At 53.6% G+C, this 57,671-nt stretch carries 50 protein-coding genes and 2 pseudogenes (1 of these 52 running past the window's edge); 10 read left to right on the forward strand and 42 right to left on the reverse strand.

The features are described from left to right. Positions 1–769 carry the 3' portion of an NAD-dependent epimerase/dehydratase family protein gene (locus tag AWM70_RS15685; protein ID WP_068697963.1) on the forward strand. 128 nt of this gene lie to the left of the window's left edge, so only the last 769 of its 897 coding nucleotides appear in the window; the start codon falls outside the window, past its left edge; its stop codon occupies positions 767–769. 231 nt (positions 770–1,000) lie between these two features. Here the strand turns inward: AWM70_RS15685 and AWM70_RS15690 are convergent, their stop codons facing one another. From AWM70_RS15690 to AWM70_RS15735, 10 genes are all read right to left on the reverse strand, one after another. Continuing rightward, the gene (locus AWM70_RS15690; RefSeq protein ID WP_068697966.1) at positions 1,001–1,588 is read right to left on the reverse strand and encodes a GNAT family N-acetyltransferase; all 588 of its coding nucleotides are present in this window, start codon (positions 1,586–1,588) and stop codon (positions 1,001–1,003) included. A 21-nt stretch (positions 1,589–1,609) separates the two neighbouring features. Beyond that, complete coding sequence (locus AWM70_RS15695) at positions 1,610–2,155, reverse strand: NUDIX hydrolase (RefSeq protein WP_083180566.1); 546 nt, start codon at positions 2,153–2,155, stop codon at positions 1,610–1,612. Between the two features lie 210 nt (positions 2,156–2,365). After that, positions 2,366–2,830, reverse strand: a complete 465-nt coding sequence (locus AWM70_RS15700) for a hypothetical protein (protein ID WP_151208767.1) — start codon at positions 2,828–2,830, stop codon at positions 2,366–2,368. Between the two features lie 32 nt (positions 2,831–2,862). Beyond that, positions 2,863–3,360: a hypothetical protein gene (locus AWM70_RS15705; protein ID WP_068697972.1), complete on the reverse strand. Its 498-nt coding sequence runs from the start codon at positions 3,358–3,360 to the stop codon at positions 2,863–2,865. A gap of 240 nt (positions 3,361–3,600) precedes the next feature. Then, complete coding sequence (gene lacZ, locus AWM70_RS15710) at positions 3,601–6,714, reverse strand: beta-galactosidase, LacZ type (RefSeq protein ID WP_068697974.1); 3,114 nt, start codon at positions 6,712–6,714, stop codon at positions 3,601–3,603. Positions 6,715–6,775: 61 nt separating this feature from the next. Further along, on the reverse strand, positions 6,776–7,600 hold the full coding sequence (locus tag AWM70_RS15715; RefSeq protein ID WP_068697976.1) for a carbohydrate ABC transporter permease: 825 nt from the start codon (positions 7,598–7,600) through the stop codon (positions 6,776–6,778). After that, the gene (locus AWM70_RS15720; protein ID WP_068697978.1) at positions 7,597–8,487 is read right to left on the reverse strand and encodes a carbohydrate ABC transporter permease; all 891 of its coding nucleotides are present in this window, start codon (positions 8,485–8,487) and stop codon (positions 7,597–7,599) included. Before AWM70_RS15720 ends, AWM70_RS15715 begins: the two co-directional genes overlap by 4 nt. A 149-nt stretch (positions 8,488–8,636) precedes the next feature. After that, positions 8,637–9,929 carry an extracellular solute-binding protein gene (locus tag AWM70_RS15725; protein ID WP_068697980.1) on the reverse strand — a complete coding sequence of 431 codons (1,293 nt, stop codon included), beginning with the start codon at positions 9,927–9,929 and terminating at the stop codon, positions 8,637–8,639. A gap of 235 nt (positions 9,930–10,164) precedes the next feature. Further along, on the reverse strand, positions 10,165–11,952 hold the full coding sequence (locus AWM70_RS15730; RefSeq protein WP_068697982.1) for a cache domain-containing sensor histidine kinase: 1,788 nt from the start codon (positions 11,950–11,952) through the stop codon (positions 10,165–10,167). Between the two features lie 2 nt (positions 11,953–11,954). Beyond that, complete coding sequence (locus AWM70_RS15735) at positions 11,955–13,559, reverse strand: response regulator transcription factor (RefSeq protein ID WP_083180349.1); 1,605 nt, start codon at positions 13,557–13,559, stop codon at positions 11,955–11,957. 258 nt (positions 13,560–13,817) lie between these two features. Here AWM70_RS15735 and AWM70_RS15740 point away from each other — a divergent pair, with 258 nt between their 5' ends. The 3 genes from AWM70_RS15740 (at position 13,818) to AWM70_RS15750 (ending at position 16,183) form a co-directional block, all read left to right on the forward strand. Further along, a complete protein-coding gene (locus tag AWM70_RS15740; RefSeq protein ID WP_068697984.1) occupies positions 13,818–14,678 on the forward strand; it encodes a carbon-nitrogen hydrolase family protein in 861 nt (286 codons plus the stop codon). 72 nt (positions 14,679–14,750) lie between these two features. Beyond that, positions 14,751–15,443 carry a GNAT family N-acetyltransferase gene (locus AWM70_RS15745; RefSeq protein ID WP_083180567.1) on the forward strand — a complete coding sequence of 231 codons (693 nt, stop codon included), beginning with the start codon at positions 14,751–14,753 and terminating at the stop codon, positions 15,441–15,443. Between the two features lie 68 nt (positions 15,444–15,511). Further along, complete coding sequence (locus AWM70_RS15750) at positions 15,512–16,183, forward strand: GNAT family acetyltransferase (protein WP_068700747.1); 672 nt, start codon at positions 15,512–15,514, stop codon at positions 16,181–16,183. 117 nt (positions 16,184–16,300) lie between these two features. Here AWM70_RS15750 and AWM70_RS15755 read toward each other — a convergent pair whose 3' ends face one another. From AWM70_RS15755 to AWM70_RS15805, 11 genes are all read right to left on the reverse strand, one after another. Continuing rightward, positions 16,301–18,016 carry an alpha-keto acid decarboxylase family protein gene (locus tag AWM70_RS15755; RefSeq protein ID WP_099093159.1) on the reverse strand — a complete coding sequence of 572 codons (1,716 nt, stop codon included), beginning with the start codon at positions 18,014–18,016 and terminating at the stop codon, positions 16,301–16,303. Positions 18,017–18,160: 144 nt separating this feature from the next. Then, on the reverse strand, positions 18,161–20,182 hold the full coding sequence (locus AWM70_RS15760; RefSeq protein WP_083180351.1) for an S-layer homology domain-containing protein: 2,022 nt from the start codon (positions 20,180–20,182) through the stop codon (positions 18,161–18,163). Next, positions 20,076–21,185 carry a hypothetical protein gene (locus tag AWM70_RS15765; RefSeq protein WP_068697990.1) on the reverse strand — a complete coding sequence of 370 codons (1,110 nt, stop codon included), beginning with the start codon at positions 21,183–21,185 and terminating at the stop codon, positions 20,076–20,078. The genes AWM70_RS15760 and AWM70_RS15765 overlap by 107 nt, the downstream gene beginning before the upstream one ends. A 165-nt stretch (positions 21,186–21,350) precedes the next feature. Beyond that, a complete protein-coding gene (locus AWM70_RS15770; protein ID WP_068697992.1) occupies positions 21,351–21,950 on the reverse strand; it encodes a TetR/AcrR family transcriptional regulator in 600 nt (199 codons plus the stop codon). Continuing rightward, positions 21,937–23,406 (reverse strand): DHA2 family efflux MFS transporter permease subunit, encoded by a 1,470-nt coding sequence (locus AWM70_RS15775; RefSeq protein WP_068700748.1) that lies wholly within the window; start codon positions 23,404–23,406, stop codon positions 21,937–21,939. The genes AWM70_RS15770 and AWM70_RS15775 overlap by 14 nt, the downstream gene beginning before the upstream one ends. Before the next feature lie 117 nt (positions 23,407–23,523). Further along, entirely contained in the window at positions 23,524–24,792 is a 1,269-nt protein-coding gene (locus AWM70_RS15780; protein ID WP_068697994.1) for a GNAT family N-acetyltransferase, read from the reverse strand. 72 nt (positions 24,793–24,864) lie between these two features. Further along, a complete protein-coding gene (locus AWM70_RS15785) occupies positions 24,865–25,206 on the reverse strand; it encodes a PH domain-containing protein (RefSeq protein WP_068697996.1) in 342 nt (113 codons plus the stop codon). 158 nt (positions 25,207–25,364) lie between these two features. Beyond that, entirely contained in the window at positions 25,365–26,327 is a 963-nt protein-coding gene (locus AWM70_RS15790) for a LacI family DNA-binding transcriptional regulator (protein ID WP_068697998.1), read from the reverse strand. Between the two features lie 155 nt (positions 26,328–26,482). Then, positions 26,483–29,785 carry a chitinase N-terminal domain-containing protein gene (locus tag AWM70_RS15795; RefSeq protein WP_068698000.1) on the reverse strand — a complete coding sequence of 1,101 codons (3,303 nt, stop codon included), beginning with the start codon at positions 29,783–29,785 and terminating at the stop codon, positions 26,483–26,485. A gap of 168 nt (positions 29,786–29,953) precedes the next feature. Continuing rightward, positions 29,954–30,553 (reverse strand): DUF4269 domain-containing protein, encoded by a 600-nt coding sequence (locus AWM70_RS15800; RefSeq protein WP_068698002.1) that lies wholly within the window; start codon positions 30,551–30,553, stop codon positions 29,954–29,956. Positions 30,554–30,721: 168 nt separating this feature from the next. Next, positions 30,722–31,603: an NmrA family NAD(P)-binding protein gene (locus AWM70_RS15805; RefSeq protein ID WP_068698004.1), complete on the reverse strand. Its 882-nt coding sequence runs from the start codon at positions 31,601–31,603 to the stop codon at positions 30,722–30,724. A gap of 227 nt (positions 31,604–31,830) precedes the next feature. Here AWM70_RS15805 and AWM70_RS15810 point away from each other — a divergent pair, with 227 nt between their 5' ends. Continuing rightward, positions 31,831–32,184 carry a hypothetical protein gene (locus tag AWM70_RS15810; protein ID WP_151208769.1) on the forward strand — a complete coding sequence of 118 codons (354 nt, stop codon included), beginning with the start codon at positions 31,831–31,833 and terminating at the stop codon, positions 32,182–32,184. Positions 32,185–32,294: 110 nt separating this feature from the next. On the opposite strand, the gene AWM70_RS15815 is transcribed toward AWM70_RS15810, so the two are convergent. The 7 genes from AWM70_RS15815 to AWM70_RS15845 all read right to left on the reverse strand — a co-directional run bounded on the left by AWM70_RS15815 (position 32,295) and on the right by AWM70_RS15845 (position 36,512). Beyond that, positions 32,295–32,837 carry a hypothetical protein gene (locus AWM70_RS15815; protein WP_068698009.1) on the reverse strand — a complete coding sequence of 181 codons (543 nt, stop codon included), beginning with the start codon at positions 32,835–32,837 and terminating at the stop codon, positions 32,295–32,297. 58 nt (positions 32,838–32,895) lie between these two features. Then, entirely contained in the window at positions 32,896–33,129 is a 234-nt protein-coding gene (locus AWM70_RS15820; protein ID WP_068698011.1) for a hypothetical protein, read from the reverse strand. Beyond that, a complete protein-coding gene (locus tag AWM70_RS15825) occupies positions 33,126–33,329 on the reverse strand; it encodes a helix-turn-helix transcriptional regulator (RefSeq protein WP_068698014.1) in 204 nt (67 codons plus the stop codon). Before AWM70_RS15825 ends, AWM70_RS15820 begins: the two co-directional genes overlap by 4 nt. A gap of 433 nt (positions 33,330–33,762) precedes the next feature. Next, complete coding sequence (locus tag AWM70_RS15830) at positions 33,763–34,239, reverse strand: MarR family winged helix-turn-helix transcriptional regulator (RefSeq protein WP_068698016.1); 477 nt, start codon at positions 34,237–34,239, stop codon at positions 33,763–33,765. A gap of 10 nt (positions 34,240–34,249) precedes the next feature. Next, complete coding sequence (locus tag AWM70_RS15835) at positions 34,250–34,924, reverse strand: flavin reductase family protein (protein ID WP_068698018.1); 675 nt, start codon at positions 34,922–34,924, stop codon at positions 34,250–34,252. Between the two features lie 23 nt (positions 34,925–34,947). Next, on the reverse strand, positions 34,948–35,565 hold the full coding sequence (locus AWM70_RS15840) for an alpha/beta hydrolase (RefSeq protein ID WP_068698020.1): 618 nt from the start codon (positions 35,563–35,565) through the stop codon (positions 34,948–34,950). After that, positions 35,562–36,512, reverse strand: coding sequence for a ring-cleaving dioxygenase (locus AWM70_RS15845; protein ID WP_068698022.1), 951 nt, complete (start codon positions 36,510–36,512; stop codon positions 35,562–35,564). The genes AWM70_RS15840 and AWM70_RS15845 overlap by 4 nt, the downstream gene beginning before the upstream one ends. Positions 36,513–36,781: 269 nt before the next feature. Here AWM70_RS15845 and AWM70_RS15850 point away from each other — a divergent pair, with 269 nt between their 5' ends. After that, positions 36,782–37,210: an SRPBCC family protein gene (locus AWM70_RS15850; RefSeq protein WP_068698024.1), complete on the forward strand. Its 429-nt coding sequence runs from the start codon at positions 36,782–36,784 to the stop codon at positions 37,208–37,210. Then, a complete protein-coding gene (locus AWM70_RS15855) occupies positions 37,207–37,575 on the forward strand; it encodes an ArsR/SmtB family transcription factor (RefSeq protein WP_068698026.1) in 369 nt (122 codons plus the stop codon). Before AWM70_RS15850 ends, AWM70_RS15855 begins: the two co-directional genes overlap by 4 nt. Before the next feature lie 70 nt (positions 37,576–37,645). Here AWM70_RS15855 and AWM70_RS15860 read toward each other — a convergent pair. Further along, a pseudogene (locus AWM70_RS15860) lies at positions 37,646–38,270 on the reverse strand (response regulator transcription factor). A 150-nt stretch (positions 38,271–38,420) separates the two neighbouring features. Here AWM70_RS15860 and AWM70_RS15865 point away from each other — a divergent pair. Next, positions 38,421–40,772 (forward strand): glycoside hydrolase, encoded by a 2,352-nt coding sequence (locus tag AWM70_RS15865; protein WP_068698028.1) that lies wholly within the window; start codon positions 38,421–38,423, stop codon positions 40,770–40,772. 109 nt (positions 40,773–40,881) lie between these two features. On the opposite strand, the gene AWM70_RS15870 is transcribed toward AWM70_RS15865, so the two are convergent. From AWM70_RS15870 to AWM70_RS15895, 6 genes are all read right to left on the reverse strand, one after another. Beyond that, positions 40,882–41,400 (reverse strand): DinB family protein, encoded by a 519-nt coding sequence (locus AWM70_RS15870; protein ID WP_068698030.1) that lies wholly within the window; start codon positions 41,398–41,400, stop codon positions 40,882–40,884. Between the two features lie 126 nt (positions 41,401–41,526). Continuing rightward, the gene (locus AWM70_RS15875; protein ID WP_068698032.1) at positions 41,527–42,207 is read right to left on the reverse strand and encodes a hypothetical protein; all 681 of its coding nucleotides are present in this window, start codon (positions 42,205–42,207) and stop codon (positions 41,527–41,529) included. A 195-nt stretch (positions 42,208–42,402) separates the two neighbouring features. Continuing rightward, positions 42,403–42,672 carry a hypothetical protein gene (locus AWM70_RS15880; protein WP_068698034.1) on the reverse strand — a complete coding sequence of 90 codons (270 nt, stop codon included), beginning with the start codon at positions 42,670–42,672 and terminating at the stop codon, positions 42,403–42,405. A 1-nt stretch (position 42,673) separates the two neighbouring features. After that, a complete protein-coding gene (gene hydA / locus AWM70_RS15885) occupies positions 42,674–44,104 on the reverse strand; it encodes a dihydropyrimidinase (protein ID WP_068698036.1) in 1,431 nt (476 codons plus the stop codon). 2 nt (positions 44,105–44,106) lie between these two features. Then, positions 44,107–45,396 (reverse strand): NAD-dependent dihydropyrimidine dehydrogenase subunit PreA, encoded by a 1,290-nt coding sequence (gene preA / locus AWM70_RS15890; protein WP_068698038.1) that lies wholly within the window; start codon positions 45,394–45,396, stop codon positions 44,107–44,109. A 131-nt stretch (positions 45,397–45,527) separates the two neighbouring features. Then, positions 45,528–46,919 carry an NAD(P)-dependent oxidoreductase gene (locus tag AWM70_RS15895; RefSeq protein ID WP_068698040.1) on the reverse strand — a complete coding sequence of 464 codons (1,392 nt, stop codon included), beginning with the start codon at positions 46,917–46,919 and terminating at the stop codon, positions 45,528–45,530. A gap of 336 nt (positions 46,920–47,255) precedes the next feature. On the opposite strand from AWM70_RS15895, the gene AWM70_RS15900 reads away from it, so the two are divergent. Beyond that, positions 47,256–49,004, forward strand: coding sequence for a PucR family transcriptional regulator (locus AWM70_RS15900; protein WP_237167731.1), 1,749 nt, complete (start codon positions 47,256–47,258; stop codon positions 49,002–49,004). Here the strand turns inward: AWM70_RS15900 and AWM70_RS15905 are convergent. The 7 genes and pseudogenes from AWM70_RS15905 to AWM70_RS23510 form a co-directional block, all read right to left on the reverse strand. Continuing rightward, complete coding sequence (locus AWM70_RS15905; protein WP_068698042.1) at positions 48,970–50,343, reverse strand: aspartate aminotransferase family protein; 1,374 nt, start codon at positions 50,341–50,343, stop codon at positions 48,970–48,972. The two genes, AWM70_RS15900 and AWM70_RS15905, sit on opposite strands and share 35 nt — an antisense overlap. Positions 50,344–50,371: 28 nt before the next feature. Further along, positions 50,372–51,752 (reverse strand): annotated as a pseudogene (locus AWM70_RS15910) (CoA-acylating methylmalonate-semialdehyde dehydrogenase). A 199-nt stretch (positions 51,753–51,951) separates the two neighbouring features. After that, a complete protein-coding gene (locus AWM70_RS15915) occupies positions 51,952–53,064 on the reverse strand; it encodes an ABC transporter substrate-binding protein (protein WP_237167732.1) in 1,113 nt (370 codons plus the stop codon). A gap of 46 nt (positions 53,065–53,110) precedes the next feature. Beyond that, a complete protein-coding gene (locus AWM70_RS15920) occupies positions 53,111–54,037 on the reverse strand; it encodes an ABC transporter permease (protein ID WP_083180355.1) in 927 nt (308 codons plus the stop codon). Continuing rightward, on the reverse strand, positions 54,037–54,849 hold the full coding sequence (locus AWM70_RS15925) for an ABC transporter permease (protein ID WP_083180356.1): 813 nt from the start codon (positions 54,847–54,849) through the stop codon (positions 54,037–54,039). Before AWM70_RS15925 ends, AWM70_RS15920 begins: the two co-directional genes overlap by 1 nt. Positions 54,850–54,854: 5 nt before the next feature. Further along, on the reverse strand, positions 54,855–55,637 hold the full coding sequence (locus AWM70_RS15930) for an ABC transporter ATP-binding protein (protein WP_068698043.1): 783 nt from the start codon (positions 55,635–55,637) through the stop codon (positions 54,855–54,857). A gap of 124 nt (positions 55,638–55,761) precedes the next feature. Further along, positions 55,762–55,950: a hypothetical protein gene (locus AWM70_RS23510; protein ID WP_169823460.1), complete on the reverse strand. Its 189-nt coding sequence runs from the start codon at positions 55,948–55,950 to the stop codon at positions 55,762–55,764. 74 nt (positions 55,951–56,024) lie between these two features. On the opposite strand from AWM70_RS23510, the gene AWM70_RS15935 reads away from it, so the two are divergent. After that, positions 56,025–57,602, forward strand: coding sequence for a histidine kinase N-terminal 7TM domain-containing diguanylate cyclase (locus AWM70_RS15935; RefSeq protein WP_068698045.1), 1,578 nt, complete (start codon positions 56,025–56,027; stop codon positions 57,600–57,602). Positions 57,603–57,671: the final 69 nt, after the last annotated feature.

Genomic DNA, 57,671 nt, shown 5'->3' on the forward strand with positions numbered 1-57,671 from the left:
AACACGCGTTCAAACAGACCGTCAGGAGAAGTCCTCCCTTGAGGCACTCGCCGCATATGGACCTTGGGACATCATCTACGACAATATCTGTTTCGCTTCAGATGACGCCAGCGATGCGGTTCAGGCATTTAGCGGCCTGGCCCGGAGATATGTGTTGACCTCCACCTTGTCCGTTTATGACCAGGGGCGTGAAGCCTGGAAAGAAAGTGATGTCGATACGCTGCATTATCAGGTGACCCCGGGCAGAAGCCGTGACTTCTCTTATGCTGAAGGCAAAAGACAGGCGGAAGCGGTGCTGTTCCAGCAGTCGGACTTCTCTGCAGCTGCAGTGCGGATCCCCTTTGTGATCGGGGAGGACGATTACACGGAGCGGATGCTGTTTCATGTCAAACAAGCCCGCGAGGGGACTGCTGTCCAGGCCTACAATCCGGATGCTCGCATCTCGTTCATTTCATCCGGGGAAACGGCCCGGTTTCTGTTCTGGCTTGGCCGCAGCACCTTGGAGGGCCCTGTCAACGCTGCTACGGCAGGAACCTTATCTTTAGCTGACATTATGCAGACGGTTCGCGAGGTAACAGGCACAAACGCAGACATCGAGGTCCTTCCGGCTTCCAGCGAACCGGATAAGCAGCGGCTGACGCCGTATGCGGTTGAAGAGGATTACGGACTCGATATCTCGAGAGCAGAGCAAGCTGGATTCAAGTTCAGCTCCATAACCAACTGGTTCCCGGATCTGATCCGTGCCTTGGACAAGCAGGTAACAGGCTGACATAACGGTAGAAGTGCTGCCGCCCTCGGCCGTATCTGCCAGGTCCCCGGCAAACGGCCCTCATTCCTGACAAGGACGAGGGCCGTTGGTTTGGTTATTGAATCTAAGGGACTTCGCTTTCTTCGATCATTGACTGCTCAACATGCAGGGGGCCTTACTCAGAATAAAAAATAATAGTTTCTTAGAATAACCATAAGTTCACTAAAGAAGAACCCTAAGTCCGCTAACCTGCTAGCTGACTCCCCCCGTAAACGGCTTTCCCTGCTCCATAACTTCATTTCGGAGCACCATATGAATATGATCCTCCCAAACGCCATTAATATTCAAATATTTAAAAGCCACGCCTTCATGATAGAAGCCCAGCTTATGTACCACTGCCAGGGAAGCTGCATTACGCGGCATAATGTTGGCTTCGATCCGGTGCAGTCCAAGCTTATGAAAGGCAAAGTCGATGATCGCCTTGAGCGCTTCGGTCATATATCCTTTATTCCGCTCCTCTTCATCCAGCTTGTACCCCAAATGACAGGAAAGAAAAGCCCCCCTGACGATATTGCTAAGCGCAGCAGAACCTATGATCCGGCCGTTTTCGCCCCGTGTGCGAAACCATAATTTAAACAGCTGGCCGCTGTCCATTTTATCCGCTTCCTCCTCCAGCAGTCGTCTTTGCGTCTCCAAAGTATAATAGGAAGCCTCTCTCCGGATTTCCCACGGCTCCAGAAACTGCCGGTTTCTCTCCAGATAAGCCAGAACCTCCGCCGCATCCCGGGCGGTTAAGCTTTGCAGCTGCAGCCTATCTGTATGTAAAATTGTAACGGCCATCCCTGCTCACCTTCCTCCCTCTTATAATGATAATTTCTCAATAGAACCTTTCTCGGCACGGCGGAGCGCATATTGCTGGAAGAACCGCTCTCTCAGTCCGGCGTCTGTCTCCAGCTCCAGAGCGATCTCCTTCTTCTCGTAACTAACGAGTTGGCCCTCAACATAGGTACAATGGTGATCATAGGCCCTGCCGTCCTTCAGCAGGGTATCCAGCGTCCGCACGACATTGGAGGCGATGCCCAGGTTGTCCGGGTGGAGAATCCAGTCGATCTTTTTCCAGTCCAGAATGCCTTCATCTGTCTTAAGCGGGGTGGCCAGCTCATAAGCTGCCGGCACATCCGCGACATAGACATACATCCCTCCATATCCCGAGTCGCCGTTGTTCCAAGTAATCAGACCTTTGAAATGCAGTTCATAATCGGCAATGCCCGTCTCTTCAAAAATTTCCCGGATCATCGAGTCGCGCGGCGTCTCTCCGGACTCCAGCTTGCCTCCAATGCCGTTCCAGCAACCCATCCAGCTCGAGCGCTCCCGATTGAGCAGCAGCACCTCGGTGCCCCTGTTCATAAAACATATATTGTATTTGATCACCAGCAGCTCCCCCTTTCAAACTAACAGAATCCATAAAAAAACAAGCCAGACGGATCAAATGCCATCTGACTCATTTTTCGGTTCACAGGCGGCTCCCAGTTGAGCCCGTTTCCGGTTTCGGGGTTAAGGATACTGTACTCCCCGATTATCAGAAGAATATAAACCGGCAGCCAAATCCGCGTAAAATCAAATCCATTTAAAAAATTTCTTCTCGGTCATCGTGATTTGATTGGCCGTTGCCCACTGCTCCAGATCCTTGAAGGCCTCATTCGCGTCCTCCACGAAACGAAAGCCCAAAGCCAGCGGAACAAGCCTGCGGCCCTTGGGTTTGATCCCGATCAACCTTCTGGAGAAGCCATTCACCATAATCTCCTCGATTTGAGAGGCCTCCAGCGTGCGTCCATATAAGGACAGTGAATGTCTGGTGATCAGCAGCTCGCCCGGTTTCTTGAATACTCTCACTATAGCGAGCACCGTCAAAACCAGGCAATAAATCAACACCAGAATAGCTGCGTAAAACAGCAGGCCTTCATCCGTCGCATAAGCCCTTCTCACCAAATCGGCCACTACTATGACCGCAAGCACCATCACGATTAGTGATTCGGTGCCTGTAGCTGTTTTTATTTTGTAGGTTTCCCCTGACTCCGCCATATTCGCCCCCATCTGTCTACATCCCCCGACGTTTACATCCACCGGAAAAATCTTTTGTTAATTATCCGTATCCCCTGGTTCTTCGCCCAATCGTCCAGTTCATCCAAGGACTGCACATGGGCTTCCGTAAATCGAAAAACCAGCCTGCCCGGCGTGATCCGCTTCCCTCGCGGTTTCACGGCGATACTTGGCAGAAAATACTCGTCTACCATTATACAATGAATTTGTTCGGGATACAGCTTTAACCCGTCCACAACGAGGTATTCATCCCCGATCGTCAGCTGTCCCCGCTTGAAATAACGAAGGATCGAAACGACTAACTGAATGAGAGCGGCGGTGAAGCAGACCGCAAATAATCCGATGAAAATGAAATACCCCTGTCTTCCAGGATGTCTCAAATGAGCTTGAACCTCCTGATACATGGAGAATCCCAGAATAACCATCAGAAATAAGCTGGTGAATATCGGTTTGACGCCCCAAAAATGTGTAATCGCATAAGTCTTTGGCTGCTTTAGGCTTCGAGTATCCATGCTTGTTCCCCCTTCCTTTGCTTTCTATGCTTCCGTCTGCCCTTAAAACATTTCAGAGCTTTATCCCGTAAACCATTTATTCTCTATTTCTATTTATAGGATGAAATATCCTTTAATTTCAAAATATAGGCACGCATTCAATTTAATCTTCCCTTACCCCTCCTCCGCCCAAGTCATAAAAAAATACCCTAAAGGATAGGGTATTTTTCACTATTATCTGGTTAAAAAAAGCGAAACCTTTCAATCATGCCTGTGAAATTCAAGCGTGAATTCAAACTCCAGCTTCTGATCGGAAGGAATCCGGTATTCCGGATGTACAGGCGCTCCCCAGCTGTCGTCGCCGCCGACGCCCATTTGCCGCCCGGCTATCGTAACCACCGTATAATGAACAGGCGGAAGCTCGTAAGCGTGGGCAGCCTGCTCCAGTTCAAAAGCGGTGTAAGGCGACACCCTAGCTTCAAAAGGAGCGGAAGGAGCGGCCTTCACCTGCAAACCGCAGCCCTCTTCATCCGTTACTCGAAGGAGGCGGACGCCCGTACGATTGCCTGATTCCTGCGGCACCAGGTAAGGCGTCACAAGTTCAGCAGCCGTCCGGCGGAACCAGCCCAGCCGCGCCCCGAAGCTGCGGTCCGCGTAGTTCTCTTCCGGGCCCTGGGCGAACCATTCCGTTTGACTGTAGTCGGCATTCATTTTGAACGACCAGGCCACCATCGGCAGGTCCGGCAGCCCTTCGGCGCCTTGATAAGAGGCCTTCACGCGGATGCTTCCATCGCCGAATACGGTATAGGCCGTAGTGAAGCGGAGGTCCGGATGAATACTGAATCCGTATTCAAACGTTACGGTAGCGCTGCTGCTGTCCTCACGGGACAGCATTACGGACAAGCACCGGCGGGCCAGGCTGGCCGCATGCCAGACTCCAGCCTGGTACCCTAGTGCCGCTCCTTTGTCATTGTCCGTTGTGGCCCGCCAGAACAGCGGAGCCGGCGGCGTTTCGATCATCTCCCGCCCCTGATATCGGAGCGACACCAGCGAGCCCGCGCCTTTGGAGAACAAAGCGGTAAACCCGTCGCCGCTAACGCCGATGTTCACGTCGCCTTCGACGACTTGAACAGGGGCGTTCTTCCGGTCAGTGCCGCCTTTAGAGCGGGCTTCCCTTTCAGGTGCCGGAACGGCTCCCGCTTCCCCCGTATGCTCTGCGGTGAAGATCAGCTGGCCAAAGCTGATCTCAAATCCGGCTTCCGCCCACGGCGCCGCTTCCTTTAAATGAAGCGAAGCCTGCATGCAATATTCGCCAGGGACCAGCCGTTCAAGCTGACCGCCCCAATCCGGCTTCACCGTATCCTCCTGCCCCGGCTCGACTTGAATCTCCTGCTGCCCGCCAGCAACCTCGCGGCCTTCACATTGCAAGCTCCAGCGCAGCACGTAAGCGTCCGTATTTTCAAACAGCTGCTCATTCACAACCCGGATGCCGTCCGGAGACGGCAGCAGCTTGATATTCTGATACAGGAATTTGACCTCCTGCATCTTCGGGGTCAAGGTCCGGTCGGCAAAGACAACGCCGTTGCCGCAGAAGCTATAATCCGTAGGACGGTCCCCGAAATCGCCGCCATAAGCGAGAAACTCCTGTCCGCAGCGGTTCTTTTTTACCAGAGCCTGGTCGATGTAATCCCAGATAAAACCGCCCTGATACATTTCATATTTCTGCTCCAGCTCCGTATATTTATGCATCCCTCCTATGGAATTGCCCATAGCATGCATATATTCGCAGCTGATGTACGGCTTGGACGGGTTGCTGTTCAAATAAGCTTCAATGTCGGCAGGTTTGGCATACATCCGGCTCTCCATGTCGCTGGTCGCGTCATAATCGCGGTTATGGAACACGCCTTCGTAGTGGACAAGACGTCCCGGATCCTTGGCGCGGAAATAATTTGATACATTCAAAATAACCTCTCCGGCATAAGATTCGTTGCCGCAGGACCAGATCAGGATGGACGGATGGTTCTTATCCCGTTCCAGCATCGAAACAGCGCGGTCCATCACGATGTCCTGCCACTCCGGCCGGTTGCCGGGAATGTTCCAGGAAGGCTCGACGGCCCCCAGCTTCTGCCAAGAGCCATGGCTTTCCAGATTCATTTCGTCGATCACATACAGTCCATATTCGTCGCATAGCTCATACCAGAGCGTCTGGTTCGGATAATGCGAAGTGCGCACGGCGTTGATGTTGTTCTGTTTCATGACCTTGATGTCCCAGAGCATATCCTCCCGGGTAATGCTCCGACCGCGGCGGCAGTTGAACTCATGACGGTTCACGCCCTTGAAGACGATCCTCTTGCCGTTCAGGGTCATGATCTTATCCTTCATTTCGAACCGCCGGAAGCCTACCTTCTGTACAATCGCTTCCACCGTCTCACCGGCTTCATTCAACACGGAGATGCACAGCTTATACAAATAGGGGCGTTCGGCGCTCCATAGCTGGACCTTGCCGGCAGGAAGCTTTACTGCAAGCTGACCATCTGCAAAAGCCGCAGTTTCTGTCAGCAGGACCGCCCCTTCCGCATCCTTAAGCTCAAGTCGGGCCGAAGCACCGCTTCCGGAAGCGGATGCGGCCGCCTTCAATCTCAACTCGGCATGCAAAGTTCCCTCTGTATAAGCGTCATCCAGCTCGGTCCGCACCCCTAAATCCTGCACATGAAGCTCCGGAATCGTGTAAAGATAGACCTCCCGGAAAATGCCGGAGAATCGCCAGAAATCCTGGTCCTCGAGCCAGCTCCCGGTGCTGCGCTGGTACACCTCCACGGCCAGCTTGTTGCTTCCTTCCTGCAGATAAGGCGTCAGCTCAAATTCGGAAGGGGTAAAGCTGTCTTCGCTGTAGCCGACGAACTGGCCGTTGAGCCATACATAGAAGGCGGATTCCACACCTTGAAAAGAAATATACACCGGCTGCCGCTTAAACCCGTCCGGCAGCTCAAACGTTCTCACGTAGCTGCCAACCGGATTCTGCTCCTGCGGAATTTGCGGCGGCCTTACACCGTCCAGTCCGTCCCAGGGATACATCGTGTTCACGTATTGCGGGCTGCCGAAGCCCTGCAGCTGAATATGGCCCGGAACCTGAATATCGCTCCAGCCTTCCGTGCTGAAATCGCTGCGGTAGAACAGCTCGGGCCTCGATGCCGCATTCACCGCATAGTTAAACTTCCAGGTGCCGTTCAGGCTGTGGCGCAGGGTCATAGCCGCACCAGCCTCGGCCTCCTCCATCTTCCGGTAATAACGGTGATCCGAATGGGCGTCAATGCGGTTGACCTTGTAGACAGCCGGGTCGCTTAGCCAGCTAAGCTGGGCTTGTTGTTCTGACATGGATTAACACTCCTTGTGGACGTTATACAGATGGTCTTTTTACGATGAATATTAAGAACAGTTATTTCACAGAACCCGTCATACCGGCGACAAAATGCTTCTGCATCAGGAAGAACACCAGCGCCGTCGGCAGCGTCGAAATGACAATAGCTACCATGATCATCCCATAGTCCGGCGAATAACTCGAGCCAAGATTGGAAATGAGCAGCGGAATCGTGCGCTTCTCCGGCGACTGCAGGACGACGAGCGGCCATAAATAGTTGTTCCAGCTCGACATGAACGTAATGATCGCACCGGCCGCATAAGTTGTCTTCATCGTCGGCAGATACACGCGGAAGAACAAGCCAAGCTCGCTCAGTCCGTCAATCCGCCCTGCTTCCAGCAGCTCTTTTGGGAACATTTTGGTGCTTTGGCGGAAGAAAAAGATCAGGAAGGCCGTCGTGAAGGTTGGCAGAATAACCGAAGCTACCGTATCGACGCCGATAAAAGGAACACTCCCGGAGAACTGTGCAAACATCCGGTACAAAGGCACCATAAGGGATGCAAAGGGAATCATCATGGACAGGAGCAAAATGTTGAATACGATATCTTTCGCTCTGCTCCGGTAAATCTCAAAGCCATATCCGGCCAGGGAGGCCACCAGCAGCGCCAGCACCGTCGTAATAACGGCAATCCGGCCTGAATTCCAAAGCGCCTGACCCAGATTGATCTGCTCGGTTAAATGCTGGAAATTCCGGATCAGCTGCGCACCTGGAAGCAGGCGGCCATTGGATACATCTTTGGACAGATTCGTCGAGCTGACGAGAATCCAAAGGAACGGAAAGATGGAAACGGCAGCTGCCAGGCTCAGAAACACGTACATCCAGAAACGTTTGAATTTGGTCATTTTCTGTCACCTGCCACTTTAAACTGGATGATGGACAGCAGCACGATCAGGATAACGATCGTATAGGACACGGTTGCCGCATACCCAAAGTCCGGCGTGTATTTAAACGACAAATTATAGATATATTGCGAAATGGACATGGTCGCATTGCCGGGACCGCCCTTCGTGATGTTCATAACCTCGTCGAACAGCTGCAGCGTACCAATCGTTGACGTGATGGAAGTAAACAGAATGATGGGCTTTAGCAGCGGAATCGTGATCGAACGGAACTGGCGGAAGGCGGAGGCCCCGTCAATCCGGGCGGCTTCGTAAATGGAGCTGTCGATATTTTGCAGGCCCGAAAGATAAAAGATCATGTTATAGCCGGTCCAGCGCCAGGTGATGGCGATAATGATGGTGATCTTAGCCCAGAACGGATCGGTGATCCATTGAATCGGCGCGGAAATCAGGTGCATGTTGGTCAAAGCCAGATTCACCAGCCCGTCGGTGCCAAACATATATTTGAACACGACCGAATAAGCAACCAGAGAGGTCACGCTCGGCAGGAAGATGGCAGTACGGAAAAATCCCTTGAATTTCAGCTTGCTGTCATTCAGCAGCACGGAAATAAAAATGGACAACAAAATCATGATCGGCACCTGGATAACCAGGAAGATGCATGTATTTTTTAAGGCGGTGATAAAAACCTTGTCGGTGAACAACCGTTTATAGTTGTCTATCCCGTTGAAATGAATATTGGCGCCCGTTCCCGTCTTGAACGACAATAACAGCGCCTGGATCATCGGATAGAAATAAAACGTACAGATTAAAACAACCGCAACAATGATAAACAGCCAGCCGGTCAAAGCGCCGTTAGGGCGGCGGCGAACTGCGGATTCGCTTTTCATGACATGGGCCCCTCCTCTCTCTTCCATAACAGTCTGTCGGAAATCTCTCTCTTGCGGTGTGCAGCGGGGAAAGATGAGACTTTTGAGAAACGGCATACCGCCCTGCAGGAGGACGGTATGCCGGTTTCAAGGACGAATCAAGCTTAAGCTTAGTGCAGCTGGCTTTCAGCCTGGGCCTGCGCATCGGCAAGCACTTTATCCAGATCCTGGCCGTTCAGGTAATTCTGCATTTCGCTGACCAGAATATCTTCGATGGCATACGTGTTCATGCCGTAGTTGACTCTCGGAATTTGCTGCGTCCATTTGTTGAAGTCCTCAACCGTCTTCTGACCGCCGAAGAAATCGTCGCTTTCCTTGTAGGCTTCGCCTTCGCCGGCTGCTTTAAGAGTTCCGATGACGCCTACATTTTTAAGCATGTCTTGGTAAAGCGCTACATCAGAGCCCATCGTCTTCTGTAGAAATTCCGCCGCTTTCTCCTTGCCTGGAATATTTAACACATACCAGGAGCTGCCGCCGATGTTCGTTGCGTTGACAGAGCTTGAAGTATTCTTCAGCTTAGGCATCGGTACAATTGCCCATTTACCGGATTGGGAAGCCTCCGCCTTCACGGATGGCGTAATCCAGTTGCCTGTCGGAACGGAGGCCACATCGCCGCTGTTGAAGCCGGCCAGGAATTGGCTCCAGTCCGAAGTAATCTTGACGGTATCGGATTCCATCAAAGCCTTATAGGTTTGGAAGGCGTCCTTCAAAGCCGCATTGTCTTTCAAATCCGGCGTGCTGCCGTCTTCCTTCGTGTACCAGGAGCCGGCGGACTGGATCATCATCCGGATTAGCCCGAGGTCGTTCGGGTCCTGAGTCAGCATGTCATGCCCGGTTTTTGCTTTGACGTCCTTGGCGATCTCGATATAGCGGTCCCAGTCGATATTCGTCAAATCAGCCGCCTTGTATCCGGCCTCCTGCAGATAATCTGTGCGGACATACAGGCCCGCTACGCCGGAGTCGAACGGAACGCCGTATTGTTTGCCGTCCAGACTGCTGGAGGCGATTTTGTAATCGGCGAAATCCCCCGGCTTAATCACGCTGGACAGATCATAGAAGGCGTCAGGATACGCTTTCAAAAAGCTCTGCGCACGGTAATCCTCAATCAGCACAATGTTCGGAAGCCCGTTAGTCGTACCGGAGTTAAGGCCGGTGTTCAGCTTCTGAATAATATCGTCCTGCGCGTATTCGATGACATTGATTTTTTGGTCAGGGTCGGTTTTGGCATACGCTTCAACCGCAAGCTTCATGGCTGCAATATTGAAGTTTGGATCCCAGGCCCAAACTGAAATTTCCTGGCCGGAATCGCCTCCGCTGCCTCCGGATGCCGAATTGTCCGACTTGCTGGAGCAGGCCGTCAGCAGCAGAAAGGTGGCGAGCAGAAGAACAAATGCTTTTTTCACTTTGAAATCCCCCTTGTTAATGAAAGTTCCTTGTTGATGAAACTCCTACGTTGTTGACTGCGCCATCCGCTGAAAGCGCTTGCTGTTCTGGATTTATCTTAGCACCCCGCCAAAAGGAGACGTTAGGAATATATCTATCGGGATTTGCGATTTTATTGGATTATGCAAGCGCATTCATTTCGGCGGTTTGCACTTTTTTTGGCTGCTGGCATTTTTTTTTGGATTTACTTGTTTATTAGCCGCTCAACGTTTCGTCCTGAACCTCCCAAGGGATTCTAAGTCTTATGCGGGTTCCTTCTCCCGGCTTGCTTTCGATGGAAACGCCGTAATTCTCACCGTACAGCAGCAGAATCCGTTCATGTACATTCCTTACGCCTATTCCGTTGAACATCTGCCGTTTGTTCCTGGAATTAGGCAGCTTGTTAGAGCCCGGTTCCAGATCCATGCCGTCCCCGTTATCAATCACTTCACACAGCAGCGCATGGTCTTCCCTCGAAATCATGACATAGATATAGCCGGTATTCCGGTCCTTAAAGCCGTGGAAGAAGGCGTTCTCCACAAACGGCTGAAGGATCAGCTTCGGCAGCTTGGCTTTCATGCAATCCGGCGCAATAAAAAAATCCACCTGAATGCCGGTCCCGTAACGGACCTGGTTTATGAAGACGTAATGCTTCAGGTTCACCAGCTCCTCTTCCACCGTAATCGTCTCGGATACGTTGCTGATCGTGTTCTGAAGCAGGGAGATCAGCGCATGGATCGTCTCTGTCGCTTTCTCTTTATTGCCGCGCTGCACCAGAATATTGACTGAAGCCAGCGTATTATAGAGGAAATGCGGGTTGATCTGCCGCTGTAAAGCCGCAAGCTCCGCATTGCGTTGCTCCTTCTGCGTCTTGACGAGCTGGCTGATATAATCGTTTAATTCATCAAGCATATAGTTGAAGGCCGCGCCCAGCTCCTTGGTTTCGTAGCTTCCGCCTATCGTAATGTAGTTATGAAAATTCCGTTTGGTCACGCTGGACATCTGTCTGACCAGGAGCCGCAGCGAACGGGTGACCTGGCGGATGATGATAAACAGAATCAGCAGGGAAGCTGCAACAATAGCCGCTCCGGTTACAACGATTTGTTTGACGGGAAACAGCTTCGCCAGCGCCATCTTCTTGTCGATCAAGTTAACGATATAGAAATCATAAGTAGGCAGGTTATCCGCCAGTACGATATCGTTAACTCCTCTGCTGTTCACTGTTGTATAGGCGAGGCCCCGCTCCTCTATGGCCGCCGCGCTTCGGAGCAGCTCTTCCGACCGTTCCCCGATCCGGTCTTCCAGATTGCTGGAGACGATCTGACCCTTCTGGTCCAGAATGACAACGTCATTGCCGGCGCTTGTGAAATTCGCATAGAACTGGCGGAAGTCCGGCTCACGGATCATCATAAACAGAACCCCGTAAATCTCTTTGGTAGACGGTGTTCGGAGTGCCTTGGAGGCAATAATCAGCGGTTGGCCGTCCGTCTCCTCGCTGCCTCTGAAATAACGGTAGGACAGCTTCTCCGGATGTTGGATCGTCTCCTCGTACAGCACGCTGTCTCTTAATTCTTCGGTTGTGCCTGTCCAATAAGCGCGGTTGTTAAAATAACTTCTGCCGTTTATGCCAAGCACGGCAACGGCGACTTCCTTCAGATCCAGGCTGCTCTGGATATGCTTCATCTGCTCGGTCATCCGGTACACGGACTGTGCATTGGTTAACGAGTCCTGGTCCCCTTCCGTCAGGAAGGTCTTGACGGTAAAGCTCTGCGCTACTTCATTAGAGACAGTAACGATGCCATAGTTGAAATCTTCGAAGCTGTTCTTGATCTGGGTAATCACCTTGGAGTTGGTAATGCTGAACGTGTTCATGAACAAATTCTGCGCCACCTGCACCATGATTAAAGAAGTGACAAGTGCGACGGTAATGGTACTGACGACCATCACGATAAAAATTTTCCCAAACAGGGTCTGCTGGGAGAAACGCATCCATGTCCGTTTCATTGTTATAGATGTCCTTCCATGAATTGTTTGCGGTATTGGCTTGGAGACAGCCCTTTCTGCTTGCGGAATACTTTGGTGAAATAGCTGTGCTCGGAATACCCGACCTGGCTGCTGATGTCGGAAATCGGCATATCCCCCCGCCTTAACAGCTCACAAGCCTGTTCAATCCGTACCTTGTTCAGATATTCGCTGAAACCTTCTTTATTATGGGTGGCGAAATAATTGGATAAATAAGACGGGTTGAAATGAAAATGATGGGCAATCTCCGTCAGCGTCAGCGGTTCTGCGTAATGCTCCTGGATGTATTCCAGAATCCGCTGGACCGCCGGACTGCCTGCTGGACGAGCCCGCTGCAGGATACACTCTTCCGCTTCCGCGAGGAAAGCTTCGATCAGCCTGGACGCTTCATGAATATCAGCCGATTCGTGAATGCTGCGGAAATATTCGTATTTCCGGTCCTCCAGCCTGCGGGCCTCATACTGAAAGCGAAGCAGCGCAAGTATAATGTTGAAGACGCAGTGCCCCATCCAAGATTTAAATTCATACATCCCGATGTCCAGCCTGCCGGGGACCGCTGCCAGATAACCGCGCAGCCGGGTAAATGCGGCCTGGAATTCCTGCCCGTTCAGCTCCCGGCTAAATGCTTCGCCATCAAAAGCCAGGGAATCCAGCGGCTTAACGGTCCGCTCCCCGGCCACAAACACCTGTTCACCCGGGAGGAAAAACCGTTTCTCCAGCAAAACCGGGATTTGCTCGGCAGCCTCGTGAAGTGCTTCCAGCTCGCGAAAAGGGGCACTGAGCGCAGCGGCTGCAGGCAGCCCCTCGAGTTCGCAGCTCTTCACCAGCTGCTGCAGCACCTCCGCTGCCGGGCCTGCCGAGCCCTCTGGGCCGAAGAAACGTTCATCGGCATTCCATAACCACCGGAGGCGGCCATCCTCCTGACTTAACGGACGAAACTCCAAAGGGAGATTTCCTCTTCGGATCAGCGATTCCAGCAAGGCTTCAGCCGCATGCTGGAACTCCTCGGACGAACGTTCGGCTTGACTGCCCAACCGCTCCATGCTCAGTAAAGCAAAAGAAGACCGGCCAAAGGCGCTCAGCATCCGTTCGCGTACAGAATCGTTATCGAGCGGATAACCGGACACCAGCTTATCAAGAGCTGCTTCAAGCCATCGGCCTTCGGCCCCCGGCTGTTCGGCTTCCTGGAGTCCGGGTATGGTGCTGGCCACTTTTTTTAATAGACCAAGCAGCTCTCCCGCATCCAGCTTGGGTTTAAGAATATAATCCGAGGCGCCGCTTTGAAAGGTCGAACGAACGAACTCAAATTCGCTGAAGCTGCTGAGCACCACGATTTTGACTTCCGGATGCCGGCTCTGGATCTGGCGGGCCAGCTCTTCCCCATCCATTACAGGCATAACGATGTCCATGAGCAGAATATGGGGCTGCAGCAGGCCGATTTGCTCCAAGGCCTCCTTTCCGTTGGAAGCTTCGCCAATGATCGTAAAACCTTCGCTCTCCCAGTCAAACAGATGTTTGATGCCCTGGCGTACCAGCATTTCATCATCTACAATCAACACTTTGCAATAAGAATTCAAAGTCGTATTCATCGCTCGCAATCCCGCTTTCTGTATTCAAATTCTTGCAACCGCTTTATTCTCTTTTTGTTTTATTATATCTCGGATTTAAGCGCAAACCTGAAGAACTGCCGAATGGCTCCTGTTTTTCTGGCCGGTCAGTACCTTTTGAATACCTGGTTACCCGCAGGTCAGTACTTGAAATAGGACCCCATTCCCCTCATAATGACGGTATTATGCCAGCCGCAGGATAAAGCAACCCTGCCCTTCTGCGGGCTTAAGGAGGTCTATATGAAACTGAGAGTTTCTGCTGTTCAATACCATCTGCACACCATCCATTCTTTCGATGAATTCGCTGAGCAAGCTGAACATTATATAAAAACCGCCGCAGAATTCGGTACTGAATTTATCTTGTTCCCCGAATTCCTGACGACTCAATTGCTGTCCATCGGTAATGGACAAGGACAAGCGCTGGAAATCGGCGACCTGCCGGATTTCACCGGGCCTTACCGCGAGCTGTTCAGCAGGCTGGCTGCCCGCGAGAACATGCATATTATCGCCGGTACCCACGTCATCCGCAGAAACGGCAAGCTGTACAATACAGCCCACCTCTTCTATCCTGATGGCCGCGTTGGCGAACAAGCCAAGCTGCATATCACACCAACCGAAGTTGACGAGTGGAACATTACTCCGGGTGAAGGGCTGGAAATTTTCGAGACGGAGAAAGGCAAAATAGCCGTGCTCACCTGCTATGATATCGAGTTCCCCGAAATTGTCCGTATGGCACGCGCCAAAGGAGCTAATGTGATCTTCAGTCCGTCCTGCACAGACGACCGTCACGGCTTCTACCGGGTCCGATATACCAGCCACGCCCGGGCCGTAGAGAACGAAGTCTATGTCGTTTCTACCGGGACGGTCGGTGCGCTTCAGACGGTGGACTTCATGCGCGCCAATTTCGGCCAGGCCGCGGTTATTACGCCGAACGACATTCCGTTCCCGCCGCGCGGCATCCTTGCTGAAGGCGAAATCAACCAGGATATGATCGTGACGGCCGACCTCGATCTGGATCTGCTCGAGCAGGTCCGCAAGAAAGGCTCCGTCAGCACCTGGCGTGACCGCCGGACCGATCTTTATCCGGATTGGAAGGCTTGAGGGATGAAGCCGGATATGCAGAAAGGGAAAGAGACAGGGAAGGCCTCCGTTAAAACCACCGGTGGCCGCAGCCTGTACCGCAAAGAATTTTATATCTACGGGCAGGACGGCCGGCCTGTCCCTGCTGTGATCCGGAATTACCGGCAAGAGGACTTTGACGGCATGATTGCGATCCAGCAGGCCTGCTTCCCTCCTCCTTTCCCTTCAGAGTTGTGGTGGAACCGGGAGCAGCTGGAGAACCATGCCGCCTTGTTTCCGGAAGGGGCTTTATGTGTAGAGATCGAAGGCCGGCTGGCCGGGTCGATGACCGGACTGATCGTCCGTTTCGATCCTGAACATCCGGATCACACGTGGGCAGAGATTACGGATGAAGGCTATATCCGCAATCATAATCCGGACGGCGATACGCTTTATGTGGTGGATATTTCGGTAGCCCCTCATTACCGGAAGCTGGGTTTAGGCAAATGGCTGATGTTCTCCATGTACGAAGTAGTGGTCCAGCTTGGACTGGACCGCCTGCTCGGCGGCGGGCGAATGCCGGGTTATCATCGCCATGCCGCTTCCTTAAGCGCCGAGCAGTATGTCCAGGCCGTTATCCACGGCGAACTGAAAGATCCTGTGCTGTCCTTCCTGCTGCGCTGCGGCAGAACACCGGTCAAGGTGATCGCCGGTTACCTGGAGGATGAAGAATCTCTGAATTACGGCACGCTGATGGAGTGGCGAAATCCTTTTAAAGCTGCAGCTTCTGTTGTTGAACTTAATTAGAAGTATTTCGAAGGAATCACAATTCGATTTTAGTTATAAGGAGAGGGATGGATTTGGCAAAGCCAAACATGCAGTACCACCGCATTACGAGCATTAAAGATCCGCTGTTCGCGGATATGCACCGCCTGATGCAGGAAGTTTTCCCGCCCGAGGAAGTGCTGGAGTTCGGTTTGTGGAAGGAGCCGCTTGAAGATCCGGGCATTCGTGTGTTTGTTGCCGTGCTGGACGGTAAAGTGGTGGGGACAACCGAATATCGTTATTATGAGGATTTTAATGTGGCCATGACCGATTTTACGATCATCGGGCAGCCGGGACTGGGCATCGGCCGTTATTTGTGGAAGCAAAGACAAGATGACCTGCAGGCTTTAGCTGCTGCTAACGGCAAAGAGCTTTACGGCATGTTTGCCGAGATTTATGATCCTTATCGCGATCTGGACCATGAATTCGGCGGGATCAAACCGATGGACCCGTTTGTGCGCCGGGAGGTTTTGTCGCATCTGGGTTACAAACGTCTGGATTTCCCTTATGTGCATCCTTCCTGGAATAATGATGGCAAAGCCGTAAGCGGGCTTGATTTGTGCTTTATGCCGGCCGATTACGAGCAGGACGAGCTGTCCACCGAGCTGATCGTGAATTTCCTGGAGCGCTATTACAGCGTGCTGGACCAGAAGCCGCGCGAGTGGCTGGATATGGTGACAGACTTGAATAAGAAACCATCGGCAGCACTTCTGCCCCTCTAAACAGCCCCTATAATACAGGCCAAACAGCATAAAAGCCCCGGTTCCTCCATCAGCATGGAAGAGTCGGGGCTTTCGTTGTCACGGAAGGGCTCCCAAATTCACACCCGCATTTTCCGTTCAGGATTGCTGCTGTTTCTCTTGCCGCTCCATATAATTGCGCATGTTTAGCATATACTCCGGCGCGTCCATCGGATCGGCGGCGACCATTTCGATGATGCACAGCTTGTTCCTGCATTCGCTCTCCGCCTGTCGGATGGCCTCATCCAACTGGGCATTGCTTCTGACAAACGCGGTGAAGGCCTCCCCGCCAAAAGCCTCGGCCAGCTTTGTATAAGACCAGTTCGGTACCTGATTGTATTTCTGGTGCTCCGTTTTGACATTCAGATATTTCTCAATCGTGTAGCCGTAATTATTTAGCACAAAAATAATCGGCTTGCAGCCGTGGCTCAACATAGAGCTGATCTCCTGCGCGGTGAGCTGCAGCGATCCGTCGCCCGTGAACAGCAACACCCGCCGGGCCGGCTCCGCGACCGAAGCTCCGAATGAAGCCGGCGTCGCATAGCCGATGGACTGCCAGCCGCCTTGAGCGATATAAGCCGCCCCGCGCGGCAGACGGATCTGGGACAACCCATAGAAGAAGGTTCCCGTTTCCGCTACGATAATATCGTCCTCTTTCAGCATTTGCTGCAAGCGCGGATAATAAGCCTCCGCTTTCAGCAGCTCATCCGGACTGCCTTTGGCCTGATCGTAAGGGAAAGGCCCCTGGACGACATCGGTCTGCTGCCGGTATCCGGAGTTTTGCAGCGCCTTCAGCATATCTTCCGCCATGATCTTGGGATACTCCGCCTCCCCAATCTTCACTCGATCCGGCTGAATCTCTATCGTGCGGGCTGGGTTCAGCTTGGCCGTGAAATTCGCCGTATTGCTGTCCGCCCAGAGCAAGCCAACGGCAATGATGCAATCTGAATTTTCCACTGTACGGCGAACAGTCTGGCTTCCGAACGCTCCGGCATAAATACCGATAAACTGCTTATGGCTTTCGTCAAAGCCCCCCTTCCCGAACACCGTGGCGGCTACGGGAAGGTTCAGCGCTTCCGCCAGCTTGCGGACAGGCTCCTGCAGGTGAAAACGGCTAGTCTTGACGTCAACCAGCAGCACCGGACGCTGGGCTTGGCCAAGCAGCTGCTTGGCCCGCTCCATCGCAGCTTGCAGCGTTTGCTGCGCGGTCGACGGCCGCGGAGGCATAGGCACGCTGCGCAGGGTAATCGGCTTCATCACCAGATCGGTCGCCACAACCAGATAAACCGGCTTCCTCTGCTGCTTCGCCATAGCGATAGCCGCCGGAATTTCCATCTGCGCATTCTCAGGTGTGAGAACCGCGGTGTATGCGGTGATCGGTTCATATACTTTGCGGAATACATCATAATTGCCGTCCATTAGGGTATGGTGCATCAGCTTATGCGCCTGCTGGGCCATGGAGGGCGGTGCTCCCACAATATGAATGATCGGAATATGTTCGCTGCTCGCCCCGGCAATCGCATTGCAGGCACTCATTTCGCCTACGCCAAAGGTCGTAATGAGCGCGGACATGCCTTTCAGTCGGGCATAAGCGTCTGCCGCATAACCCGCATTCAGCTCATTGCGGCCATTGATAAAACGAAGTCCTTTATACCGCTCCAATTCATCCAGCAGTGTAAAATTATAGTCGCCCGGAATACCAAAGATATCGGTTAGCCCCTCTTGCTTCAGACAGTCAAACAGATATGTCCCAAGCGTTGTCTGCACGTTCCCGGGCATCATCCCATTTTGCTTCCTCATGTCAGCTTCGATCATGTTTGCCATCGGTTCCTCGCTCCTATCCACATTTTGCTACACTCCTTTAAATAAATTACCCATTTCCAATGGGTCTATGCGAGCAGATAAAAGACATAAAAATGACCCCTATTCAGCCTTAACTGAAAGGGGTCTCACTCTATTTTACCTCAATAATCTTAAAATCATGGTTACTGCTTCAGCACGGGTTGCCGCAGCACCGGGTTCCAACCTTCCGCCTTCCCTGCCCTGTACCAGACCGATCTTCCAGGCATTTCCAATGAAAGGCTCCGCCCAAGCCGGGATGTTCTCTGCATCAGTAAACGGAATTGGCACCCCCTCATTATCTTTCTTTACAGCCGCATTAGTTTCTTCTTCTCCAGATGGAACAGGTGCATTTACTCCGCCAGTTGGGAACTGTCCTGCTGCCCTAACCAGCATTGTCAGCATCTCTGCTCGGGAAATAAGGGTATTCGGCCTGAAGGTGCCGTCTTCCAAGCCATAGACCAGCTTAATTGCGGATGCCTGGCGGACCGCAGGAACAGCCCATTCCGGTACAGCAGACAGATCCGTGAATTTCGCTCCGTCCTCTGCCTCTATTTCGCTTAGATTGAGTCCCAGCGCCCGAGCCAGCATAACTGTAAACTCTGCTCGGGTAATCGGCTGATCCGGCCGGAAACGGCCATCCGGGAAGCCGCCGACAATATGCAGTTGTGCCGCCTTGCTTATCGGATCAGCCGCCCAGTGGCCTGTGGTATCCGTAAAAACGGCGACAGGGTTTTCCGGCGGGCCGGACTGGTCAGATTTTTCATGGTCCAAAATTTCGTCAGCCTTAGAAAAGACAGCAAACTTTGTAAAATGATCGACTTCTGCCGTAAAGACGCTGCCGCTGACCTTACCTTCAATTTCAACCCACTTGCCAGCCGTTTCATTATAGTAGAACAGCGCTGGTTTACGTTTCGTACCTATGTTGCTGCTCTGGAAGCGGAAATGCAGGGTAATCGGCTCCAAAAACCGGCCCTCAAAGCTCTTGGTCAATTCGAATACAGGACTAAGCAGCTCCATCGATACCGGAAGGATACCAGGACCCGGTTCTACTTTTTTCATTTGCAGGGTAAAACCTTTTCCGGCAGCCTGGGCTGGAATTTCAGCCGTAAGTTCCTCTCCTAAATTGGCCGTACAGCCTCCTTGTCCACAGAATATGACCACACTGCCTGGAGAGGGCTGCTGCTTTTCAGGTTGTGAAGGGGAACTTGTACCCGGGGACTGCACAGGTCCAGAAGGATTTCCTGGAATTGTCGGATCCGTTGGATTCAACGGTCCTGTATGGCTTGTCCATACCTCGGCCTCAGCTTTGGCTTCAAAACCCGAGTAACTGACCGTAATTTCGGTCTGTCCAGGCATCAGCCCGGTAACCATCCCCTTATCGTTGACGGTTGCAATTTCAGGATGTGAAGACGTGTACTTAAGGCCTTCGGTAACTGTCTCCTGTCTTCCGCTGCTGTAAACAGCGGTCGTTACGGTCGAATGCATTGTTCCCACCTCAAGCCGGTAGCTGGTGTCATCAAGAACAATTCCCGTCATGACCTCAGCCGGTATTGGCTTCTGTACGGTTACTTCCGCCGAAGCTTGAATATCCTGACCGTTAGCAGCCCCTTCCGGCGGGGTAATGGTTCCATAAAACGTATAAGTGCCTTCAGCTTCATCGTTATAGTTCGACCCCTCGCGGTTCCAGACTACGTCTGCTTTAGCTGGGATGACTCCATTCAAGACGATATCCGTTTGCTCCGGAAGCGGTATGTCTTCAACCGGCATCCCGGAAGGTACATAAATACCTGTGATCTTCTTAGCTTCCGTTATTTCATCTGTCGTAAAAGTATAGGTTTCCGGCTCCCCTTCTCCGTAACCATTGGTCTGATCCGCTTTGTAACGAACCATGACCGTTTGGGCACCCGCAAATAACGGGGCCGTGCCCGGTTCAACGGACGTATAGTTCTGGCCGTTATCCACAGAATATTCCATTCGGTTATCCAGGCCTCTGATAGTATTGCTGTTGTCGTTTACAACCAAATCTTTAGGTTTACCGACCCACATTTGCAAAAAAAGAGATTTGTCGTAGCCTCCGGCGAGGAAATAACGTCCGTCCGCTAGCTGTGCGGCAAAAAAAAGCGTTACCGTACCCGGCATCCGAGTCGCTCCAGGTCTGAACCCACTGCTGTTCACCGCTATTCGAGGTTTTCAGCAGAATCATCGTCTTGTAATTATCTCCGCCCGCGACCAGATACCCGCCGTCAGCCGTTTGGCGCACAGAAAGGCCAATCGAATTTACGTCGAGCGGATAATCCCTCAGCCATATTAACGAGCCGTCAGTAGTGGATTTAAGCAGGAACATTCGCTGTTTGGAAGCACTGTCCAGAATGTTGCCCGTAATGACGAACCCGCCGTCCGAGGTTCTCCGAATGGACTGGCCAGTAGCGGAGCCCAAATCGGTACCAAAGGACTTCACCCACTTAACCTGAGTATCGGCGCCAACCATAACCAATAGAGCTTGATAAAGGCCTGTAGTCTCCGAGCCTGATCTTATTGTACCGGTCAATAGGTAGCTGCCATCCCCCGACGGCTCCATATCTGTAAATGTCGGGTTATAGAGCATATCTGTCATATAGGTTTCTGCCGTTATTTCTCCTTGAGGGCCTGCCCGGAATACAAATGGAATCTGCGGAGCCCCTTGATCCTGCCTGTAAACTCCGCTTACCAGAATTCCGGTTCCCTCGTTGTCGTTCGCTTCGACAATGCCTGTACCGGATGCAGAATATCGATCTGTCAAAGCGGCCTTTAGGAACGCGACGGTTCCATTTACGTTCAATTTACCGTAAATGACATGAAAATCCGTCGAATCTCCCGCAAAAAGAACACCGCCGTCGGAAGTAGGGGATAGACTATTTATCCGGCGCTGGTTATCAAAGCTCGTTATCCACTTAATCTCGAAGTTTTTGTCCATTCTTCCCAATATGCTTGTTGTGTTGTCGTAAGCAGCAAAATAATACGACCCGTCAGGCGTTTCCTCCATCGCCGTGATGGAGCCCTGAAATTCAGAATAAGACCTGACCGTTTCCGTAAACCGATCATCAGCATAAGAGATAGACGCCGGAAAGAAAGGAATTAACCCGGCAAATAGGACCGCCAGCATAATTAGGTTTGACAACCGCCTTTTTCCTGTAGAACTCATATATGGCCCCCTTTTTTAGATGATGCTTATTTTACTCATTTTCATCTCATTTTTATCTTATTTTTGAGATACCGGAACAAAAATGAAACACGCCCGTTTCAGCTGAATCCGGGCGTGCTATTCTAACTATGAAGTTTTGACAAACAGAGGTTTAATCGCACATTCGCAATATTTTTCCGCGATCTGTTTCGAAGTATAACCCAAATCATGAAGATAGAAGATCAGCTCCGGCTTCAGGGAAGCCGCAATCAAGCTGGAGGTGAACATCAGATCGACCGATGCCAGCTCCTGCTTTTGCTCTGCTTCTTCCAGCAGTTCATGCACCTTGCCGCGGATGAATATAAAAGGCGGTAACTCGTACAGATTGGCTTTCGCTTCCTCCAGCCGGCTGGAGTTGAACAGTGCCTTGAGGCTCTGCAGATCATCATCCAGATTCATGATCAGCTTCTTCATGATGGTGGACAGCCTTACAACGACCGGAAGATCTTGATTTTCCAATAAATAGGTTTCAATTTCGCCGATCATGCGGTTGAACTTGTTCTCCATCAGGGAGAAACAAAGCTTGCTTTTGCTGGAGTAACGGCGGTACAGCGTACCTTGGCCGATCCCTGTCTCCTGGGCGATTCGGTGCATCGAAACTTCCTCTACGCCCAGTTCCTTAAATAAAGTCTGAGCCGTCTCCTGAATCTTCAGGGACACCTCATCTCTCTCTTTATTGTTCGGCAACAGGTTTCACTTCTTTCAGGTCGGCTTCATCTTTGGCGAATGTCCGTTTGACAAACAATCCAATGATGAAAGCAACGGCGGCGAAGTAGACACCCGTCATAAACGAATTGTGCAGACCGGAAACCATGGCTTCAATTGGATTCTGAGCGCCGTTATTCTCAATATAACGTTTAGTGCCGGAGGTCATGATACTGATGAACAAAGCCGTACCGATTGCGCCGGCCACCTGCTGAAGGGTGTTCATGATCGCGGTGCCGTGCGGATACAGACGTTTTGGCAGCTGGTTCAGCGCCGTTGTCTGCGCAGGCATCATAACCATGGAAATGCCGATCATCATCAGCACATGGATCAGAATCACATGCAGCTTCGACCAGGAAGAGTCTACCTGCGAGAACAAGAAGATCGAAATAACCGTCAGCGCAAGACCTGGAACCACCAGAGCCCGCGGGCCAAATTTATCGAACAGCTTCCCTGCGATCGGAGCCATCAGACCGTTCACAATGCCGCCAGGCATCAGAACAAGACCGGCTGCCAGAGCTGTCATGCCCAGCACGTTCTGGAGGAACAGCGGCAGCATGATCATGGTGGAGAACAAGCTCATCATCATGATCAGCATCAAGATAGTAACAATGGAGAACATCGGGTATCTGAACGCTCTCAGATCCAGCATCGGTTCTTTGACTACTAGTTGACGCCACACAAACAAGACCAGACACACGGCTCCGCCAGCGATCGTCCAAATCACGGTAGTGTCGGACCAGCTGTGCTCGCCCGCGCGGCTGAATCCGTAAACCACACCGCCAAATCCGAGGGTAGACAAAATAATCGAAAGAAAATCGACTTTAGGTTTTGTAAGCTCGGTTACATTTTTCAAAAATACCGCCGCAAAAATAATCGAAAAAGCTGCCAAAGGAATGATGATAAAGAACAGCCATCTCCAGTTCAGCGATTCTACGATCAAACCGGACAAAGTCGGGCCGATCGCCGGAGCCGTCATAATAACGAGACCGATCATCCCCATCGCTGCACCGCGGTTCTGCGGTGGGAATATGGCCAAAATGGTGTTCATCAGCACGGGAAGCATCAAACCGGTTCCAAGTGCCTGAACAATCCGTCCGACCAGCAGCACACCAAATGCAGGCGAAACGCCGCAAATAATCGTACCGATCAGGAACAGGGTCATCGCCCCGATAAACATCTGTCTAGTTGTAAACCATTGCTGCAGCAGCGCCGTCACCGGCACCAGAATACCGACCACCAGCATGTAAGCCGTTGCCAGCCACTGAACCGTCGGTTCGTCGATCCCGAAATTTCTCATCAGGTCGGGAAAAGCGATATTCAGCAAAGTCTCGTTCAGAATCGATACAAAAGCACCGATAATGAGCGCGGCAACAATGGGCCCTCTCTTGATTTTGCTTAAATCTAAGTTAGCTGAGGATGATGCTCCAGCTCCCATATCCAAAACTTCCACTCTCCTTTTGTCTATACGCGGACAATTGTCCGGCTATGACGTTTATCATAGCTGACAATTGTCCGCTCGTCAATGGAAGGAATGGCTATAAAATGGCTGCCTTTAAAAAAAGTCCATCAGCGCTGTTCCGCGCTGCGGGATAACCCGCTCGAGCAGGGCAATCCCTGCCTGGCTTCCGCCGATCCGTTCGGCAAGATAAAGCTCCCGCGGCCGTTTGTAGCCCAGCAGCATTGCCGCCAGGGATTGAATATCGCAGCTGACGACAGCAGCAGCGGACCCCTCTTCGGCGGAGTCAGCAACGACACCTTTGGCCGCTGCGGCGAAATCTGCTTCTGTACCTGTCTCCTCGCTCTCCGGCTTAGCTGTTGCTGGGGTCACCCTTCCCTGTCCGTCCGGACCAATCCGAAGCTCCCACTCCCCGTCGTTCCAGGCCGCAAATTCGTCTTGAAGACTCAGCCTAACAGCCGTCTCTCTGTCTGTACCGGGGGAAGGTTCAAATTTATACCGCTCGACAAACGCCTGCACATCGACGATCCGGGCCATGAAATACGGCCGGGTCTCCTGCTTGCAGCGCGGATCATTCAGCAGATACGGCAGCAGATCATCGGATGGGACATGATCGACCACTACCCGGGCCACCTTGGAATCATGCTGATTCAGAAATTCCCACAGTCCCCGGCGGGCCGTTTCGTTCCCGTACACAAACTCATCCACCGTCAGTTCCTCGCCGCTGATCTTGTAAAGCAGGTAACCTTCTGGCTTTCCGGCTTCGGAATAATAAACAGCCGTAAGCAGCTCATCGTCGAACACGGAATGCTCCCACCATTCCCGGCTTCGAACCAGCGTTCCGTTGTACCGTTCGGCAAACCTTTCATATAGAGGCGCAAGGGTACTGAGGTCTCTGACTCCTCTTTTGACAAAGCCAGAGGCCTGGAATTTGCCGGTGACTCCCAGAGCGGGAACCGGGATCGTATATTTCTTATATTCGGTATAGACCTCCCAGCCAAAACGGCGGTAAAAAGGGATCAGGAACGGATGCAGGCAGGACAGCATTTGCCCCTGTTCCTTCATCACCTTTAACGCTTGCTGCAGGAGCTGGTTAACCAGACCCTTGCGGCGATGCTCCGGCCAGGTGCAGACGCCGGCAATGCCGCCCATCGGGATTCTAGTCCCCTGTATGTAAAGCTCCAAAGGCAGCAGGATCAGGCGGGCCTGCAGTTCTTCGCCTTCCCAGGCTCCCCAAACCTGTTCGGGTTTGAAGCGCGCCCGGCGCCGCTCTCTTTCCTCCGCTGTAAGCTGATAACCAAACGCGTATTCGGCCAAATCGGTGCTTGGATCAAATTCATCAATTGTAAGCTGCCGGATTTCCATCAGTACACCCCTTCTGCTCAAATTCTCACCTTTATCTTATTCTCCATCCGGTAGCACCACGCCTTCATGCAGCTATTCGGGAAAAAACATCCGCGCTTCCCTGGCTTTAAGCCGTATGGTATTCATTAAATGGCGGTCTTCGCCTTCCCTTAACCAAAGCAGCCGCAAAGAGGCTCCGCTGCGGAACCGAAGGAGGTTCCGATCCACCTGTACCTCCGTAATATCATAATAGTCATAGACGCTGAACCTCTCGGTTCCGAAGCCCCCCAGATTAAGCAGGATCAACCGGTGAGTGCTTGCCGTGAGCTGCGCTTTTTTATAAAAACAGCCCGTTGGCTCCCCCTCGATAAACAGACCGGCAACGCTCCCGTAAACGCCTTCTCCTGAACGCAAATATTCGTTTAAACTCTTCATCCAGCATCCTCTCCTCTACTCCGTATTCAAATCCGCCGCAGCGCTGAGTTTAATCTGCAGTATAGATGAATCAAGGCCTCAAGGATGTTGTAAAGGATGAAAACATTTTCAGGTCAAGCGCCAAAGATTAAAAATAAAAAGCCCGTATGATTTCGCATTCACAGGCTTCTCACCGTTTGCCGGACCACCAGCTCATGAGGCACGCAAACTTGCCGGTTCTCCCCGCTTAGCAGCAACCCTAAGCTCCGGCGGCCAACCTCTTTGATGTTCAAGTCGATAGTCGTCAATGCCAGCGCTTCTGAGAAAGGCTGATTGTCCGCTCCTACGATGGACAGATCGCCGGGAATGGACAATCCCTCCAGCTTGGCCTGCAGCAGCATGCCCGCCGCCACCTCGTCGCCATTGACGAGCAGCGCCGTAGGGCGATCCTTCAGTTGAACCAGCTCGCGAATCACCCTTTTGCCGTCCTCAAATACAAAACATCCGTCGTAAATCCATTCTTCATGCATCGGCAGCTCCAGCTCCCTGCAGAAGTCCCGATAAGCGGCCAGCCGCTTCAGGCTGCTCGCCCCTTCCGGCCGCCCCGTACAATAACCGATCCGCTGATGCCCCTGGCTCCGCAAATAACGCATTCCGCTTAATAAAGCCTCATAATAGTCGATATATACGCAGGGCAGATCCGGAACGTATTCGCAGGCGGCAATCGGACCGTATTTCCGGTACGGCAAAATCTCCTCCCAGCTGCTGGCATGCGAGCAGACGACAAGGCCGTCGATTTGCTTCTGCTTCAGCATCAGCAGATAGTTTTGCTCCTCCTGCTCGCTGTAGTTGGTCGGACAGAACAGCACCGAATGCTGAAGCTGAAAAGCCGCCTCGAGAATCCCGCCGGCCATAAGCTGAAAGGCGGGGTGGTCGATGTAAGGAAGCAGAACCCCGATCGTCCTTGTTTTTCCTTTAACCAGATGGACGGCGTTCATGTTCTGCCGGTAATTCAGCTCCTCGATGATCGCTTCGACCCTGCGCCGCTTGTCCTCCTGCACATAGGGATGGTGATTCAGCACCCGCGACACGGTTGCGATGGATACGCCAGCCAGCCTGGCGATGTCTTTAATAGTTGGCATAGACGGCCCGTCCCCCTCATAATTAGGTCACTTACTATAACCATAAGGCAAGAGACGATTTATGGCTACGGCTAAAAAAGAAGAGGACAACCGTCAATCGGCTGTCCTCTTCTTACAGGGGTCAGGCGGCTCGTGCAGAGCTGCCGCTCCTGCTCTTATTTGCTTACCTTCACTGTAATCGTATCGCTTGTCGTAACGCCAGCAGCATTCACCAGCTCGGCCCGGTATTCATAAACGCCAGGGGCATGTCCGCTGATGGAGGTAACCGCAGATTGAGCCGATGGAGTCCCCGCGCTGAGCGCTTGAACATCGATCAGCTTGCCGTTCTCATACAAGCGGTATTCCGCAGCATTGGTGCCCCACCACAGGTTCATCGTAACCTTGTAGCTTCCGTCTCCGTCCCAGTTGTCCTGGGAAAGCACCGGTTTGCCCGGGGAAGCGTCACGGATCGTTACCGTAAGCGGATCGCTTTTGGTGGTGCCGAATTTGTTGGTCAGTTCAGCTGTATATACATAAGTGCCGTTTGGTTTGCCTTGAACCTCGGTGCTGGCCGTTTGAGCCGATGGAGAAACGTCGGTCAGCGTTTTGGTGTCCACCAGCACGCCGTTTTCGTAAAGCTTGTAAGTCGTACCGTTGTTGCCCCACCATAGGTTCATCGTCACGGTATAATTGCCGTCGCTGAGCCCGTTCTTGTAACCGCTGTTGGAGGATAATACCGGTTTGGCCGGAGCGCCTGTAGCCAAGATTGCCCCGCCTACCTGGAAGGTGTAGCTTTGCTCCGTCTTGTTGCCGGCTGCGTCAGTCACCGTATATTTAACCGTGTGGGCTCCAATGCCCAGACCGGCCGCGCTGATGCTTTGGCCGCTGGCAATCGGCTGCCCGTCCAGCAGCAGCTGTTCGGAGGCCACGCCCGACAAAACATCGCTGCTCTTCAATTCAAAGACCAGCTGGTCCTGCTCGCTTACATCGCTTACGGCATGGCCGGATTCGGTCAGCTCGGCTGTTGGTGCAGCTGAGTCAATCTTGATCTGCAGTTCTTTGGGTTCTTCCGTCAGACCGGAAGCCGCCTTCGCATAATAAGTTAAGGTATGATTGCCGTCTCCGCTAACAGCGATTGGCGCGCTATAAACCTGCTCTGCTCCGCCATCTAAAGTATAATAAACAGCCGTGCCGGCTGCTCCGCCAGGCTCAACTTCCAGCGCTGCGGTTACAGGGCCGTTCAGCCAGCCTGCGGCGTTTGGCTCAGCGGATAAAGAAACTGCCGTGGCGGGAGCCGTTCCGGATTCCGCCAAAGAGAAGTCCGCCAAACCTCTTGGTTTGAGCTGGTAAACGCCTTTAAAAATCGCGGCAACCCCTTTGATGTTCAGCGTCTGCCCTTCGCCGTAAGGGAAATTGTCCTGCGTAATACCTGTCCGGGTATCCACGCGGATATGGCTGCTTGTGCCATCTGCCGCTACCGCATCAAATTCAAAGGAACCCGCAGGCGTGGCGCTGATGATGTTCGTCACCGTCACCCCGTCCAGCTCTACGAGCTGGCCTTGAATCGCATCCGTTACCGCGGTCGCAACGACAGGCTGCGGCAGCTCGGCCGTTCCGGTCTTCTCGATTTGCACAACATCAGACAGCTCCAGCTCCGTATTGTACAATGCAGTCGGGGCCGTTACCTTAACCGTATCGCCGGCATGGAAGCCGCTTTGGCTTTGAAATACATAAATGCCGCCCGTTTCATCCTGCAAATAAAAGGCTTGTCCGCCGAAAATCCCCGGCTCAGTCGTAACAACACCCTCCACAGTTACCAAAGATCCGGCCGCTTTGGCGCGGGCTTCGCTGATGGAAACCGCAGCCGGAATCGGACTTTCCTCGGACGGAAGCGGCTCGGCAGGCACATTGCCCAGCGTCACGGCTTCCGTCTTCAGGTTGCTGCCGTTTAGGCGCAGCCGCAGGTTGGACGCGGCTGTCGTGCCCGGCTTGATGCGGACCGTCAAATCTTTATACGCGTGTCCCTTCAAGTCAGCCGTCAGGCTGAAGTTGGCGCTGTATCCATAGCTCGTCGGCCATGTCCCATCGGCGTTCTGTACCATGGCGATCTGAGCGCCGCCGCTGGCCTGGTAGATGCCGAGCTGGAAGCCAGATACCGTCGTGCCGGCAGGCAGGTTATCCGCCGTCACGCGGATTTGGAAATCCTCCGCATTCGGCAGGACAGCCTGGTGGGTGAAACCGTAAACCGCGCTTGCCGTTGCCGCCGGACCGCCATAAGAACCAGGCTTAAAGGTCGAGCGGTCGTACCATTTGTAGCCGGCGTTTGGCGCAGACCAAGGCTCAGGCTGCGGTTCTGTCGACAGCGAAGGTTCTTCAAACGGAAGCAGCGTTGTCGGCTGGTCCAGCGCCAAGCCGTCCACTTGAGTGAAGTCCGTATAGTCCTCCTGATTGGCCAGCCAGTTGACGGTATTCACCAGCAGGGTACCGTCATCGACTTCCTTGAAGCCGTCGTAAGTTGTTTTTCTGCCGCCTGTATCTTCGCGAAGATATTTAGGCGTCGCATCCTCAACCGGCGAGGAATCGCCGATAAAAGCGGCTTTGCCGGCCCCTTTTTTCGCTACGGCTACAAACGGGCCTTCCGCCACGCCGCCGCCTTCATAAACGCCTTGGTCCACCGCATTGGCCCAGGCTTCATTTGTCTGCGGCATATATACGATGCCTTTTGCCCGCGTAGGGTCAAGAATCGCCAGCGTAGAACCGGCATGCATCGCTACGGCCGAGACGCCTTCGGTAATACCAAATGCCTGATCCGGCGCTACGATGTTGGTCGCGTTGATATCGGCCAAAGCGTTATAGCGGAAACGGACGCCAAATTCGTCAGCCAGCCAGTCAGAGCTGACAACGCCCTGCATCGCTTCCGAATTCGCTTCCTCTGCGCTCATGCCTTTAGCCGGATTGTCCCAGGCCCCGCGGCGGTAGCCGTTAAATACCTCGGAGCCGTCCCAGCGGTTCTTGTTCCGGTCTGCATTATAGTGGTCGGCGATAAAAAAGATGCTGCCGCCATTCTCCACATATTCGGCCATTGCCTGCTGTTCGCTGGCCTTATAAGGTACATTGGATTCCGCTACGACAAATACGTCATAGCCGCTTAGATCACTTAATGTGATTGGGGTAGTCTTGCGAAGTTCTTTTACGTAATAACCTTCCTGTGCAAGCGCATTGCCGAAGTCGGAAAAAGCGCCGTCAATGACCCAATCCGCTGCTCCGGCGGTTTGTTCATGGGTGTTGTCGAACAAAATCTTTTGACCTGCATGTTCGTTAACAACTTTCGCCTCAATAAACGGTGCTGGATCGGCCGGCCCTTCGGCCAATGCCGTCTGTCCCGCTCCAAACGCGAACAGCTGAAGCGGTAATGCCACCGCCGCTGCAAGCATGCAGTTTATCAGCCTCTTTTTCCAACCTGAATGCTTCTCCCTCATACCCTTCCTCCTTAAGAAAATGGATCGGCGGACAAATTCGTCCACTATATCGTCTACTATCCTATCACGGAAAAATTAGGAGAGGTGCATGTTTATGTAAATCTATGCAACTTTGTACTTTAGTCCTAGGTTTCAGGGGAGTTTTGGGTGGAATTACAACGAGAAAGATTAGTTAAGCCCTCTGCGTGCTTTCAGCAAATATAATTGTTCGTCGGTCCAGTCCTCGAGCTCAAGCAGAGCTTGATAGGGATCGTTGTCGTTCCCAAACTCCAGCTCCAGCCCAAGCAGCCGCGAAAAGGCGGGCTCTGTCTTTATGCCCTGGCGTTTGAGCTTTATCACCTGCTGCCGAAAGGATTCCCCGAACAGACGCAGCAGCCGTGCTTCAATCCGCAAGTGCCTGTAAGCCTTTTGTTTCCGCACGGGAATCGGCTGCCCAAAGACCTCGACCGGCCAGGCTCCGCACAGAAAGTTGGCCTTCATCCGCTGGATCCCCGAAACCGTTCGGCTCGTTAGGCGGAATTCCGGGTAAGCGGAGAAATGCCGGAGCAAATCCTGTTCAAAAGCCCTGAAATCATGAACCTCGCAGATGATATCCAAATCACTTTCTTCCACATGAATGCGGATCGGCACCGTGCCGGTCAGCACCGGGTCATAGACCTTCAGCTTGCTGAGGAGACTATGTTTCTGTAGAAGCTTAAACACTTCCTGCTGTGCATTACTTCCTTGCTTCAAATAGTCAAGCTCAAACCAGTCAGGCTGTTTGGACATAGGATCTGCTCCCCCTCTTTTTTGTTTGGTGAAAAGCCTATATGAAACCAACATAAGATAGTTTTCCAATAAAATATAGGGCTGTTTCGATTATTGGAAAACAGCAGCGGCCGCGGATCGTATTCCCTTTCGTCCCACGCCCCAAGCGGCCGCTGTTAAAATTGCGCCTCACATGGCGTCAAAGGCCGGCTTTAGAATATCTGTCGCCCACTGGCGGAAGCTTGTGGGCGTTGAATTTTCCGGCGTACGCCGAAGCTCGTTATTGATCCCGGCCGCTCCGGCAATGTCCATGTCGACCATACTCTGAGCCATGGCTTCCGAATAGCCGATGCCCAGAAATAACTGCTTGTAGCCGGCTAACGTCATCTGTTCAAAGCGGATCGGCGTGCCGAGTACCTCGCTAAGAATCTCTGCCATATCCTCATAAGAGAGGTCTTCCGGCCCGAGCACTGCCAGACTTTCCTGTCCGCTCCACTTCCTGTCAAGAAGAAGCCGGGAGGCAGCAGCGGCGATATCAGAAGCAGCTATCGTAGGGCTCTTCTGGTTGCCCGGCAACGTGAAGCGAATCAAGCCCTCATTCTTGATGAAGGGCAGCTGTCTTAGCATGTTATCCATGAAAGAGGGCATCGTTAATGCCCGGAAGTTTACGCCTGTGCTTCTAAGCAAATCCTCCATCGCCAACGATGCCGAGATATTACCGGCGTAGCGCTGCTGACCGCGGCCAAGAGCGGAAATTGCCACAACTTGACCGACACGATGACGGACAATCGCATCAGCAGCCGGGATGCTGAACCGAACATAGGCGTCATAGACGCTCTCCGCCTGCTTGTCGGCAGGCACAAGCCAGAACACAGCATCGGCTCCCTCGAACGCCCGGTTGACGACATCTCGGTCGGCATGCGAACCCTGAATGACTTCCACTCGCTCACGAATTGCCTCAGGAATCCGCTGCGGTTCGCGGGCAATCACGCGAATGTCCTCTTCGCACTCCAATATGCGCTCAAGTATCTGACGGCCAATCTTGCTCGTAGGTGCAGTAATTACTATCATCTTCCATCCTCCCCTGCTTCTATTCATTAGTGTTGCTTACACATCAGTGTTGTTTATGCTACACTATAGGAGGAATTTTATTTCAATCCTGCGGTTCCAACAACCAATAAAAGGGCCCTATCGTTGCGTAGGCAACATTCTGGCCCATTTGTTGTTTAAAGGAGGGCGAATATGCTTTCCTGGAGTGCTGGATAAGCCGGAAGTTTCAGATGATCTTGAAGGATGCCTTGCCACAAGGAAGGATTACAGGAACGGGGAGTCTGCGTACTGTAGTCCAGACCGTATTCGATGTGCTGGCGCGATTCCGCCAATACATGACGCATCCTGGCAACAGCCGGTTCGAGCCGTTGTTCGAAATTGCGATGCAGAAGCAGCTCTATAACCTCCTGCTAGAATGGTTAAGCGGGGAAACAACGAATTCACCGGACAAGGTAGAAACCACGGCAGTCGTTGCCAGCTGGGGAATCTTCGGCGCCGCTGTGCAGTGGAGCAGAGATCCACTGCACAGCACTTCGGAAATGATGGTACATCGGGTGTCGGAGGTTGCGGCGGCAGCCTTGGCACCGGTCTTGGGGGAATGATCCTTGCTCAATATAATGTGTTGGTTCAAGGTTTAATCAGCGGGAGATGTCAGTTCAAAGAAAACAGCGGTGGACGAAGCTTTCTCCTTAAGCTTCGTCCACCGCTGTCTCTATTTCAGCTCATATCCGTTCAGCCCATCCTTCATGAGTTCCCTGCTGATCTTCAGCGCTTCCTCGCGGCTCTGCGCCGGAGCCGAAATCATAAATCCGTCCGAGCTGCTCCAGCCGGTCTCTCTCCCTTGATTGTCATGCATTAAAGCAATCGTCAGTTGATCCATATCGGGCGTGCTGTACAGCGAACCGATCGCTCTTCTCTTAATCTGGCCTTGGTCCAATCGGATTGACTGAAGCCAATCGGCATCGGAACGGGACAACCGGACTTTCAGATCTGGATCGTCCTGCTGGAAAGGGTTCGCCCCGTTCCCTTCACCCGTATCTATTTTTCCCGTAAACAAAGGCGGTTTCGTTAATCTGCGCTGAATTTCACCTTCAATCCGAATCTGGACCGGCTGGACATAAACCTCATGGCCCTCCCCCAGCCGATACTTAATTCCGTCCAGCGTCGTATGGATCTGTTTAGGCCAGGTATACCAGACGAAAGCCGCCAGCATAAGTGCCAGCACAACCGAAACACCTATCTTGATCAACCGCATAAAACGTCCTCCCTCTATTGAGCTGAATAGCAGTCAGAAAGCTCCAGCCTGCACCAACTTACTTGCTCATCCGGCGGCTGTAAATAGCTCTTGACCAGAAATAAACTGCACAGCCGACAAGCAAAATCGAGAACTGCCATCCGGAATCTCCTGTTGAGATCCAGTCATACAAAGCCCAGACCAGCAGGGTAACGGTATAGAAAATAAACCCGTATTTGGCAGACTGATCGCTTTGATACTGCTCCATTTCATCAGCTCGGCGCCAAACGCGGCGCAAGAAAGGTAATTTCATTTCTTCTCCTCCTCATAACAAAACAACTCATCCACCCGAGTTTGCAGCTGAATTGACAGCTTGAACGCCAGAGTGAGCGTTGGGTCGTACTTCTCATTCTCAATGGCATTAATGGTCTGTCTGGTTACACCGCATTGTCGGGCCAATTCTTCCTGAGAGAGCTTGAGTTCCTTGCGTATGGCTCTAATTGTATTCTTCAACTCGGCACCTTGACTTTCACATTTTCGAATATGTAAAAAGATTTTGACACAAGTATAAAGTCAGCTCCTCTTAATGTCAAACTCTTTTTACACCCAATCTTCGGCTCTTTCTTCTCATTTCTAAAAAGGAACCCCCATCCTGTTGGATGAGGGCTCCCATTAACATCAATTCATGGGACTGCTCGTGGGGGGAACAGCCGGAATTGAACGGAATTTGAAACCTCCCTTTCTTATTGACGAACCCAAGCGTTCCCCAGGAGCAGCGCACCGTGCGCAGAAACTGTATCAGCCAATGCGTTCAACATCATAAAGTCAAAGGGCTCGGTTCTTTGTGCCGGGTCAGTCGTCCAAAACATATAAAATAAAAAACCAGATAACATTCGGAATGTTATCCGGCTTATCCTCTATCACAACGGGTTGGAAAGGGAAGACGCTATAGCGCTCCCGCCGCGTTTTTCCCCAGTTTCTTCAACTGCTCGGTTAACACCCGTTTCTCCTCCCGGGTTAATCCAGGCATCATGGAATCTACGAAAGCCGCATGTCTCGGGAAAATATCGTCGAACAGCTTGCGTCCCGCATCCGTTAATTCGGCAAGAATGACGCGGCGGTCAGACGCGCTGGGTACTCTTTTTAATAGTCCCCGCTTCTCCAGCTTGTCGATGTTGTAAGTCATGCTGCCGCTTGTGATCAGCACCTTCTCCCCGATCTGCTGCAGCGGATAGCTGCCTTTGTGGTACAGCACTTCCAGAATCGTGAATTCCGAGGCCGTAAGCCCATATTGCTTCATATCTTTGACTGCCCGGTCCATCAAGGAGCGGTAAGCCTTGGAGAGCACAATAAACAGCTTCAGGGAGTCCTGATAATCCCCAGCCTGCTCCTCCGCTCTTTGCGCCTGTTCATAATCCGGCATAACCTCACCTCTAACGTTGTCTAATCAAGGTAAAAATATCGCCCAGCCCTGCGTAATCATCGCCCGCCAATCGGCTGACCGGCTTCAGCGCCGCAGCTTCGATATAGCCGTCCCGGTATACCGCTTCGTCAATATGGAACTGAACCACCCGGACAAGCAGCAGGTCGCATACCGCCTCCTCGCGCGCCGGGTTCTCAAATTCAACAACTTCCGCATCGGATCCTTCAGTGCCTGATCCGGCAGCGCTGCTTCCTCGAACCGGAATATGCTGCTCCAGCACACATTCCATCCGGATCTTCGCTTCCCGGATTCCGGGAACCGACAGCTTCCTGCTCGGCACCGTTGTCAAGGCCGTCAAGTCCAGCTCGCTTTGCTCCGGAGGAAGCGGGGCTGCGGTTTTGTTCATCTCCGCAGCCAAATCCTCATCTACAATATGAACGACCAGTTCCCTGCGGTTAACCGTGTTGCGCGCCGTGTCTTTCATGACCCCACCCTTGCGCGCTACGGAGACTGACAGTAGCGGCGGAGAACTCGAAACAATCGAGAAGTAGCTGAACGGCGCGGCATTTACGGTCCCATCTTCCCCTAACGTCGTAACAAAAGCAATCGGCCGCGGAATGATGCTGCCGATCAGCAGCTTATAGATGTCCCGTTCCTGCTGTCCATTTGGATCTATGGCTATCATAGAGATGCTCCTTTAACCTGTTGTTATTCCTTTTCCCCGAAATGCTCTTTATACCAGGCTTGTGCCGCTTCGACTTCGCTTCTGGACAATTGGTGCCCCTGATGGCCCCAATGCAGGGTCACTGCGGCTCCTGCCTTCTCCAAAAGTCCCGTCAGCTCTTCCGATTCGGCGGAACGGACCAGCGGATCGTTAGTCCCGGCTCCGATAAAGACCGGCAGTCCCGGCGATGCCGGCAGCTCGATCCCGCGGCGCGGAACCATCGGGTGAAAGAGAATCGCCCCTTTAACGGCCGAAGCATAATGAAACAGCAGGCTTGCTATGATATTCGCTCCGTTGGAATATCCTACCGCAATGAGGCTGCCGCGGTCAAATCCGTATTCTTTCGCCGCTTCATCCAGATAGGCCTTCACTTCATCGGTGCGGGCAATCAGGTCCTGCTCATCAAAGACCCCCTCCGTCAGGCGTCTGAAGAAACGCGGCATGCCGTTCTCCAGCACATTTCCGCGGAGTCCCAGCACCGAAGATCCGGGCGAAATCATTTCCGCGATCGGCAGCAGATCGTGTTCATTGCCTCCCGTACCATGGAACATGACAAATGTGGGCGCAGCCGGGCTGCTTCCTTGCACAAATACGTGTTTCATTGTTGATCCTCCTTCAGCACTCTGACTTCGATTGGCAGCAAGTTGGCTTCAATAGCTTCGCGGTGCGGCTCATACCAGTCCGGAAGCTTCAATTCAAGACCCAGCTCATCCGCAGGTTCATCGGTGGCAAAACCCGGAGGGTCCGTAGCGATTTCAAACAGGATTCCGCCTTCTTCCCGGAAATACAGCGCTTTGAAATATTGACGCTCCACGATGCCTGTTGTCCGAAAGCCATGCTTCGATACCTCACGATTCCATTCCAGGTGCTGTTCATAATCTTCGGCCCTCCAGGCAATATGGTGAACCGTGCCCGCGCCGCCTGCTCCCCAAGGAACGTTCGCCGCCGGCACATCGATGAGATTGCCCAGCTCTCCTTCGGCTTTGAATCGGATAAACCCGTTCTCCTCGCCGATTTCCGTCATACCAAGCACATCCGTCAGCACTTTCCGAGTACTTGCCGAATTTCCGCTGTACAGCACAACCCCGCCAAAACCTTTAATGGCTTTCTCGGCGGGAACTCCCCCGAACGTCCACTGGCTTGCCGGGCCTTCTTCCCTTTCGACAAGCTCCAGCTTCAACCCTTCGTTATCGGCAAACTGCAGGTAATCTTCGCCGAAACGGGAAGCTTTCATGACGGAGATGCCGAACTTCCGCAGCCGTTCTTCCCAGAATGGAAGCGCGCCTTGAGGGACAACATAAGTGGTGGTTCCTACCTGTCCGCCGCCGATTTGTCCTCTGCGGGAACCCGGGGCCGGGAAAAATGTAATGATGGTTCCGGGCGAGCCGCCTTCATTGCCGAAATAGAGATGGTAAATCTCCGGCGCATCAAAATTGATGGTTTTCTTCACTAAACGAAGTCCGAGGACTCCGGCATAGAAATCAACATTCGCCTGCGGGTCTCCGGCAAAAGCCGTAATGTGGTGGATACCAGCTGTTTTCATAGTCATCTTAAATCTCTCCTTTTGATTTGAATATCTCAATTCTGTTTTCTCTATTCCAAAAATCTTTATACTAATTATCTTTAATTAGAGATTAATTCAAAAACAGTCCCTTGTCAAGCTTTGAATAAAGTTTCCATTCCTCTCTCCAATCTCAAACCTAAAGTTTGACACGAAACCATATGGTTACCTATAATCACAACATGACACCTTATGGTTTCGTAATCAAATTTAAGGTGAATGGTTCTATTCTTTTTAATAGCAATGGAGGTTATTTCATGTCAGAGAATCAGCAGGCTTTCACTCCCGTAGTCCACAAATCAGCCGTCTTTAATGCACCTATTGAAAAAGTATGGGCGGCCGTAGCCACGTCTGAAGGCATCGCCACCTGGTTTATGCCCAATACCTTCGAACCGGTGCTGGGACATGAATTCGTTCTGAAAGCCGGTCCATACGGCGATTCGCCGTGCAAGGTTACGGAGCTTAATCCTCCAACCCTGCTCACCTTCAACTGGGGCAAAGACTGGAGCGTCACTTTTGAATTAAAGGAGCTTGGCGGACAAACCGAATTTCATCTGTACCATAAAGGGTGGGACGCGGACAAGGTCACCGAATTCGGCCAGCCGCATCCGGTTGTACAGCCGAATATGGCGCAGGGCTGGAACGGGATCGTCGCCAAATTGCAGTCGCTGGTGGAGCAGCAATGACTTCGTCAGCCGCCAAACACGATGTTTTTCAGGCGATTGCCGATCCGAGCAGACGCAAGCTGCTTAAGCTGCTGGCCGATAAAGAGATGCCGGTGAACGAAATCTGCGAGCATTTTCCGATGACAAGAACGGCTGTTTCCAAACATCTGCGGATTTTATCCGAAGCGAAGCTGGTCAGCATGCAGAAGGTCGGCCGAGAGTCCCGCTATAAGCTGGAAGCCGGAGGATTAATCGAAGTCAAAGAATGGGTGTCCTTCTATGAGCGGTATTGGGACAACAAGCTGTCGATGCTCCGCCATCTGGTGGAGAACGACGGCGCGCCTGTACCGCTGCATGCAGCGCAGTCCGAAAGGGAGCAGGATTAACCTTTGAACCAGCGGTAGAACCGCATCACAAAAAGAGGAGCGCCCCGAATGACCAGGGCTGCTCCTCTTTCTATTCCCATTCCCGGTAGGTTTTGATCCGGCGTTCCCCGATTTTTTCCCTCAGCCTGCGAATATGCGTATCCACCGTACGTTCGTCCCCGAAGTAATCAAATCCCCACACCTGATCGAGCAGCATGTCCCGGGTCACAATCCGCCCTTTATTCAGCGCCAAATATTTCATCAGCTGAAATTCCTTTGACGTTGCCTGCAGATCCCGGCCTTCCCGGAAAATTTTTTGCCCTTCCAGATCCACCACCAGGTCCCCGATCCGGATTTGAGCATCCAGATTAAGCAGCCTTCGGGCTCTGGCCAGCAGAATCCGGGGATCAAACGGCTTTCGCACATAGTCGTCGGCACCGGCGTTTAAGGCGTACAGCTCTTCTTCGTTTTCGCTTTTGGCCGTCAGCAGCAGCACCTTGGTGCGGCTTGTTTTTTTTGATTTCCCGGCATACCTCCACCCCGCTGAGCTTCGGCATCATCCAGTCCAGGACGGCCAGATCTATAGAATGTTCGTAAAAGAGGGCCAAGGCTTCTTCCCCGTCCCGTGCCTCATATACATGAAAACCCTCCTTGACAAAATAACTGTTCAATATCTGCAGCATCAACGTTTCATCTTCGGCCAGCAGCAGGTTCATACCGTTCCTCCTTGCGTTTCGTTAACCTATATAACTATAAAAAAGGAATGTTACAGCGATGTGACAGCCCCTCCTGTTTTGGCACATAGCTGTAACATTATACCCTTACAATGACCCTGTTTTTCAAAATCAGGATTGGAGGAATAAACGATGAAACCCAAATTTGCATGGTTGGCATCCGCAGTTCTTATCGCGGTTATGCTGGCCGGATGCGCAAGCGGCGGCGAAGCCGGCCAGGCTTTGCCGGCGGCCTTGGCTGCGAGCCATGTCCAGCAGGCGAGAGCGGCTGTAGTGCCGGCAGGCGAACCATTTGATTTCGAAGTGGACCCCGAAACCTTTGCGCTGACCCTGATCAAAGACGGCGTCAGGGAGCCGGCTTCCCTGCCTCTGCCCAAAACCAAGGTTACGAATCTGGTTAAAACCGAAGATTCCGTTTCCTGGACTTACCCCGGACAAATGGACATCAGCATCACTAAAAAAAGCAACTACCTGGATATTCAGCTGAAGTCGGCCGGCGCCGTCAAATTTCAGTGGCCGGAGGTTCAGTCGGACAGCTATACGCTGCCGCTCGGCGAAGGGAAACAAATTCCGGCGGACGACAAGGATTGGCAGACATTTCTGAACGACCAGACTTATACATTCAGCGAGTCGTTTTCCATGGACTTTTTCGCCTTAAATAATCAAGCTTTCTCCATGGTTTACGTGGTCACCAACAAATATAACGACGAAGTTCATTTCTCTGCCGCGCCTTCGCTGCAGTTTCAGTTCACGCATGATTTCCCGACGATTAACCCGGACAAAAGCTACGGCTTCCGTCTCTATGTAACGGGCGGAGATCCGCAGCAGATCGTGTTGCCTTACAAAAATTATGTAGCGGAAAACGGCGGTTTCGTCACACTGGAGCAAAAAGCCGCTCAAAACCCGAATATCCGCAAGCTTTACGGCGCCCCGCAAATGTATCTCTGGAGCGGACAGCTGCTTACAGACGATAACGTCAAATGGCCCAAGCTCAGAAACGTGCTGACATCCAGGCTGGGGCCCTGGCTCGTGCATTTGATGGCCGAAACGGCTGACGGCAGCAGCGAGCTTTCCCAAACGCTGGCCGATATTTCTAGTCAGGATTACGTGGACAACTATCAAAAAAAGGTGATTTTAAACGCCATCAACCAGGCGCTGAAAATGCGGGATTTCTATACGGCGGACCAGTTCCCGAATCCCGGCGCGGACGCCGCCGCCCTTATTCAGCAAGGGGTGGAGAACCTCAGTGAGGAGAAGCTGTACGACTTGAACAAGCTGCTCCTGAAAAATAGGCTGGGAGACGCCGTGTCCGACATCAGCGAATGGGGGCAATCCGGCTCCACCGGGGTGATCCAGGATCTGCACGACTCCGGCATTGACAAAGCCTGGATCGGGCTGCCTAACTGGGCGGACGGCCTGATGAACCCGGCTATGGTTGATGAAGCGGTCAAGGACGGCTATCTCATCGCCCCTTACGACTCTTATCATTCCATTCAAGAGAAAGCGGATATTTCCTGGAATACAGCCTCGTTTTCAGACCCGACGCTTTATGACAAAGCCACCGTCACCCGCGCGGATGGCACCAAGGTGGCGGGCTTTCTCGGCCTGGGCCGCAAGCTGAATCCTGCGCTGGCGATGCCAAGCGTCAAGGAGCGCACCAAAGGCATCCTGCAGGACGGAATCGGCTATAACTCCTGGTTCGTGGACTGCGATTCGACAGGGGAAATTTACGACGACTACTCAGCCGATCATCCGACTACACAGGCCGAGGATTTGAAGGCGCGGCTGGAGCGGCTCAGCTATTTTGCCAATGATCAGAAGATGGTCGTAGGCTCTGAAGGCGGCAATGACTACGCCAGCGGCGTAATCGCTTTTGCAGAGGGCATCGAAAGTCCGATTATCGCCTGGGATGATCCCGATATGCGCGATAACAAAGACAGCCAATATTACGTGGGCGGCTATTATGCAATGTCAGGCATTCCGGAGCGTTACGGCAAATCCGTGCCGATCAAACCGCTGTACGCGAAGGTTTATACGGACCCGGCTTATTCCCTCCCGCTCTACAAGCTGGTTTATAACGATTCCATCATCACCACCAACCATTGGGAATGGGGCAGCTACAAAATTAAAGGCGAAGAAGCCAACCGGATGCTGTATGAGCTCCTTTATAACGCCCCTCCCCTGTACCATCTGGACCAGGCAGCCTGGGAAGCGGAGAAATCCAGCATCACCGGTTTCCTGAAGGTGTGGTCTCCTTTGCACCAGGCCGCCGTAACCCAAGAGATGACCGGCTTCAAGATTCTGACCGACGACAAGCTGGTGCAAAGCGCGCAATACGGAGACGATATCAGGGTGATTGTGAATTTCTCGGATCACGATGTTACCGTTCAGGGACAGAATTTGAAAGCCAAATCCGCCTTTATTTTGCAGGACGGGCAGACGGTCTTTTTTGATGCTGGGGCCAACGCCGCGCTGTTGAAGTAACCAGAAGAACAGAACCCCTGATTCCTTACGGATCAGGGGTTCTGTGGCATAAGCGGGATACGGACCTAAGCTGAAAAGGTCTCTGGCAAGCCCGGTTACGGGTGCCGGGTTACTTTTTCAAATACCGCTCCTTCAAGATCCCAAGCGTATGCAGCTCGTGCCCGGCAATAATATAAGCCAGCGCCCGCACCGTGGTCGGGTTCCCGTTAACCGTACCTTTGCGCGGCCAGGCCTCTTCGGATAATCCGCTGAGCAGCGTCAAGGTGGCGGTCCGCACAGCCGTATAATCTTTGGCGATCTCTTCGAAAGTCCGGCTGACCACGGCCGCGTTGCTTACATATTCATTTTCGTCAAAGCCGGGCAGCGGCGTTTGATCCCCTCTTGCCACACAAAGCAAACGGTAGCTCATGATCCGCTCGGTCTCGATCATATGTCCCAATACCTCTTTAAACGTCCATTTCTCCGGTGCGTAGCGATATTCCCCAAGCTCCTCGGGAAGCTGATCGATCCAGTCTCCCACATCATTCAGCTTGCCGGCCAGCAAATCTGTAATTTCCCCGTCAGGGACCAGCTCTATGTATCCTTGATAATAAGCGGGATATTCCTCCGCTGAAGGTCTGTTGACCATACGATCTACCACCTTTTTTTGTTTTTCTGCTGCTATTTTTTCTTAACGATACTACAAAAAAGCTACAAAATCAGCCTTTGATTTTACGGCAGACGGTTATAGAGCCGCATCCCTACTCCCTACTTTCTACTTTCTGTGCTCCGCAGCCAGCTTGCCGCTTTGCGAATCGATCCTGAAGCCATCAATATTAAAATAACGATTCCCTTCCCACTTCACCACGCTTTCCTCCCTATAAGGCCCTGTATAAAGAAGTTTGGTGCGGATAAAGGGTCCATACAGCGTGCCGAGTTCTCCATGTGCGGCTCCTCCTGCAGCGCCGGAGTCGATCATTTTGACCAAAACCACATGCCTTCCATCCGGCGACACGGCCTCTGCCAAAGTGAGCTGAGCAACAATCCCTTTAATCAGGAGAACGAGCAGCAGCAGCAGCAGAACCACTGGCAGATGCAGCAGACCGCCGGTTACTTTTAAAGCGGCATGAGCCTGGCCTGAAGCCAGCCAGGGAACCAGCACAATCCAGGGCAGAACCAGCATCGGATAGGACAGACAGCCAAGGAGCAAAAGGACCTCCAGCCCGATCATCGCCAAGGCGGATTTATTCCCCCAGCCCTTTGACTTCGCATAAATCCGCCACACCAGATAAAGAACCGATACGATATATAAAATTAAAGCAGCACGCTGCAGGCCTGGATTTCTCCAGTAAATATGAAGAAAATAACCCGCTGCAAACAGACCAACATAAACGATACCTGCATAAGTCAGACCTGCATAACTTAGTTGAGCACGTTTGGAGAGACGCAGGAGCATCAATAGCCCACCTTCCAAATCATGTATTCTTTATTAGAAGAACGCAAATCCCCTCCTCAGAGTTACATGGGTTATCCAAAAAAATGCAAAAAAACCACCCCTCCCTTGTTAAAACTTATCTAACAAGGAAGGGGCAGTCTGAATTTGAATCATCTGAACCCCTATTTCCAAAAGAGGATTGCCCTTTCCATCCTCTTACCCGGCCCGCTCCCGCTTCAGCTCGATATACCGGGTCATCACATATTTGCGGGCATCGGCCGTAAGGAGAACCAAGTCGATACGGGCCGCCGTCGGGCTGACAGGGGGACTGTCTGCGGAAACCGCCGCGGCTGAACCCCCCGTCTCCCATATAAACGTCACGACGGCCCCGTCCAGATTCTCCTGAAGATCCTGAATCCGGTAGCCTTTAAATAACAAATTATCGATCTCCCGCCGTTCTTGCTCGTATTCTTCAAAAGCGCTCATGTCAGCTCACGCTCCCGCTTGGCTGTGCTGCAGCCGGAGAAGCTGCCGATTCGCCAAACCGGCTGCGGCGCAAATATTGCCCCCGGCCTGCTTGACCGACAAACCTTTTGTCCCGGATCACAAATTCGCCGCGGCTTAATACGGATACCGGCTCGCCTTTTACCTCCATGCCTTCAAAAGCACTGTAATCCACCTTCATATGGTGGGTCTCCGCCGACAAGGTCCGGGTGACAGACGGGTCAAAAAGGACTATGTCCGCATCGCTCCCCACTGCGATCGTGCCTTTGCGCGGGAATAACCCGAACAGCTTTGCGCTTGTTGTGGACACAATGTCTACGAACTGGTTGAGCGTAAGACGACCTTTCTCCACCCCTTCAGAATACAAAAGCGTAAATCGGTCCTCGATGGTCGGACCTCCGTTCGGAATTTTCGAGAAGTCGCCGCGGCCCAATTCCTTTTGTCCTTTAAAATTAAAGGAGCATTGATCGGATCCCAGCGTCTGCAGCCCGCCACTGGCCAAGGCGCTCCACAGCACCTCCTGGTTCCACGCTTCACGCAGCGGAGGCGACCACACATATTTGGCGCCTTCAAAATCCGGTTTCTCCAGATACGACTGATCGAGCACCAAATACTGCGGACAGGTCTCGCCGTAAATGCGCAGTCCTTTCTTGCGGGCCTCGGCAATTTTCAGGGCGGCTTCGGCGCAGGTCACGTGCACCACGTAGAGCTGGGCGCCGGTCAGCTCGGTTAAATAAATCGCTCGGCCAGTCGCTTCCCCCTCCAGCTCAGGCGGCCGGGTCAGCGCATGATAGATCGGATCGGTCTGCCCCGCCTCCAAAGCCTGCTCCACCAGATATTCGATCACATCGCCGTTCTCGGCATGCACCATAACAAGCGCGCCTTCCTGCTTGGCCATTTGCAGCGTCTTGAACAAGGTGCCATCGTCGGCCTGAAAGGTATTTTTGTAAGCCATAAATACCTTCAGCGAAGTGATGCCTTCATTCTCAATCATTTGCGGCAGCTCCTCCAGCACCGCATCGCTAAGCTCGGAGACCATCAGATGAAAGCCATAATCAATGACGGCCTTGTCGCGGGACTTGGCATGCCAAATGTCAACCGCCTTGCCGAGCGGCTCGCCTTTGCTCGTCAGACAGAAGTCGATCACCGTCGTGGTGCCGCCGAACGCCGCGGCAATCGTGCCGCTTTCGAAATCATCCACGGTCACGGTGCCGCCAAACGGCATATCCAGATGGGTATGCGGATCAACGCCTCCCGGGAATACATAACAGCCGGACGCATCAATGATCTCCGCGCCCGCCGCCGGCAGATCAAGGCCAATGGCCGTAATGACACCATTTTCAATTAATATGTCTCCTTTATAAGTGTCTGCCGCCGTTACGATTACGCCATTTCGGATAAGCTTCCTGGTCATGCTCAAACCACCTCCGCTTCAGAATAAGAACCATTCATGCGGGCAATTTCCCGCTGCCGTTCATTCCAGGTCATCGGCGCAAGACCGCTGTCCACCTCTACCATCTCGATGGCTCCTTCAGCCGGACAAACAATGGAACATAAATTGCAGCCGACACAATCCTCTTCCCGCACCTGCAGGATATCTCTTCCCTCTTCATTCGTCAGCATATCGATACATTGATGGGAAGTATCCTCGCAGGCGATATGGCATTTGTTGCAGTTGATGCAGTGGTCGGGATTGATCCTGGCAACCACTTTATAATTCAGGTTAAGATCGCCCCAGTTCGAATAACGCTGCACGGATTGGCCGATCAGCTCCGTCACAGACAGCAAGCCCTTCTCATCCAAATAATGAGTCAAACCGTCGATCATATCCTCGACGATCCGGAAGCCATGGTGCATCGCTGCCGTACAAACCTGGATGCCGGTAGCGCCCATCAGCATAAATTCGACGACATCCTGCCAGGTTGAAATGCCGCCGATGCCGGAAATCGGTACCCCCACCTCCGGGTTCCGGGCACATTCGGCTACCATGTTAAGCGCAATCGGCTTTACGGCAGGTCCGCAGTAACCGCCATGCGCGCCTTTGCCCCCCACATGCGGAATCGTATTCCATGTATGGATATCTACACCGGCTAAACTATTTATGGTATTAATCATACTTACGGCATCCGCCCCGCCTTTAACGGCGTGGCGGGCAACGACGGTAATGTCGGTAATGTTCGGCGTCAGCTTGACGATCACCGGCGTCCGCGCCACTTCCTTAACCCAATAAGTTTGGGCTTCAACGAGGTCGGGCTGCTGGCCGGAAGCTGCGCCCATCCCGCGTTCGGCCATTCCATGCGGACAGCCGAAGTTGAGCTCCAGCCCGTCTACGCCGACATCCTCGACTCTTTTGACGATTTCATGCCATTTATGCTGCTTCGGCTCGACCATCAGCGAAGCGATAACGGCGCGGTCCGGGAACCGTTTCTTCGTCTCGGCAATCTCCTTCAGATTCACCTCCAGCGGTCGGTCGGTGATAAGCTCGATGTTGTTGAAGCCGGCAACACGTTGTCCGTTGAAATTAACCGCCGCGAACCGGGCCGATGTATTGATAATCGGATCGCCCAGCGTCTTCCATACCGCTCCTCCCCAGCCTGCCTCAAAAGCCCGCTGAACCTGATAACCGGTATTGGTCGGCGGCGCCGAAGCCAGCCAGAACGGGTTCGGCGACTGAATGCCCGCCAGATTGATTCTCAAATCCGCCATGTGATGACCTCCTTATAAGTGGACGGGATAAAGGGCCCTGGTGCCGTCAGATTCATCAAAGCCGATCAGATAGTCCGATCAGGCCCGATTAACCCATTTAACCCAATGACCCCAATCAGCCCAGTGCCCCGTCAAACCGCCTTCTCAATCTGCGCGTCCTGCTGCCCCGCGAAATGCCGGATAATTGCGTAAGCAGCCAGCTTTCCCTGCTCCGCTGCCGATACTACCATCGCTTCGCCTTGTCCTGAGCCGAATATGATATCACCGGCCGCATAAATCTGCGGATCGGACGTTTGACGGCTTGATTCGTGAATCTTAACGATGCCGCGGTTGTGCTCAATGCCAAGCTGGTCAATCAATCCGGTCTGCCGCTCTTGACCGATGGCCGTGACCACGGCGTCAACCGGCAAAATAAACTCCGATCCCTCCACCGGAACCGGAATAGGTCTGCCGTCTCGGCCTTTCTCCGCCCCCAAAGCCATCCGTACGCATTCCAGGCCGGCCACCTGGCCCTCCGGACCAGCAATGATCCGCTTGGGCAGGGTCAGCCAGCTGAATTCGACACCTTCCTGCTTCGCGAATTCATATTCAAAGTCATAGGCTGTCATCTCTTCCCGCGTACGCCGGTAGACCATTTTGACCTGTTCGGCGCCAAGCCGCGCGGAACAGGTCGCCGCATCAATGGCCGTATTGCCGGCCCCTATCACGGCTACTGCCTTGCCGAGCAAATCCGGCACGCCCTCTCCCGTCTTGGTCGCCTCCACCAGCCGGATCGCATCATAGACGCCTTCCAGCTCCTCGCCTTCAATCCCCAGCTTCGGCACATACCCCATACCTGCCGCAAGCACAATCGCGTCGAAATTCTGCTTCAGCTCTGCTGCGGAAAGATCGCGTCCCACCTTTACCCCGGTATGAATCTTGACGCCCAGCTTCTCGATCTGCTCAACCTCCCAAAGAGAAACCGACTGAGGCAGTCGGAAGGAGACAATGCCGTAGGTATCCAGGCCGCCTGCTTTCTCCCTGGCCTCGAAAATTTCGACCGCCAAGCCGGAGCGGGCCAGCTCTCTCGCTGCCGATAATCCGGCCGGGCCGCCGCCGATGACCGCAACCTTGTTCCCGCTAGGAGCTCCGGCTTGAAAGAGCTGTTCGCCCTGCTCGCGGGCCCAGTCTGTGGCATATCGCTGCAGCAGTCCTATCCGGATCGGCTCCGAAGCCCGGTTCAGCACGCAGGCCCCTTCGCATAATTCCTCTGTCGGGCAGACCCGGGCGCAGCTTGCGCCAACAGGATTAGCTTCCATAATCGCGGTTGCCGCCCCCTTCAGGTTGCCTGTAGCGATCCTTTTTATAAACGAAGGAATATTAATGCTGGTCGGACAAGCTTTGATGCAGGGAGCATCATAGCAGTACAGGCACCGGTTGGATTCCTCCATCGCGCCGTGCGGCGTCAATCCCGGTTCGAATTCGGCGAACCTTCCGGCTATCGCTTCAGGCAGCCCAGTCTCCAAGAACACACGATTTTCCATAACTTGTCCCCCCGGAATGTCGATTCAACAACCCTTACTAAATGTTATGTTTATTGCCATGAAAAATAACTTTTTATTGTTTCCGCCCGATCAACCGCTATACAACGCCCATTCTTGTAGTAAAATAAAACATCATCATCTTAATCATGTTTGTATTTTGGCCTTCACTCCCCAACGAAGTCACCTATCCTCACATCACCTTATCCAAATCATAGTCAAATCGCATTTTCGTTACATTAGACACAATGTCAAATTTCAGGAATTGTTTTTTTACGGTCTGCAGGTCGCTGCCGCCTGAACAAAAACAAGATCAGAAGTGCGAAAGGGGAAACGGAAATGGACGATCAACGGGCAATGAATGGATGGACAACAGCAGCAACAACAGGTTCTGAAGGTCACGAATTGGAATTTACAGTGCTTGACGCCTTAACGCGCCCCCTGTTTGCCGGCGCCGAGGTGGCTGCAGGAGCCGGAGGGCTAAACAGGCCTATCCGCTGGGTGCACGTGCTGGAAAGCGCCGACTTTGAAAGCCTCATTCATGGTGAAGAAATGATCCTGACAACCGGCGTCGGGTTCACCGCAAACGGCATGTCCCCGGTAGCTTTCCTGGAGCAGCTGATCCGCAAAAACGCCGCCTGTCTGTGCCTGGAGATCGGCCATTATTTTCAGGCGGCGCCCGAAGAGATGGTGCGGCTGGCCGAAGCGCATCATTTCCCGCTGATCCTGTTCCCGCACACCGTCCGGTTTGTGGATATTACGCTGGATCTGCATTCCCTTATCATCAACCGCCATCACCTTATGCTCCAGGAGCTGGAGGGCACCTCGCGGGAATTTTACCGGCTCAGCCTTACCTCTCAGGGCACCTCCAAAATCCTTCAGCTCCTTCAGCAAAGCACACAAACGGAGCTCGTTTATTATCCGCTGCAGGGCAAACCCGTGCTGCTGCCAGCTCTCCCTCAAGAGGAGCAGGAGCTTTATCTGACTTATATGGGCGGGCTTGCGGAGGAACACGAACCGGCAGCCCGGAGCGGGGAACCCGTGCAGGTCATCCGCGAGTTTCCCGGCCGCAAAGCCGTGATCAAGCCGGTAGGCGCTCTGGATCAGACATGGGCTTACCTGATGATGTTGTCCCCCGGCCGGCCGCGGGAATACGACTGCCTGCTGCTCGATTCCGCGTCCCTCTCCATCGCCCAGGAGCTGCTTAGAACCCGGTATATGGAGGAGCGGAAATGTTTTTCGGAAAATGGATGGGTCGATGACCTGCTTGCCGGGCGCGTGCAGGGTGAGAATCAGATGAAAGCCCTGGTCGGCCCCGACTTCCAGCATCTTAACGAAACGCCCTACCGGGTCTGCACGCTGGAGCTGCGCAGCCGGTTCCAGGACAAATGGAACGCAGCCGAAACGGAATGGGAAACGGCCAGGTTCCATCTTCCGCTGCTGCTGCGCTCCTTGTTTGAGAAATACGCCTTCCAGCCGCTCATGACGATGAAGAACAACCGGATTGCGATTCTTGCTTTTGATCTGAAAGCCAAACTCCCCTCCAAACACCGGCTGCAGCAGGCGTTAAACAGCCTGCTTCACACGGCTGCCGGAGATAAACTGAAGGAATATACCCTTGTCATCGGCGTCAGCAAACCCCAAACGGGCCTCCGCAACGCGATGGCCGCCTCCCGGGAGGCCCGTCAGGCTCTGGAGCTGCACCCCTGCAGCCAGAAGTCCGTGCTCTTCTATGAAGATCTCGGCGTGTTCCAGCTGCTCATGAGCCTGAACGATGGAAGCACGCTGCAGACCTTTATCCGCAGCTATCTGGGGCCGCTGATCGACCATGACGAAAGCAAGGGCAGCGAGCTGCTGCTTACGCTGCGCGTATTCCTCGATCACGACGGCTCCAAACAAATTGCCGCACGCAAGCTGTTTATCGTCCGCCAGTCCCTGTATTACCGCCTGGAGAAAATCACCGAGCTCTTAGGCGAAGATTTCATGGAACCGGAGAACCGGATTTCCATCCAGGTTGCCTTAAGGGCCTATCAATTCCTGCATCCCGAAAAATTTACGATCCCGCAAACTCGTTCATCACAGCTTTAAGCACTTTGATCAGGAAATCAAGGTCATCATCCGTTGAAGCCAGCGGCGGCGCCAGGGTCAGCACATTGTTGAAGCCCGCAACGGTGTCGCCGTTTTTGCCGATGATCAGTCCCTGCTGCTTGCATGCCCCGATAATGGCTTTGACGGTATCCAGCGGCGCAGGCTGCCGGGTCGTTTTGTCGGTGACCAGCTCAATGCCTGTAATCAGCCCGAAATGGCGGATGTCTCCGACCAGCGGATGCTCCAGCAGCTCCGACAGCTCTTCGTACAGCCTTTCTCCGAGCACGGCCGCCCGCGCGACCAGCCCTTCCTCCTCCATCAGCTCCAGGTTGCGCAGCGCCAGCGCGCAGGCTGCCGGATTGCCGCCAAAGGTGTTGACATGCCGGAAGTGGCTGTATTCGTCCGTGCTGTCCTTGAACGCCTCATAAATATCCTTGCGGACGGCTGTGGCTGACAGCGGCAGGTAAGCGCTCGTCAAACCTTTGGCCATCGTTACGATGTCCGGCTTGAGCCCGAAATTCTGATGCCCGAACTTTCGGCCCGAACGTCCAAAACCGCAGATGACCTCGTCCATGATAAGCAGCACACCGTATTTCGAGCATATTTCCTGAACCCGGTCCAAATAAATCTGCTCCGGCACGATCACCCCGCCGCCGGTAATCACCGGCTCCATGATCACCGCAGCCACGGTCTCGGCTCCTTCCCAGATCACCATATCTTCGATCGCTTGGGCACACTGCAGATTGAACTGCTCCAGCGTCTGCCCCGGCGGGCGGCGGTAGCCGTCAGGCGGACTGACGTGCAGGAAGCTGCCTGACAGCGGCTCGTATTTGTATTTACGCTGCGCCTGTCCGGTGGCGGACAAAGATCCCATCGAGCTGCCGTGGTACCCGCGGTACCGGGCAATCGTCTTGTGCCGGAAGGGCTGGCCGGTCTGCTGATGATACTGCCTGGCGATTTTGAATGCCGCTTCGTTCGCTTCCGAGCCGCTGTTCGAGAAGAAGATGACATAGTCGCCTTCCAGCCACTCGTTCAGCTTCTCGGCCAGCTTGATGGCCGGCATATGGCTTTGCGTCAGCGGAAAATAAGGCAGTTCCAGCATCTGGCGGTAAGCCGCTTCAGCCAGCTCCTTGCGTCCGTATCCAACGTTGACGCACCAAAGCCCCGACATGCCGTCCAGATACCGGTTGCCGTCCAGATCGGTAATCCAGGAGCCGCTCCCGCTCGCCGCAATCATCGGCGGGTTCTGCTCGCTGTACGGCGTAATGTTGTGCCACAAATAGCGGCGGTCTTTCAGAATGGCTTCTTCCGTGCCGCCGGTGGTCCCCAGATTCAGCATAAATATCCTTCCCTTCCTTGGGTTCGGCCTAATAACGGGCCGTGATCATTTTCTTGCGGGTGTAGAACTCGACACCATCCCGGCCATTGGCATGCAGATCTCCGTAGAAGGATTTCTTGTACCCCGAGAATGGGAAAAAAGCCATCGGCGCCGGCACGCCCAGATTAACGCCCAGCATTCCCGCATCAATCTCCTCGCGGAACTGGCGGATCGCCTTTGCGCTGTCGGTATAAATGCAGGCTCCATTGGCAAAGTCGGACTCATTGGCGATGCCGATCGCTTCCTCGAGACTGCCCACCCGGATGATAGACAGCACGGGAGCAAAAATTTCGTCCCGCCAGATCGACATCTCCGTCGTAACCCCGTCAAACAGCGTAGGGCCTACGAAATAGCCCGGCGATCCGCTGGCCGCCGCCGCATCCAGCCGGCCGTCCCGGACCAGCCGGGCATGCTCCCGCTCGCCGGCCTCGATATAGGCGGCGGTCCGGTCTTTGTGGCTCTGCCGGATGACCGGGCCGAGGAAGACATCCGGCTCCCGCCCGTCGCCGATCTTGAGGCGGTCCGCGGCAGCCAGCAGCCTGCTCACCAGCTCGTCGGCCACGTCCTCATGGACGACGACCACCGAGCAGGCCATGCAGCGTTCGCCCGCCGAGCCGAAGGCGGCGGACGTAATGTTGCGGGCGGCATGATCGAGATCGGCATCCGGCAGGACGATCGAATGGTTTTTTCGCGCCCGCCAGTGCCTGCACTCTTTTTCCATGCGCCGTACCGGTCCTGTACACATATTCCGCGACCGGCTGGGAGCCGACGAAAGAGATCGCCTTCACCGCCCCATGCTCCAGCAGCGCGTTGACTACATCGTGCGCCCCGTGAACGAGGTTCAGCACCCCCGGCGGGAACCCGGCTTCCAGAAACAGCTCCGCAAGCCGGCCGGCCAGCAGCGGTGTCCGTTCAGACGGCTTCAGCACAAAGGTATTGCCGCAGGCAATGGCGAGCGGGAACATCCAGCACGGCACCATCATCGGGAAATTGAACGGCGTAATGCCTCCGATGACGCCAAGCGGGTAACGGTACATGCCCGACTCGATCCCGGTGGCGATGTCGGGCAGCTGACTGCCCATCATCAGCGTCGGCGCACCGGCCGCAAATTCCACGCATTCGATCCCCCGCTGCACCTCTCCTTCAGCCTCTTCAAGGTTCTTGCCGTTCTCCAGCGTGATCAGCTCAGCCAGCTCGGCCCGGTGTTCGAGCAGCAGCCGCTGATATTCAAAGAAATAACGGGCACGGCGCGGCACAGGAACCTTCTTCCACGAAACAAAAGCCTTCTCGGCAGCGGCAACCGCCTCTTCCACCTCCTCTTTGGTAGACAACGGAACCAAAGCGATCACTTCGCCGGTAGCCGGGTTCATAACGTGCTCATAACGGTCCGCGGGAGACTCCTTCCAGATCTCTCCGCACAGGTTGCGCAGCTTGAGCTTCTCCTTCTCCGCACTGGTCGTTGACATGGCCTATTCCTCCGCAGCAGGCACGAACGGCCGCTGGATTGCCGCGGCCGTTTGCCTTTAGATTAATTAATCCGGTTCTTTCCTTGCCTATGGGGTCGAATCCTTATTTCGAGGCCATCTCTACAATTTCATTCGTGAAGGCCTCGCTGATGTTCGCTTCCTTCTTAATGACGCCGAATTGATAGGCAATATCGGCCGTCTGCTTGAACGCAGCTTCGTCCGTATATCCCAGCTTGGCGCTGTCAAAGCCCTCCGGTTCGATCAGCTTGCCGACCTCCTCCATCATCTTCAGCTGGTGATCCCGGGTCGTGCTGCCCTCCTCCGCAACCTTCATTACGCTGTCTACAGCCGATTCCGGATCGGCGATGGCATCTTTCCAGCCCTTGAGCGAAGCCCGGATGAACTTGGCTGCCGTCTCCTTGTTGTCTGCCAGCCAGTCTTTGTTCGCGAACAGGTTATCCTCAAGCATGGCCACACCCTCATCGTTCATGTCGATGATGTTCATGTCCGAAGCAGCGACGCCGTTCTCGATGGCCACCTGATATTCGTTATAGGTCATCGCCGAAGCGGCATCAATGTCCCCGGTCAGAAACTGATCCATCGTAAAGCCCTGCTTCGTAAACTTCAGATCCTTATTTGAATCCAGCTTGTATTTATCAAACAAAGCCAGTACTTCAAACTCGTTGCCGCCCATCCAGTTGCCGACCTTTTTCCCTTTCAGGTCCGCCGGCGAAGTAATGCCGGCCGATTTCTTCGAGATCAGCACAAGGCCGCTCTTCTGATAAATCTGCGCGATCTGCACCAGCGGCATCCCCTGCTCTTGGCTTGTCAGCAGGCTGGCCACCCAGTCAACACCTATATCCGCCGTACCGCCGGCCACCTGCTGCTCGGGAACAATGTCAGGACCGCCCGGCAGAATCTCCACCTTCAGCCCCTCCTGCTCGTAATAACCTTTGTCGAGCGCTACGTAATACCCGGCGAACTGAGCCTGCGGCACCCATTTCAGCTGCAGCTTGACGGTGACCGGATCGGCAGCGGGCGCCTCCGTTCCTGCGGCTGCGGCAGACTCCGAGGCACCGCCTTCCGCGGCAGCGGCCGGATCGGCATTCTTGCTGCCGCCGCAGCCGGCCAGAGCCGCCGCAAAGATCAGCAGAACGGACAGCAGCAGCGCCAGCTTCCATTGGGCCGGTTTCGGTTTAGAGCTCATTTCGCTCATTTGATTTCCCCCTTTAATATGGATAAATGTACATGTGACTCCCTCTCTAATCCCCTCTGCGCGAAGGATGCCACTTTAGAAGCAGCTTCTCCAGCCGTTCGACAAGCAGGTAGAAGAGGATGCCCAGGACGGCGGCAGCTGCAATGCAGGCCCAGCCCAGCGGCATTTTGGCAATCTTGATGGAGTTGGAGAGCAGGTAGCCAAGCCCGCGCGACGAGAAGAAAAACTCCCCTACGATCGCTCCGATCATACTCGCGGTCGTATTGATCTTCAGCGCCGTAAAGACATACGGCAGGCTGTTCTGAACGCGGAGGTAACGGAAGATGGCCCCTTTGCCTGCCGCATAAGCATGCATGAGATCCAAGGCCAGCGGATCAACCGCGGTCATGCCCTTGTAGGCGTTCATCGCCATGGCGGCCATCGTGGTTGCAGCTACGATGGCCGCTCTTGAGCCGATGCCGTCGCCGAACCACAGGTTCATGATCGGAGCGAGCGCTACGATCGGCACAGCATTTAAGGCGGCGGCGAGCAGCAGGCCCGAGCCGCCCCATTTGGGCCAGGAGGCGGCGAGCAGAGCAACGCCGAAGCCCAGGGCCGAACCGGCCAGCATGCCGAGGACGGCCTCGGCCAGCGTATAGCCGCTGTAGGACAGCAGCAGGCTGAAGTTCTCGCGCAGCGCCTCAGCGATGGCGCTGGGCAATGGCAGCTGGTACGGCTTCAGATCGAACAGCTTGTGGAACAGCTCCAGCTGCCACAAGCCGATGAAGAGCAGTCCGGCCAGCAGCGGAAGGACAATCCCCGGCCAGCGGCGTCCCGAAGGCCTGCGCCTGCCCACCGCCGCTCCCCGCGCATCTCCGGACAAGCGCCGGCCGGCGGCCGGAGCCTCTCCCCCTGCTGTCAGCCGCGCCGGGGTCCCCGCCTCCTCTCCGGAGGCCGGCCCAAAGGCCACTTCTCTTGCCGATGAGGACTCCATCAGTCCACGCCTCCTTTCGGCCGGAATTCCGGCTGCCAGGGTGAAACCAGCCGTTCCAGCAGACTCATCAGCAGAAAGCTGGCAATCCCCATGACCGCTCCAGCTATCACCGTTGACCAGAACATATAGGTATGAGAAGGCCCGTAATACAGATTGCGAAGCATCAACACGCCAATACCGCGCTGCGCCCCCATCAGCTCAACGAGAATCGCTCCGGTGACCGCAAGCGGGGCGGCAATCTTTAGCCCGCCAAACAGGCCGGGCAGCGATGCCGGAAGCCGAAGCTTCCAATAAATCGTCCAGGTGCCCGCCGCATAGGACTGCATCAGCTCCAGCGATGAAGGCGAGACGCTGCGCAGGCCGCGCAGCATGTTCAGAGCTACTGGAAAGAACGTAATGTAACCGGAAATAAGAATCCGGGAAACCTGTTCATCCCGGACGATGCCGTAGATGATAGGCGCAAGGCCCAGAATCGGGATCATCTGGGAGGCTACCGCATAAGGGAAGGCCAGCCGTTCCATCCAGACCGACAAGCTCATCAGCACTGCAAGCAGCACGCCAGCCGCCGCCCCAAGCAGGAAACCCAGTGACGCATTCCCCAGCGTCACGCCTCCTTCCTTCAGCAGTGTTGATCCATAAGTGAAGAAAGAGGCGGCTACCTTATGCACAAATGGAAGCTTCGATTGGGCAAGCGGCACTCTGGCTACATCCAGCAGGAACCAGGACAAGCCTTCCCAAAGCGCCAGCAAAGCGACAAACCATACCACGAGCGGGACTAGTCTGCCGCGTATGGACAAGACCTGAAAGCGCAAGGTCCTCACACCCCTTCAAAGCTGCCGCGAATCCGGGCGATCAGCTCAAAAAATTCCGCGCTGCCGCGCATCTCCGGGGTCCGCGGTCTGGGAAGCGGGATGTCTACGACCGCCGAAAGCCTTCCCGGATGCGGCGATAAAACAAAAACCCGGTCTGACAGAAAGATCGATTCCGGGATGCTGTGGGTCACGAAAACAACGGTATTTTTCACTTCCGACCAGATGGCCAGCAGCTCCTCGTTCAGCCGCTCCCTCGTAAATTCATCCAGGGCAGAGAAAGGCTCATCCATAAGCAGAATTTCGGGCTCCATAGCCAAAGCTCGAGCGATGGCCACCCGCTGCTGCATCCCTCCGCTCAGCTGCCAAGGGTATTTGTCCTCAAACCCCTTGAGCCCGACAAGCTCGAGCAGCCTGGCTGCCTTCTCCTCGCGCAGGTTCTTCTTCACCCCCATCAGTTCAAGTGGAAGCGTAATGTTGGATTTGACCTTCCTCCATTCATACAACACCGGGCTTTGAAAGACGATGCCATATTTCTGGGCCTGCCGGGCCTCTCTGGCACTTTTGCCCGCCACCTTGACTTCACCCGCCGTAGGCTGAATCAAATCCGCCATCAGCCGCAGCAGAGTCGTTTTGCCGCAGCCCGACGGCCCCAGCAGAGAGACAAATTCACCTTGAGCAATGTCCATGCTGATCTGCTGCAGTGCCAGCACCTCGGCGTTTGCCGTGCTATACTTCATTTCCACGCCTTCAAACTGAATTTCCGGAACGGTATTTACGGCAATCCCCATCTTTGTCCCCCCTACCAACCTGTTCTGTTGTAAGATTTCCGTACATTTGATCGATCCTTTTGGTCTATCGTTTGGTTTTATGTTGGATTACCTAACATGTTACACGTTCGCCATCCATCGCTCATTAGACAGAAAGTAAAGACCTCCGGCCATAATTTCGTCGTTTTGTCCAGCCGCCTGTCAGACCCGCGTAAGGCATCAAAATAAAAGACAAAGGCTCGCTTTCTGAAGTTATCTTTGCTAACATTCCCGGCGGATTGAGGCGTACCGAGACAAAGCCTTCTTTTTCTGGGAAGCCTTCTTCCAACTTCAATAAAATGTGATACTATTTATGAAGAAACAAAGCGTTCGTTCCCCATCCTCTTCAAGGAGCTGAGCAAGCGGCAAATGGGCTCATTTATTTCCAATTATATTGTGATCGTCTCCCTCTCCGGCGTCCTTAACGTTCTGCTCGCATTTCTGGCGTATTTCAGACGTACGGACTTTCAGGGAACCAAAGCTTTTGTCGCCATAGCCGTCACATCGGCCATCTACATATTTGGTTATGCCGTCGAGCTTTCAAGCAGCAGCCTTGAGGAAATTCGGCTTTGGACCAAAATCGAATATCTCGGGCTGCCTTTTATTTCTCCGGCCGATCTTATTCTAGTGCTGTATTTTGTGGGGCTCGATAAGCTGTTAAACCGGATTACCCTGCCGCTATTGTTCGTTATTCCGGCCGTTTCCTGTCTGCTGGCCCTGACCAACGATTATCATCACCTGCTGTATCGGGACATGTATCTGAATATGGACGCCCCGTTCCCAACCGCTAATATTGTCATGGGCCCCTGGTACATCGTTCATGGCAGCTATACCTTCGGATGCCTGTGTGCCGGTGGATGCATCATTTTAGCCAAATGGAATTCCATGAAGCACAACTACAAATGGCAGATGTTGACGCTCCTCGTCGGCATTATCCTGCCTTCTGCCGCTTCTTTGGCCTATCTGTTCGGCCTTTCCCCTTACGGCATGGACCCTGTGCCCGTGGTCATGAGCGTGACGTCAACGCTGTACATCATCGCTATCTGGTCAAGAGGCATGCTGACCGCCGCTCCAATTGCACGAGAGAGTCTATTCGGACATTTATCCGACAGTGTGCTGGTGCTTGATATATTTGAAAGAGTGGTTGATTACAATCCGGCAGCGGAACAGTCAATACGCGGGTTGGATGCTTCCTCTATAGGCAAACCGCTGGCCAGGCTCGTGGAGAAGTTCAGTCCGGAAACCTTAATCTTTATCCAGAGCAACGATCCGGCGGTTCCTGCCGAAACCCAAGTGGAGTGGAAAGACGGGGAGAAAACGTTTCATTATCAGCTTCATTGCTCCCCCTTAACCAAGAGGGACGGCCGCAACATTGGAAGAATTGTGAAACTGACCGATATCACGGAGCAAACGATGCTCCAGGAGAAACTTCAATTCATGGCGACCCGGGACAGCTTAACGCAGATTTACAACAGGGGCTACTGGATGGACAAATCCCGGGAGGCGTTGTCCGCTTGCCAAAAGCTAGAGGAACCGCTCGCCGTCATCCTGCTCGACATTGACCATTTCAAGAATATCAATGACCGGTATGGTCATGATATTGGTGATGAAGCCCTCCGGCACCTCGTTGCAGTCTGCCGTTCCTTAGTCCATGAAGAGATGCCTTTCGGACGATATGGCGGGGAAGAGTTCGTGATTTGCCTGCCGGGGAGAAATCTCGATCAAGCCGGCTATATTGCCGAAATGATCCGTAAGGGCATTGAAGACAGTCCTCTGGCAACGCCTTCACAGCAGCTTCCGATTACCGCCAGCTTCGGCGTCGCAGATGAGACCTGCGGACAAACCTTGGAAGAGATGCTGAGCGAAGCGGACAAGGCCCTCTACCAGTCCAAACACGGCGGCCGAAACCGGGTTCATCTGGCCAGGCCCAAAACGGTTTATCCATAAAAACCTTCCAAGGCTAAACAACCCATTTCCGTTCCTTTCTGACGGGATGGGTTTTTTCTGCGGATTTTC

The sequence above is a fragment of the Paenibacillus yonginensis genome, assembly GCF_001685395.1.
Lineage (GTDB): Bacteria > Bacillota > Bacilli > Paenibacillales > Paenibacillaceae > Fontibacillus > Fontibacillus yonginensis.

Excerpts from the sequence above, each read along its gene's own strand:
- AWM70_RS15695 (WP_083180566.1), bottom strand. The coding sequence starts at position 2,155 with ATGAACAGGGGCACCGAGGTGCTGCTGCTCAATCGGGAGCGCTCGAGC.
- AWM70_RS15845 (WP_068698022.1), bottom strand. The coding sequence starts at position 36,512 with ATGACTATGAAAACAGCTGGTATCCACCACATTACGGCTTTTGCCGGA.
- AWM70_RS15820 (WP_068698011.1), bottom strand. The coding sequence starts at position 33,129 with ATGAAATTACCTTTCTTGCGCCGCGTTTGGCGCCGAGCTGATGAAATG.
- AWM70_RS15805 (WP_068698004.1), bottom strand. The coding sequence starts at position 31,603 with ATGATAGTAATTACTGCACCTACGAGCAAGATTGGCCGTCAGATACTT.
- AWM70_RS15755 (WP_099093159.1), bottom strand. The coding sequence starts at position 18,016 with ATGATCGAAGCTGACATGAGGAAGCAAAATGGGATGATGCCCGGGAAC.
- AWM70_RS15750 (WP_068700747.1), top strand. The coding sequence starts at position 15,512 with ATGCAGTACCACCGCATTACGAGCATTAAAGATCCGCTGTTCGCGGAT.
- AWM70_RS15905 (WP_068698042.1), bottom strand. The coding sequence starts at position 50,343 with ATGCTGAATCTGGGGACCACCGGCGGCACGGAAGAAGCCATTCTGAAA.
- AWM70_RS15815 (WP_068698009.1), bottom strand. The coding sequence starts at position 32,837 with ATGCGGTTGATCAAGATAGGTGTTTCGGTTGTGCTGGCACTTATGCTG.
- AWM70_RS15915 (WP_237167732.1), bottom strand. The coding sequence starts at position 53,064 with ATGAGCGAAATGAGCTCTAAACCGAAACCGGCCCAATGGAAGCTGGCG.
- AWM70_RS15690 (WP_068697966.1), bottom strand. The coding sequence starts at position 1,588 with ATGGCCGTTACAATTTTACATACAGATAGGCTGCAGCTGCAAAGCTTA.
- AWM70_RS15795 (WP_068698000.1), bottom strand. The coding sequence starts at position 29,785 with ATGAGGGAGAAGCATTCAGGTTGGAAAAAGAGGCTGATAAACTGCATG.
- AWM70_RS15865 (WP_068698028.1), top strand. The coding sequence starts at position 38,421 with ATGAAACCCAAATTTGCATGGTTGGCATCCGCAGTTCTTATCGCGGTT.
- AWM70_RS15700 (WP_151208767.1), bottom strand. The coding sequence starts at position 2,830 with ATGGCGGAGTCAGGGGAAACCTACAAAATAAAAACAGCTACAGGCACC.
- AWM70_RS15720 (WP_068697978.1), bottom strand. The coding sequence starts at position 8,487 with ATGAAAAGCGAATCCGCAGTTCGCCGCCGCCCTAACGGCGCTTTGACC.
- hydA (WP_068698036.1), bottom strand. The coding sequence starts at position 44,104 with ATGACCAGGAAGCTTATCCGAAATGGCGTAATCGTAACGGCGGCAGAC.
- AWM70_RS15835 (WP_068698018.1), bottom strand. The coding sequence starts at position 34,924 with ATGATAGCCATAGATCCAAATGGACAGCAGGAACGGGACATCTATAAG.
- AWM70_RS15790 (WP_068697998.1), bottom strand. The coding sequence starts at position 26,327 with ATGCCAACTATTAAAGACATCGCCAGGCTGGCTGGCGTATCCATCGCA.
- AWM70_RS15705 (WP_068697972.1), bottom strand. The coding sequence starts at position 3,360 with ATGGATACTCGAAGCCTAAAGCAGCCAAAGACTTATGCGATTACACAT.
- lacZ (WP_068697974.1), bottom strand. The coding sequence starts at position 6,714 with ATGTCAGAACAACAAGCCCAGCTTAGCTGGCTAAGCGACCCGGCTGTC.
- AWM70_RS15850 (WP_068698024.1), top strand. The coding sequence starts at position 36,782 with ATGTCAGAGAATCAGCAGGCTTTCACTCCCGTAGTCCACAAATCAGCC.
- AWM70_RS15930 (WP_068698043.1), bottom strand. The coding sequence starts at position 55,637 with ATGGGGATTGCCGTAAATACCGTTCCGGAAATTCAGTTTGAAGGCGTG.
- preA (WP_068698038.1), bottom strand. The coding sequence starts at position 45,396 with ATGGCGGATTTGAGAATCAATCTGGCGGGCATTCAGTCGCCGAACCCG.
- AWM70_RS15740 (WP_068697984.1), top strand. The coding sequence starts at position 13,818 with ATGAAACTGAGAGTTTCTGCTGTTCAATACCATCTGCACACCATCCAT.
- AWM70_RS15775 (WP_068700748.1), bottom strand. The coding sequence starts at position 23,406 with ATGGGAGCTGGAGCATCATCCTCAGCTAACTTAGATTTAAGCAAAATC.
- AWM70_RS15920 (WP_083180355.1), bottom strand. The coding sequence starts at position 54,037 with ATGGAGTCCTCATCGGCAAGAGAAGTGGCCTTTGGGCCGGCCTCCGGA.
- AWM70_RS15760 (WP_083180351.1), bottom strand. The coding sequence starts at position 20,182 with ATGCCGGGTACGGTAACGCTTTTTTTTGCCGCACAGCTAGCGGACGGA.
- AWM70_RS15935 (WP_068698045.1), top strand. The coding sequence starts at position 56,025 with ATGGGCTCATTTATTTCCAATTATATTGTGATCGTCTCCCTCTCCGGC.
- AWM70_RS15715 (WP_068697976.1), bottom strand. The coding sequence starts at position 7,600 with ATGACCAAATTCAAACGTTTCTGGATGTACGTGTTTCTGAGCCTGGCA.
- AWM70_RS15730 (WP_068697982.1), bottom strand. The coding sequence starts at position 11,952 with ATGAAACGGACATGGATGCGTTTCTCCCAGCAGACCCTGTTTGGGAAA.
- AWM70_RS15875 (WP_068698032.1), bottom strand. The coding sequence starts at position 42,207 with ATGCTCCTGCGTCTCTCCAAACGTGCTCAACTAAGTTATGCAGGTCTG.
- AWM70_RS15830 (WP_068698016.1), bottom strand. The coding sequence starts at position 34,239 with ATGCCGGATTATGAACAGGCGCAAAGAGCGGAGGAGCAGGCTGGGGAT.
- AWM70_RS15735 (WP_083180349.1), bottom strand. The coding sequence starts at position 13,559 with ATGAATACGACTTTGAATTCTTATTGCAAAGTGTTGATTGTAGATGAT.
- AWM70_RS15900 (WP_237167731.1), top strand. The coding sequence starts at position 47,256 with ATGGACGATCAACGGGCAATGAATGGATGGACAACAGCAGCAACAACA.
- AWM70_RS15895 (WP_068698040.1), bottom strand. The coding sequence starts at position 46,919 with ATGGAAAATCGTGTGTTCTTGGAGACTGGGCTGCCTGAAGCGATAGCC.
- AWM70_RS15780 (WP_068697994.1), bottom strand. The coding sequence starts at position 24,792 with ATGGAAATCCGGCAGCTTACAATTGATGAATTTGATCCAAGCACCGAT.
- AWM70_RS15880 (WP_068698034.1), bottom strand. The coding sequence starts at position 42,672 with ATGAGCGCTTTTGAAGAATACGAGCAAGAACGGCGGGAGATCGATAAT.
- AWM70_RS15765 (WP_068697990.1), bottom strand. The coding sequence starts at position 21,185 with ATGCTGGCGGTCCTATTTGCCGGGTTAATTCCTTTCTTTCCGGCGTCT.
- AWM70_RS15840 (WP_068698020.1), bottom strand. The coding sequence starts at position 35,565 with ATGAAACACGTATTTGTGCAAGGAAGCAGCCCGGCTGCGCCCACATTT.
- AWM70_RS15855 (WP_068698026.1), top strand. The coding sequence starts at position 37,207 with ATGACTTCGTCAGCCGCCAAACACGATGTTTTTCAGGCGATTGCCGAT.
- AWM70_RS15870 (WP_068698030.1), bottom strand. The coding sequence starts at position 41,400 with ATGGTCAACAGACCTTCAGCGGAGGAATATCCCGCTTATTATCAAGGA.
- AWM70_RS15785 (WP_068697996.1), bottom strand. The coding sequence starts at position 25,206 with ATGAAGAGTTTAAACGAATATTTGCGTTCAGGAGAAGGCGTTTACGGG.
- AWM70_RS15800 (WP_068698002.1), bottom strand. The coding sequence starts at position 30,553 with ATGTCCAAACAGCCTGACTGGTTTGAGCTTGACTATTTGAAGCAAGGA.